The organism is Bradyrhizobium sp. 192, from assembly GCF_023100965.1.
Taxonomy (GTDB): Bacteria; Pseudomonadota; Alphaproteobacteria; order Rhizobiales; family Xanthobacteraceae; genus Bradyrhizobium; species Bradyrhizobium symbiodeficiens.
Window position 1 is genome coordinate 7,276,419 of the sequence record NZ_CP064690.1, and the last position, 56,520, is coordinate 7,332,938.

Genomic DNA, 56,520 nt, shown 5'->3' on the forward strand with positions numbered 1-56,520 from the left:
ATGTCCTGGCGCAGATAGTCCGGGGGATCGGCGACCGTCAGCTTCACCTCGACCGAGGCGCGGGAGATGTCGACGCCCGGATTGATATAGGTGATCACGGCGGGAAAGCGCCGGTCGGGATAGGCATCGGCGGAGGCAATCGCCTTCTGCCCGAGCGCGATCTTGCCGAGATTGCGCTCGTCGATCTGCAGCACGAGTTGCGAATCGCCGGCCGGCGCGAGCACCAGCAGCGCCTTGCCCGGCTGCACCACGGTGCCGCGTTCGACGCTGCGCGTGATCAGGACGCCGTCCCGGGGCGCGGCGATCGTCGCGTAATCGAGCCGGGATTCGGCAGTGTCGAGATTGGCGCGGGCCTGGTTGAGCAGGGTCTGGGCCATCACATAGTCGCTGCCGCCCGGGCTTGCCGTGTAGACCTGAAATTGCGCCGAGCGCATCTGGGCGCGGGCGACGTCGAGCGTCTTCTGCGCATCGTCGAGGGCCGCGCGCGTCGCATAGCCATTATGTTCCAGCTGCGCGGCGCGGTCATAGGTCTTCTGGGCGTTGAGCAGCGTCGCCTTGGCCTGCGTCAACGCCTCTTCAGCCGAGGGCCGCGTCAATTCCTCGATCTGCCTGATGCGTGCTTCGGCCTGGGCCACCGCGCCTTGCGCCTGCACCACGCTCGCTTTCAGCTCGCGCGATTCCAGCGAGATCAGGGGCTGCCCCTTGGTGACCTTCTCGCCTTGCCGCACCAGCACCTCCTGCACCGTGCCGGTGAGCTGGCTGCCGATCTCCACCCGGAACGGCGTCTCGACATGGCCGCTCGCCACCACCGTCTCGATCAGGTGTCCACGCTTGACCTGATCGACGACGATCGCCGGTCCCAGGATCGTCCGCGCGCTTTGCCAGCCCCCGAGGCCGAGAAGAACGACGACCACGAGGATGAACCATTTATGGCTGAGACATCCCGACCATAGCGACGCGACCGAGAACCGGCGCTTGGGCTGCGGCAGGATCATTGCTTGCTCGACCATACTGGCGAAGCTAGCGCGCTCACAGCAGACCGGATTGCGGCAGGTCAACACGTTACGCCGAATCTAGCGGCACGTGGACCAGCAAGATGCCTTCAAATGGGAGACCCGCTTGCCGGACAATCCAGCGCGCGCCGACAACCATTTCTGGCGTCTGTCACCCGATGAGCTTTGTAAGCGCCTGGACTGCACGCTCGCCGGCCTGGCTGCGGCGGACGCCTCCGGGCGCCTCGACCGTTTCGGGCCGAACAGCGATGCGGCGGCGCGCACCGAAGGTGCGATGCGGGCAGTCCTGCGCCGGTTGCTGGAGCCGCTGTCGCTGATCCTGCTGGTCGCCGGCATCGTCTCGATGCTCACCGGCGACGAGGTCGGCGGGCTCATCATCGTCCTGATCCTGACGCTCTCGATCGGGCTGGACACCGTCCAGGAAGGTCATGCGATCCGCGCCGCGGAAGTCCTCCGCCGCTCAGTGGCGCTGAAGGCCGAGGTCAAGCGCGACGGAACCTTCCGCGAGATCGACGTCGATCACGTCGTGCCCGGCGACATCCTGCGTGTGCGCGCCGGCGACATCATCCCGGCGGATGCGTTGATCCTTCAAAGCACCGCGTTCACCGCTGGTGAGGCGGCGCTGACCGGCGAGCCCTATCCGGTGCAGAAGCGCGCCGGCGCGGTCACCGACCCCGACGATACATCGAATGCGCTGTTCCGCGGCGCGGTGGCGCAGACCGGAGAGGCGATCGCGCTCGTGGTCAGGACCGGCCGCGACACCGTGTTCGGCACGGCCGCGTCCGCGCTTGCCGAAGCGCAGACGCCCTCGCCGTTCGAACGCGATCTGCGAGAATTCGGCCTCGTGATCGCGCGCGCCACGCTGGCGCTGGTGCTGGTCGTGCTCACTGTCCGCGTCGTGTTCGGCCGCCCGGTGATGGACTCGCTGCTGTTCTCGGTCGCGCTGGCGGTCGGGCTGACCCCGGAATTGCTGCCGATGATCACCACAGTGACGCTGTCGCGCGGCGCATTGCGCATGGCCGGCCGCAAGGTGATCGTCAAGCGGCTCGCCGCGATCCACGATCTCGGCGCCATGAACGTCCTATGCACCGACAAGACCGGCACGCTGACCTCGGCCGAGATCACGCTCGCAGGCAGCCTCGATGCCGAAGGCAAGGATAACGTCCGCCCCGCGCGGCTCGGCGCCATCGCCGCAGAACTGGGCGGGGATCGCGGCTCGCTCGATGCGGCGCTGGTTGCCGGCCAGTCCAATGCCGTACAAGGCTGGTCGCTTGCCGGCCGGCAGGCGTTCGATTTCTCGCGCCGGCTGGGATCAGTACTCGCAACCGGTCCCGAAGGTGCGCTGCTTATCGTCAAGGGCGCGCCGGAGGCGGTTCTGGCGTTGTGCACGACGCAGCACAGCAGCGCGATGGACGACGATGCGCGAACGGCCGCGATCGCGCGCGTGCATCAGCTCGCGGCAGAGGGGCTGCGCTGCATCGCCATTGCTTCGCGCCCCTGGACCGGCGCAACGCGCGAGGTCGAGACCGAGGACGAGACCGATCTCGTCTTCGAGGGTCTTTGCGCATTCGCCGATCCGCCGAAGCCGACGGCGGCGGCCGCCATCGCCCGGCTTGCAGCGAGCGGCGTCGGGCTGAAGATCCTGTCGGGCGACGATCCCGTGGTGGTGAAGCGGCTTGCCGGCCTGGTCGGACTGAACGCCGACCGCGTGCTGTCGGGCGCCGACATCGCCGAACTCAGCGATGACGCGCTGGCCGTACAGGTGCAATCGACCGATGCTTATGGCCGGCTCGCACCCGACCAGAAGTCCCGCATCGTGAAAGCGCTGCAGGCGAGCGGCGCGGTGGTCGGCTTTCTCGGCGACGGCATCAACGACGCGCCGGCGCTGAAGGCCGCCGATATCGGCTTGTCGGTCGACGGCGCGAGCGGCGTGGCGCAGGCCGCCGCCGACATCATCCTGCTCGCGTCCGACCTCGAAGTCGTCGCCGACGGCGTCGAGGAGGGACGGCGCACTTTCGCGAACATCCTGAAATATGTCCGCATGGGCGCGAGCTCGAATTTCGGCAACATGCTGTCGATGGCGATCGCCTCGATCGCGCTGCCGTTCCTGCCGATGCTGCCGACGCAGATCCTGCTCAACAATCTGCTCTACGACCTCTCCGAGCTCGGCATTCCCTTCGACCAGGTCTCACCGTCCGCAACCGCGCAGCCGCAGGTGTGGAGCATGAGGCGGCTGGCGCGCTTCGCCGCGATCATGGGGCCGCTGTCGTCGGTGTTCGACTTCCTGACCTTTGGCGCCCTGCTCTATCTGTTCAAGGCCTCCCCGGAGGAATTCCGCACCGCCTGGTTCATCGAATCCATGGCGACCCAGATCCTTGTCATCTTCATCATCCGAACCAATGGGCGGCCATGGCGCAACTGGCCGGATCCGTTGCTGTCCGCCTCCTCGCTGGTTGCCCTGCTGGTCGCGATGGTGCTGCCGTTCACGCCGGTCGGTGCCTGGTTCGGTTTCGTCACGCCGCCGCCGATCATGATGGCCGGCATCGCGCTTCTGGTCGTCGTCTACCTCGCCTGCGCCGAGTTGCTGAAGCCCTTTGCGACCCGCACCGGACGAAAGGACTGAACGCGGTTCCGGCCGCATCGCACTGCGCATGGTCGCGATGCGCCTCGCACCATTGATATCGGGCGCATTTCCGTGTCTTTGAGCGAGGCCGGGCGATCAGCCGGCCCGGATCGACCCGGGCCGGGGTCTCGGCGCTATCGACGCGGGACCATAACAACCACAATGTCCGCCACCGGCCAGACCACCAGCACCGAAACATCCGGCCACAGCTGGATTGCCAACCAGCCTTATCTGTTGCTCTGCATCACCGCGCTGTGCTGGGCCGGCAACGCCATCGTCGGGCGGCTCGCCGCGGGCCACATCCCGCCGGTCACGCTGTCGTTCCTGCGCTGGTTCTTCGCCTTCCTCCTGGTGCTGCCGTTCGCCTGGAAACATCTTGCCCAGGACTGGCCAGCGATCCGCGGCAGGCTCGGCCTGATGGTCACGCTCTCGATCACCGGCATCGGCGCATTCAACACGCTGCAATATTGGGCGCTGGAGCATACCCAGGCACTCAACACGTTGCTGCTGCAGTCGGCGGCGCCGCTGGTCGTGGCGCTGTGGTCGCTGGCCATCCTCGGCGTCAGGCTCACCGCGGCGCAGGCGTTCGGCGTGGCTCTCTCGATGTGCGGCGTGCTGACCATTCTGCTGCACGGCGATTTCACCACGCTGTCGAGTATCGACTTCAACAAGGGTGATCTGATCTTCATCGTCGCGCTTATCATCTTCGCGCTGTATTCGGTGCTGACGCTGAAACGGCCGCCGATGCACGGCCTGTCGTTCCTCGCCTTCACCTTCGGGGTTGGCGCGGCCTGCCTCATTCCGCTCGAGATCTGGGAATTGTCCGCGCGCCCGGTCATGAAGCTCGACGGGCCGAACCTCTTGACGCTGTTCTACGTCGCCGTCTTTCCCTCGACGCTGGCCTATCTCTGCTTCAATCGCGGCGTCCGCCTGATCGGCGCCAACCGCGCCGCGCCGTTCTTCCACGTCGTGCCGGTGTTCGGCTCGATCATGGCGATGGCGTTTCTGGGCGAGCACCCGCAGGCGTTCCACTTCATCGGGTTTGCGCTGGTGCTGTCGGGCGTGTTCGTGGCGTCACGGAAGCAGGCGGCGGCTTGAGCTGAGCCTTCGTAGGGTGGGCAAAGCGAAGCGTGCCCACCATGCCAGGCGGAACAGGGAAGATGGTGGGCACGGCGCGCGAAGAGCGCGCCTTTGCCCACCCTACAGATCTACGAATCTCGTTGTGAGCTTACCTTCAACTTGCTGTATGCCTCATTCGTCGCGATGATCACGTGTTCTGCGCAGCCGTTGACCCGATGCGGGTCGGATTCACGCTCGTAGGCCTCCGACGTCATCATGTCCAAAAAGGCCGCGACGGTGGGGTAATGGACCAGCGCGACGAAATCCCAGTCGTTGCCGGCCTGCGGTCCCAGCGCGACGGCCTTGGCCTCGCCGGTCCAGAGCAAGGTGCCGCCGCGCGCCTTGATCATCGGCACGGTGACGGCGCTGTAGCGCAGATAGGCGTCCCAGCCGGATCCGTCGCCGTCGCGGGAGCGGGCGTGGAAACGCATCAGGTTCAGCATCACAACCGGTGCCTGCGGATCGAGCCGTTCCAGGCCCGCGATGTTCAACATATTAACCGGCAAAGGCGCCTCCTCGGGGTTTGCCTGCATTGTAGCATTGCGGCCGCGTGACTTGTGCCACGATGCCAATCCGACGCAAGGTCGTATCCAACGCCAATGACGACCGCTTCACCCGCGCCACCCGCCTCCAGTCCGGCCAGCTGGCTCAACAACCAGCCTTATCTGCTGCTCAGCCTGAGCTCGCTGTTCTGGGCCGGCAACATCGTGCTCGCGCGCCATGTCGGTGCGCATGTGCCGCCGCTGACGGTGACCACGATCCGCTGGTTCGGCGTTTTCCTGATCCTGTTGCCGTTCGCCTGGCCGCATCTCAAGCGCGACTGGCCTGCCCTGCGCAACAGCCTGCCGCTGATGCTGTTCCTGTCGCTGGTGGGCTTCGCCTTCAACAATGCGATCTCGTACTGGGCGATGCAGTATACGGAGGCGCTGAACGCGCTGCTGATCCAGTCGGCCGGTCCCCTGTTCGTGGCGCTGTGGTCGCTGGTGCTGTTCGGGGTACGGCTGACGGGTGCCCAGTTCGCCGGCATCGCAATCTCGCTTCTCGGCGTGCTGATCATCATCCTGCGCGGCGATCTCTCCGCGCTCGCGAGCATCAGCTTCAACAGGGGCGACATCATGTTCGCCTCCTCGCTGGTGGCGTTCGGGATCTACTCGGCCTTCATCCCGCGCCGGCCCAAGATCCACCAGCTCTCTTTCCTGTCCTTCACCACCTGCTGCGGCGCGACGATGCTGATCCCCGCCGCGATCTGGGAGGCGGCAAGCGGCCGCGTGCTGCAATTCGACGGGATCACGCTGGCGACGCTGGGCTACATCCTGATCTTTCCCTCGACGCTGGCTTATCTGTTCTTCAACCGCGGCGTCGCGCTGATCGGCCCGAACCGCGCCGCGCCGTTCTTCCACCTGGTGCCGGTGTTCGGCTCGGCGATGGCGATCCTGCTGCTCGGCGAAAAGCTGCAGGCGTTCCACCTGATCGGCTACGCGCTGGTGCTCGCCGGCGTCGTGATCGCCTCACGCCAGGGCTCGGCCGTGAAGTAATTCCGCAGGGCGGATGAACGGAGTGATATCTGTGTCCGGACTAGATGCAGCGCGCAAGCGCTGCGTCGCAGAGCCGGGATCCCGATTGCCGCAGGCATGGGCTCCGGTTCAGCAGCGCACCACGCCGCAAAGGGCGGCGCGCTGCACTGCGCCCGGGGCACAGGAGCAAGTTAACTCACCGCTTCCGATTTCGACGAGGAGACGCTAGGTTCCCCGCCAACAAAAAAGAGGGAACGACCAGACATGCTTTCAGCGTTGATTCGAAACTTGCGTGCCGTCGGCACGGCCGCACTTTGTCTTGCCGCCGCATCCACTGCCCAGGCCGATACCTGGCCGAGCCGCAACATCACGCTGGTGCTGCCGTTTGCGGCCGGCAGCGGCACCGACACGACGACACGGCTGATCTCGCAGCATCTGTCGCAGGCGCTCGGCGTCGGCATCATCATCGAGAACAAGGCGGGTGCCAACGGCATGCTCGCCGCGAGTTATGTCGCCAAGGCCGCCCCCGACGGCTACACGCTACTGGTGACCACCAACACCACGCATTCGGCCAATCCCTATCTGCTCAAGAGCCTCACCTACGATCCGGTCAAGGACTTCACCCCGATCGCGCGCACCGGCGATTTGCCCTTCATGCTGGTCGTCAATCCGGAAGTGCCGGCCAAGACCGTCGGCGAGCTGATCGCCTACGGCAAGGCCAATCCGGGCAAGCTGAGCTACGCCTCGGGATCGTCCTCCGCGATCGTCTCGGGTGCGACCTTTGCCCACAATGCCGGGCTCGACCTGCTGCACGTGCCCTACAAGAGCTCGCCGCCGGCGCTCAACGACGTCATGGGCGGCCGCGTCTCGATGATGTTCGTCGACATCCTCACCGGCCTTCCCCACGTCAATGGCAACGCGCTGCGCGCGCTCGCCGTCACCACCAAGGACCGCTCGCCGCTGGTGCCGAACCTGCCCTCGATGCAGGAGGCGGGCGTACCTGATTTCGACATCACGTCCTGGCAGGGCTATTTCGGCCCCACCGGCCTGCCGAAGGAGATCGTGACCCGGCTCAACGCCGAGATCCGGAAGATCATCGAGAAGCCGGAGATCAAGGCCCAGCTCGCCACTCTCGGCATGGACGCGTTCTCGGGCACGCCGGAACAACTCGGCACGTTCGTGAACGAACAGCTCGTGCTGTGGGAGAAGCTGATCACCAACGCGAAGATCGAGAAGCAGTAGGGGCGCGCGAAAGCGTAGGCCGCATTCTCCGTCATGGCCGGGCTTGTCCCGACCATCCACGTCTATCCGCACATGCGGTGCCCAAGAACGTGGATGCCCGGGACAAGCCCGGGCATGACGACGTCGTGGATAGAGATCGGCTTGCGTGAAAGCTTACGCCGCACGCACCTTGGCGAGGAAGCCGTCCACCGCGCTGCGCAGCGCGCCGGACTGGTTGTCCAGCTCGCGGGCGTTGGTGAGCACGTCGGTGGCGGCAGAGCCGGTCGCTTCCGCGGCCGAGGTGACACCGCCGATATGGGTATTGATCTCGCTCGAGCCGGCCGCAACCGACTGGATGTTGCGGGCGATCTCGCGGGTCGCTTCGCCCTGCTGCTCGATCGATGCGGAAATGCCCGCGGTGATCTCGCTCATCTCGGCGATGGTCTGGGTGATGCCGGAGATGGCCGTGACCGCGTCGCTGGTCGAGGTCTGCATCGCCGCGACCTGCGCGGAGATCTCCTCGGTCGCCTTGGCGGTCTGGTTGGCGAGCGCCTTGACCTCGGAGGCGACGACCGCGAAACCGCGGCCGGATTCACCGGCGCGTGCCGCCTCGATGGTGGCATTGAGCGCGAGCAAATTGGTCTGCGCGGCGATCGAATGGATCAGCTTGACGACTTCGCCGATCTTCTCGGCGCCGGTCGAGAGCACCTGCACGGTGGCGTTGGTACGCTCGGCGTCGCTGACGGCGCGGCTCGCCACTTCGGTCGAGCGGGTGACCTGGCGGGAGATTTCCGCAACCGAGCTCGACAGCTCTTCGGCGGCCGCCGCGACCGTGCCGACATTGCCGGAGGCCTTTTGCGAGGCGGCACCGACGGTCGCCGCGCGCGAGGAGGCATCGCTAGCGGTCGCGGTCATCGACTGCGCCGTCGTCTGCATGCCGGCCGCGGCCGAGGAGACCGAGCGGACGATGCCGTTGACGCTGCGTTCGAAGTCGTTGGCAATGCCCTCCATCGCGCTGCGACGTTCCGCCGCGACGCGCTCCTGGGCATCGGCTTCGGTCTTTTCGAGGTCGCGGATGCGAACCGCGTTGTCCTTGAAGATCTGGACGGTGGAGGCCATCGCGCCGACCTCGTCGCCGCGGCCGACGCCGGGGATCTCGCCCTCGAGCTTGCCGTCGGCGAGTTCCTTCATGCGGGTGCCGAGCAGCGCGAGCGGACGGCTGATGCCGCGGCCGATCAGCCAGGCGACGCTGCCGGCGACGATGACGATTCCGAGCATGGCGAGGCCAAGCAGCCAGTAGACCGGACCCATCTTGGCGTCGATGTCGTCGAGATAGGCGCCGGTTCCGAGATACATGTCGAAACCGGGGACGGCGACGGCGTAGCCGATCTTGCGGATCAGCGCTGCCTGGCCCGGCTTCGCATATTCATAATACAGAAGGATCGAGCCGTTGGCCTTGACGCCGTCCATCAGCTCGGCGGACAGCTTGCGGCCGTTGGTCACGACGTCCATGCGGTTGGCGCCGATCTGTTTCGGATCAGGCGCGAGCTGGGTGATGCCGTCATAGGACGTGCCGAAGAGATAGCCCGAGCCGTTGTCGTAGGTCATCGAATTGCCGTAGCGGCGAAGGTCGGCGAGCGCCGCGTCCTTTGTCATCTCGCCGGCATCGACCCGCTTTTTGAGGGCGAGGGCATAGTTGCGGCCCATATCGACGATCGACTTGGCCTGATCGATGCGCGCATTCACCATCTCGCGCTTCATCAGATAGCCGGCAAGTACACCGGAGATGCAGAGGCCCAACAGCGTGACGCCGACAAGGATGCCGAGCTTGGAGGCGATCTTCAGATTGCTCAATTTCACGGGGGATAGCTCCGGCAGTAAAAGGGGATACGGGCACGCGAGTGAATCGATCGAAATCCATTCAAGTTTTAGTGTGTGACCCCTTATCAAGCAGTTACGGGCGGCTCCGTAGAAGCCCGGACAAAACGCCCGAACGGCTGAATAAAATCGCAGCAACAGCAACCGGCGATTGTACGCATCGACCTCGATTTCGCGTAAAAGACGCAAAGGCCCGCCCCCCCAAGGGACGTGTCACAAGAACCGACAAACCAAATCGGGAGCAGGAAATGCCGAAATACAGGGTGGTGACGCCAAAGGGCGCGAGCTTCACGGTCGCTGGCAGCGACTATTCCTATGAGCGCGAGGCGCTCGATCCGATCGACGCCGAGATCATCGAGGCCCCCGCCGACGAAGCCGGGTTCATCGCCGCCGCAAAGAGCGCGGACGCCATCTATGCCAAGGGCATCCCGATCACCAAGACCATCATCGACAGCTTGCAGAGCTGCAAGGTCATCACGCTCGGCTCGGTCGGAGTCGACAGCGTCGACGTCAAGGCCGCCACCGCGCGCGGCATTCCCGTCACCAACATCCCCGACACCTTCATCGAGGAGGTCGCCGATCACGCCATGATGCTGCTGCTCGCCGGCTTCCGCCGACTGGTCGAGCAGGACCGTATGGTGCGCAGCGGCCGCTGGGCCGAGGGCCGGCCGGCGCTGCTCAAAGTCCCCAGGCTGATGGGCCAGACGCTCGGCTTCGTCTCGTTCGGCCGCGTCGCGCGTGCGGTTGCGAAGCGCGCGGCGCCGTTCGGCCTGCGCATGATGGCCTACGATCCTTTCATCCAGGAAACGCTGATGTGGGACCACGGCGTGATTCCGGCGACGCTGAACGAGGTGCTGTCGCAGTCCGACTTCATCTCGATGCATGCCCCGGCAAGGCCCGAGGTGCATCACATGCTGACCGAGAAGCACTTTCGGCAGATGAAGAAAGGCTCGATCTTCATCAACACCGGGCGCGGCGCCACCGTGGACGAGGAGAGCCTGATCAAGGCGCTGCAGGAGGGCTGGATCGCGCACGCCGCGCTCGACGTGCTGGAGAAGGAGCCGCCCTCCCACAACAATCCCCTGCTCGGCATGGAGAACGTGACCCTGACTGCCCACGTCGCCTCGGCCTCGGCACGGTTTGACGAAGCGCGCAAGCGCCGGGTGGGCTACGAATTGTCACTGGTACTTCAGGGCATGTGGCCGGTAAGCTGCGTCAATCCGTCGGTGCTGCAAGACACCACGCTCCGCCGCTGGCAACCCGTCAGCATGGATCGCGGGCCGAACAGCTAGGCGGCCGGCGCAAAGGCGCCGGAACCGGACGACCCTTCACCGGCGATCAACGCCGGGAAGGGAACATCATAGGGAGGTACTGATGAGGAACGACATCACACGCCGTGATGCCTTGGCGCTGGGCCTGTCCGCTGCAACGCTTGCTGCCACCGGTGCTGCGGCGCAAACATCCACTATCAAGGCGGCCGATGTTCCGGCCCCCAAGCGCGAGATCGAGAAGGGCGCATCCCTGCGCATGCTGCGCCCGGTGCGCTTCGTCCAGGCCGACGAGGACGTCTTCCGCGCCAATGCGGCAAGGTTCACCAAGGAGACCGGAGTCGAGGTCAAGGTCGACTTCGTCGGCTGGGAAGACATCAACCAGCAGACCGCAGTGACCGCCAATTCCGGCGCCGGCCCCGACATCATCATCGGCTTCTCCGACGCGCCGCACATTTACATCGACAAGCTGATCGAGCTGACCGACGTCGCCGACTATGTCGGCAAGCGCTATGGCGGCTGGCTGCCGCTGGCGCAGCGCTACGGCAAGAGGAACAAGAGCGACGCCTGGATCGGCCTGCCGTTCGGTGCGACCGCGGGACCGCTGATCTACCGCAAGTCGATCCTGCAATCGGTCGGCTTCGACAAGGTGCCGGAAGACCATGCCGGAATCCTCGACCTGTGCCAGAAGCTGCACAAGGCCGGTAAACCGGCCGGCTTCGCACTCGGCAACGCCAAGGGCGACGGCAACGGCTTCGCCAACTGGGCGCTGTGGTCGCACAACGCCTCCCTGCTCGACGAGGAGGGCAACGTCATCATCAACAGCAAGGAGACCATCGCGGCGCTGAACTGGGTCAAGCAGATCTACCCGACCTTCATCGCCGGCACGCCGTCATGGAACGACGTCAGCAACAACCGCGCCTATTCCTCGCAGGAAATCTCGCTGACGGCCAACGGCGTCTCGTTGTACTTCTCGCTCAAGAACGACCCGGCGACCAAGGCGATCGCCGACGACAGCGAGCATCAGCTGCTGCCCAAGGGCCTGGCCAAGGTCTCTCCGATGGCGGGGCTGACCCTCAATGCCATGCTGTTCAAGCACAGCCCGTATCCCAACGCCGCAAAGGCCTTCCTGCAATACATGCTGGAGAAGGACCAGTACGAGCCGTGGCTCAACGCCAATTCCGGGTACTGGTCGCAGCCGCTGGCTGCCTATGCCGAGGCAGCCGTCTGGAAAGGCGACCCCAAGGTCTCGATCTTCAAGGACACGATGAACAGCACTTACTATGACGGCTACAAAGGCCCGATCTCGACGGCGACCGGAGCCGTCAGTGCCGACTACGTGCTGATCCAGATGTGCGCGTCCGTTGCGACCGGTGCGGCCACGCCGGAGGCCGCAGCCGCGGAAGCCGAGCAACGCTGCAAGCGGTACTTCCGGCGGCAGCGATAGCAGCCGAACGACCGTCATAGCGAGGAGCGAAGCGACGAAGCAATCCAGACTGCAGCCGCGGCGACAGACTGGATTGCTTCGCTTCGCTCCAAACGACGGGTGTGGTGACTTTCACAGACGGGACAACACCTGATGTCCGTTACGACGTTTTCCTCCCCAGCCTTGGCCCAACGGCAACCGAACTGGATCGTGCGGCTGTTCGACTACAAGCCGTTCCTGATCGCGATGTGCCTGGCGCCCGCGATCGGGCTGCTGTCGGTGTTCCTGACCTATCCGCTCGGCCTCGGCATCTGGCTCGCCTTCACCGACACCACGATCGGCCGCCGCGGCGTCTTCGTCGGCTTCGAGAATTTCCAGTACCTGCTCACCGATCCCCTGTGGTGGAACGCGGTCTTCTACAGCGTGGTCTATACGGGCATCGCGACCTTCGGGAAGTTCGCGCTCGGCTTCTGGCTCGCGCTGCTGCTCAACAACCATTTTCCGTTCAAGAGCATCCTGCGTGCGATCATCCTGTTGCCCTGGATCGTGCCGACGGTGCTCTCGGCGCTGGCGTTCTGGTGGATCTACGATCCGCAGTTCTCGATCATCTCCTATCTGTTGGTCGACGTGCTGCACTGGCGGTCGAGCAATGTCGACTTCCTCGGCTCGGCGTGGCCGGCGCGCTTCTCGCTGATCGCCGCCAACATCTGGCGCGGCATTCCCTTCGTCGCGATCTCGTTGCTGGCAGGACTTCAGACCATCTCGCCCTCGCTCTACGAGGCCGCGATGCTCGACGGGGCCAGCGCCTGGCAGCGCTTCCGCTATATTACCTTCCCGATGATGATGCCGATCCTGGCCATCGTCATGACCTTCTCGATCATCTTCACCTTCACCGACTTCCAGCTGGTCTACGCCATCACCCGCGGCGGGCCCGTCAACTCCACCCATCTGCTGGCGACCCTGGCGTTCCAGCGCGGCATCGCCGGCGGCGAGCTGGGCGAGGGAGCGGCGATCGCGGTGTCGATGATCCCGTTCCTGATCTTCGCGACGCTATTCTCTTATTTCGGCCTGGCCCGCCGCAAATGGCAGCAGGGAGAGGCCAATGACTGACACCGTCGCGCAAACCGCCGCCGTGGCCAACGCGAAAGCGGCACCCGACACCATGGCCTGGGATTCCGGGCTTCGGCGGCTGATGATGATCTACCTGCCGCTCGGCTGCTTCGTGCTGATCCTGCTGTTTCCGTTCTACTGGATGGCGATCACCTCGTTCAAACCGAACGCCGAGCTGCTCAATTACAAGGAGCACAACCCGTTCTGGATCTCCTCGCCGACGCTCGCCCACATCAAGCACCTGCTGTTCGACACTTCCTATCCGCGCTGGCTGTGGACGACGATGACGGTGGCGATCGGCTCGACCACGCTGTCCCTGATCGCGAGCACTCTCGCCGCCTACGCCATCGAGCGCCTGCGTTTCCGCGGCAGCCCTTATGTCGGCCTCGGCATTTATCTGGCCTATCTCGTGCCACCGTCGATCCTGTTCATTCCGCTCGCCACCGTCATCGTGCAGTTCGGCCTGTTCGACTCACCTTTGGCCCTGATCCTGGTCTATCCGACCTTCCTGGTGCCGTTCTGCACCTGGCTCCTGATCGGCTATTTCAAGTCGATTCCCTATGAGCTCGAGGAATGCGCGCTGGTCGACGGCGCCACGCGGCTGCAGATCCTGCGCCGCGTCACGCTGCCGCTGGCGGTGCCCGGGCTGATCTCGGCCGGCATCTTCTCCTTCACGCTGTCCTGGAACGAATTCATCTACGCGCTCGCCTTCATCCAGAGCGGCGCCAACAAGACCGTACCGGTCGCGATCCTGACCGAGCTCGTCACCGGCGACGTCTACCAATGGGGCGCGCTGATGGCCGGATCGCTGCTCGGTTCGCTGCCGGTCGCGGTCTTCTACTCGCTGTTCGTGGACTACTACGTGTCCTCGCTGACCGGCGCGGTGAAGGAGTAGCTACCCGCTTCGCACGAACGATCGTGCTATCGTGATAGATCGCATCCCTGCTCCGATGCTACCTGCTGCATCGGCGGTGGGGGAGCGTTGGCGCTACCGACACTCGCTCCAGAAAGCGAGGATTCCATGGGATCGCCCAAACTCCCCTCACTGTCCCGGCGAGGCTTTTGCCTGTGCTGCGTCGGCGGCGCTTTCGCCGCCACGACAGGTTGGCTTACGCCGAGGCAGGCCTATGCCGAGGCCCGCGGTATCGTCAGCCTGATCAAGGACAGCGCCGCGACATCGCCGATCACGACCTACAAGCTGCGCAACAACATCAGCGTGCTCGAAGGATCCGGGGGCAACATCGCCGTGCTGACCGGCCCGGACGGCAAGCTGCTGATCGATGCGGGCATCCGTGTCTCGCGTCCCCAGCTCACCAAGGCGCTGGCCGATCTGGGCGCGGATCCCGTCACGCACCTCGTCAACACCCACTGGCACTTCGACCACGCCGACGGCAACGAATGGCTGCATTCAGCCGGCGCCAGGATCATTGCACACGAAAACACCCGGAAGCATCTCCTCCAGGTCGAGCGCGTCGACGACTGGGACTACAATTTCCTTCCGCTCGGCGCGGGTGGAATTCCCAGTGAAGTCTTTGCAGGCAGCCACGCGCTCAAGCTCAACGGAACCTCGATCAGCCTGAAATACCACGGGCCCGCGCACACCGACAGCGACATCTCCGTCACCTTCGCAGACGCCAACGTCGTTCACGTCGCCGATTTGTTCTGGAACGGCATCTATCCGTTCATCGACTATTCGACCGGCGGAAGCATCGACGGGATGATCGCTGCATGCGACGCCAATCTTGCGGCAATGGACAAGGACACGATCGTCATCGCCGGACATGGCAAGCCGGTCAGCAACAAAGCCGAGTTTCAGGCCTTTCGCGACATGCTCGTCGGAATCCGCGACAACGTCGCCCGGCTCAAGAGGCAGGGACGAACGCGGGACGAAACCGTTGCGGCCAAGCCGACAGCGGCCTTCGACGCGATATGGGGTCAGTTCGTGATCGATCCCGGCTTCTTCACCAGGCTGGTCTACCAGGGCGTGTAGGGCGCCGCCGTCATCTGCGGCGTTTGGCCCGGCTTCACAATACTGCAACACGCGATCCGCATAAGGCGTGCGTCCGCCAACAGGAGACGCACATGCGCGCGACTTTTCTCAGCACCGTCGCAACGATCGTTCTCGCCGCGAGCTCCGCGCTCGCGCAGAGCGAGGGTGAATTCCCCGCCAAGCTCGCCGGCCACGTGGTGATGCCGGCCGCGACCTTCATCGACGCCCCCGCCGATGCCCCTGCCGATCTCAAGACCTCCGGCAAATACACCACCGGCAAGCGGGTCGACGCGCTCGGCACCGTGATGGGCAAGTCCTATGAGCGGGCGACCGGCGTGTCGCTGCCGTTCAAAGGCCAGCCGCTGCAGGGCCATTCCGGCATCAAGACCATGCCCGACGGCAGCTTCTGGGTCATCACAGACAACGGCATGGGCGCACGCGCCAATTCGCCGGATTCGATGCTGTACCTGAACCGCTACAAGATGGACTGGGCCGGCGGCAAGATCGAGCGGCTGGAAACCATCTTCCTGCACGATCCCGACAGGAAGGTCCCGTTCCGCATCGTCCACGAGGACACGCCGAAGCGCTACCTCACCGGCGCCGACTTCGACACCGAAGGCTTCCAGATCATCGGCGACAGCTTCTGGATCGGCGACGAGTTCGGCCCCTACATCCTCAAGGCCGACAAATCAGGCAAGATCCTCGGTGTGTTCGATACGGTCGCCGATGGCAAGCCGGTGCGCTCGCCGGATCATTGGGCGGTGGCGACGCCCGGCGCGCCGGGTGCGACCTACACCAACGTCAACCTCCGCCGCTCCAAGGGCTATGAGGGCTTTGCCTCCTCCAAGGACGGCAAGTTCCTGTACGGCCTGCTCGAAGGACCGCTGTGGGATGCCGAGAAGAAGGACTGGGAAAAGGTCGACGGCAAGGAAGCCTCCCGCATCCTCGAATTCGACGTCGCCGCCGGGAAGTTCACCGGCCGCTATTGGCAATATGTGTTCGAGCAGAACGGCAACGCCATCGGCGATTTCAACATGATCGACCAGGCCTCCGGCCTCATCATCGAGCGCGACAATGGCGAAGGCACGGCCGACAAGGCCTGCCCGCAAGGCACCCGCGGCGAGAATTGCTTCCCGGATCTTGCCAAGTTCAAGCGCGTCTACAAGATCGAGCTCAACGAGGCCAATGTCGGCAAGTCCGTGCGCAAGATCGGCTATATCGATCTCATGAAGATCAGGGATCCCGACAAGAAGGCGAGGAAGCCGCTCAATGACGGCGTCTACACCTTCCCGTTCTTCACCATCGAGAACGTCGATCGCGTCGACGACACCCACATCATCGTCGGCAACGACAACAATCTGCCGTTCTCCTCCAGCCGCGATCCCAACAAGGCCGACGACGACGAGTTCATGCTGCTCGAGGTCGCGGACTTCCTGAAGGCGAAGTAGGGAGAGGTTCTCTCAACACGGTCATCGCCCGGCTTGACCGGCGATCCAGTACTCCGAGACGCCTGTCATCAAACTGCGCCGATCTCGGCCTACTGGGCGGATTCAACCGTTCGTCGCAACAGTCTGTGTATCGCTCACTTGGAGCAGTTCGTCGAGGGTTTCTGCCGGTGTTTTCCAGCCGAGGGTTTTCCGGGGCCTGGTGTTAAGTGCAAGAGCCACGGCCTCGAGATCGTCGGCATCATGCATGCTGAGATCCGTCCCCTTTGGAAAGTACTGGCGCAACAACCCATTCGTGTTCTCGTTGGTGCCGCGCTGCCACGGGCTATGGGGGTCGCAGAAGTAGACCTGCACGCCTGCATCAATCTTCAGACGCGCGTGCTGAGCCAGCTCAGCTCCTTGATCCCAAGTTAGAGACCGCCGCAGTTGCTCGGGCATGGTGAAGATTGCGCGGGTGATGGCGTCGCGCACGGCCTCAGCGCCATGTCCGGCGAGTGCAGGTCCGTTCTTCACGCGAGCTTCCTGTTTCTGACCGGTCATGCGCGGCAGATGCAGCAGAATGGTAAAACGGGTCGTGCGCTCCACCAAGGTGCCGATCGCGGAACTACCAAGCCCCATGATGAGGTCACCTTCCCAGTGACCCGGCACAGCTCGATCGGCGGCTTCCGCCGGACGTTGACTGATCATGATCTCGGAAGGAATGAAGCTTCTGCCTTTGCAGGCGCGCGCCCTCGGCATCCGCAAGACCCGCCCGGTGCGCAAGCAGGCCGTCAGTTCGCGGCGCAAAGCTCCTCGACCCTGCACATAAAGTGCCTGATAAATTGCTTCGTGACTGATGCGCATCGTCTCATCCTCGGGAAAGTCGAGCCGAAGACGCCGAGAAATCTGTTCCGGGCTCCATGCCCTCGCCCAGCGTCGGTTTTGCCGATGCACGGCCCGGCGTCCCTTCCACACGACCTTCGGACCAACGAGGGGCAACCCGTCTGGCTTGGCGATCATACCGGCAAGCCTGTCCTGCACATAATCCCGCAGGGTCGGGTTGATTGCCAACTTCGCCAACTTGGGCCGTCGGGCGGACCGATCAGCGTGCCATTGGGCCGTGGTCGCTCGGTACTCTGGAGCGCCGCGGCGGCGCGCCACATTGCGCCGGAGCTCACGAGAGATCGTGCATGGAGGCCGACCGAGCTGACGAGCGATGGCTCGCACCCCATGCCCCTGCGCACGCAAGATGGCAATCTCCTCACGTTCGGCAAACGACAGATAGCGCGCCGACGGAGGTTTGGACGATCGCGACAAATGTGTTGGCGGCATACCGCCCGCCCTCCGGAACCAGCGTACTCCGACCGACGGCGACACCCCGGCCTCAACTGCAGCATCCCCGCTCGATCGTCCCAAGGCAATCGCAGCCCAGAACGGTCTGTAATCCTCTCGAAGCGCCTCTCGAGCACGACCTGCCCGCACACCCTTCTCCATCGCAACCTCCTTGTTAGACTGTTGCGACGAACGGTTGAATCCGCCCTGGATGCTCCGGTCAAGCCGGGGCATGACAGCGGAGGGCCTACCGCACCGTAAACTCCACCGGGATCGAAAAGCTCATCGCGCCGTTCCTGATCTCGTCCGGGAACGGCGGAAACGGCGAGGCCTGGCGGATCATCGACATGGCCTGGGCATCGAAAGCGGCAACACCGGACGAACCGCCGATGCGGCTGGACGTGACCTGCCCGCTGCGGCTGAGGGTGAAGCTGAGCCTCGCAACACCGCGCGCGCCTTCGCCACCGGACGGATATTGGTGAAAGCGCATCAGATGCGCGCGGACGCGTTGATTGTAGGACGCGACCGCCGACGCCACGGCGCCCGCGCTCTGGGCCGATGCCAGCGGAGCCTCGCGCTCGGCGCGCGGGGCTGCGCTGGTGCGCGGCGCGGGCGTCGCATCGGACGGTTTCTTGGCCTCGCGGCGAACCACCTTCGGCTTCGCTGGGGCCGGCTTTTCGACCGGCACGATCTTCGCGGGCTCCGGCTTGGCCGGGGTCGGCTCAAGCTTCTGCTCCGGCGGCGCCACGACATCAGGCTTTTCCTGCAGCGGCGTCGGAGCAATGGTCTCCTCGACCACCGGCTGCAGCACGGGCTCCGGCGGCGAGGCGTCCGCCTCCTGCATCACCGGTCCCGGCGCAACGTCGTCCTGCGTCGACTGCGGCGCCGAGGTCACCTGTGCCATGTCGACCATGATTGCCGGCAGGCTGACGCCCTGCTCCGGTTGCGACCTGATCCAATTCATCGCAAGTAGCGCGGCAGCCAGATGCAACATCACGATCACCGCCGCCGAGAGGCCCCAGCGCGCGGTTTCGCGCTCTCGAAGCGGTTCGTGCAGGGCGAAGGCGTTGGCACTCATCAAGTGCGTCCGTCGAGGCCGACGAGGGCGACCTTGAGATAGCCGGCGTTGCGCAAGGTGTTCATCACCTCCATCAGGTCGCCATAGGAGACGGCCTTGTCGGCGCGCAGATAGATCCGCTCGTCCTTGCGGCCCTTGGTGGCGGCATCGAGCGAAGTGCCGAGCATCTCGCGAGCGATGATGTCTTCGCCGACCGCGATGGACAGGTCCGGCTTGACGGTGACGAAGACCGGCTTATCGGGGCGCGGCGCCGGCTCGGCCGCGGTGGCCGGCAGCTCGACGCCGATGTCGACGGTGGCGAGTGGGGCCGCCACCATGAAGATGATCAGCAGCACCAGCATCACGTCGATGAACGGCGTGACGTTGATCTCATGGGTGACGTCGAGATCATCCGGGTCGCCGCGCGAGCCGAGCTTCGATGCGCCGAGCTTTGCGCCCATGACCTACTCCGCCGCCCGTGCCAGGCGGAATTCCCTGATGTCGCGCTGGCGGCTGAACAGCAACAGGAGCTGCGCCGAAGCGTCGCCGAGCAGCGCCCGATAATTGGCGATGCCGCGAACGAGGTGATTGTAGATCACGACCGCCGGGATCGCCGCGACGAGGCCGAGCGCGGTGGCAAGCAGCGCCTCCGCGATGCCCGGCGCGACCACCGCAAGGCTGGTGGTGTGGCTCTCGGAGATGCCGATGAAGGCGTTCATGATGCCCCAGACGGTCCCGAACAGGCCGACGAAGGGCGCAGTGGCGCCGATGGTCGCGAGTATGCCGGTGCCGCGCGCGATCTGCCTGGACATCGCCGCCTCGACCCGCTCGAGCCGGAGCGCAACCCGCTCCTGAAGACCGTCGTCGAGGACACCGCCGGACAGCTCCGCTTCCTTTGCGCAGGACTGAATGAGCTGGGCGACCGCGTCGTGTGCGTCGCCGACCCGCTCGGCCGCCTCGGTCAATCTGATGTTGCCTTCGAGGGCGCGCGTTCGCTGCAAGGCTCGCGCGCCCTTGCGGCGCAGCTCGATGGACTTGGCAAGCCATACCGTCCAGGTCACCAGCGACGCTATGGCCAGGCCGACCATCACCGCCTTCACGACGATGTCGGCTCCCATGAACATGCCCCAAGGCGACAGATTGCGCGGCAGCAGCGCTTCGTCGCTCGCGAAGGCGGGCGCCGGCGCAAGCGCCAGCGCAATTGCCACGATCATTCGCCGAAGCCCGAATATGCCCTGCATACTGATCTCCCGACAGACAGATAGACGCTACGCCGCGATCCGGTCCGCAAGCTGCCGGAACCGCGCGAGCTGGTCACCGCGCAGCGCCCGCGTCTCGTCGCAGCCGACAAAGACCTTGAACATGATGCCGCCGTCCGCATTGACGAACGCGACGAAGGCCGAACTCTTGCCCATGAAGGGACGCTCGACGAAGGCAACGCCTGCGCAGCGCTCGTGGCGGAGATGGCCGTGCAGGCCCTTCGGCTGCATCAGGTTGAAATAGCCGCGCCCGATCTCGCCGGCGGGAATTGCGCCGGTGAACTCGAAGATCGCATCATCGGTGTGGACGATCAGGGTAACTTCTCCCCACGTCGCGATGTCCTGCATGGCGGCGGCGAAGTGCTCACCACTGCCAATGCGCACCATCTCGGGCGGCAGCGCCTCGATCACGACGCGCGGCGAGACCTTGCGCTCGCGCGCGACGTCCTCGATCACCGCACCGGGATTGTCGGCCATATATGCCTTGAGGTCGGCGAGATCGGTGCTCAGCATGTCCGGCTCCCTGTCTCTGCTCAGGCGGCCGCGGCCTTGCGCTCGCTCTGGATCACCTCAAAGCCTTCGAATTTGGGGTGGCCGAGATAAAGGCTCTCGCCGGTCTGATTGTCGGCGCGGGCATGGGCGCGACGAAATTGGTCCGAGCGCGTCCAGCCCTCGAACGCCGCTTTGTCGACCCAGGTCGTGTGCGACGAATAGAGCGTGTGGTCCTCTGCCTCCGGGCCCTTCAACAGGTGAAACTCGATGAAGCCCGGCATGCTGCCGAGATAGGATTCACGGGTGGCCCAGACTGTTTCGAACGCGGTCTCCGCGCCCTTCTTCACCTGGAAACGATTCATGGCGATGAACATCAAAGTCTCTCCTTCTGATCAAAACGAAACGTGCCGAAGCCGCGCTGGAGCATCAGCGCGGCCCGGCGGGATTGGCAGTGTTGCGGGCCCTCGCCTATGCACCTCCAAAATGGATCTTCATGCCGGCCTTGTAGACCCTGCCCGGCCCCGCGCTCGACCACAGCACGTCGTTCTGCGTGGTGCCGTCGGTCGAACTGCCGGGAATGGCGTAAGGCCGGTAGTACTGGTTCAAGAGATTGTCGATCGAGGCCGAGAACACAATGTCCCGGGTCGCATTGTAGGTCATGTACAGATTGACCAGTTCGTAGCCCGTCGCGGGCAGATAGCCGGCGGGTACGTCATTGTTGGCACCGTATGAGGCCCACTGCGCCGTCAGGATCAGGCTGCGATCGAGCAGGCGGACACCGCCGGTCGTGACGACCTTGCGCGGGGTGATGGTGGCGAGTCCGACATTGGTGACGGCGTTCTTGCCCTGGATGTAATGACCGGCGACACCGATGAACCAGCTGCCGGCATCATACATCGTCTCCGCCTCGAAGCCCTGGATGCGGGCCTGCGCAATGTTCTGATACTGGTAGTACTGGCTGAAAGAGCCGAACGGCGGCACCGCGACCGGCGCCGAGGCGACGAGGTCGATATAGTCGCTGACGTCGTTGCGGAAAAGATTGATCTTGCCGCGGAAGGAGTCCGAGGCCGAGAAGATGTTGTCGTACTTCAGATTGAAGCCGACTTCCTTGTTCTTGCCGACCTCCGGACGCAGGTTCGGGTTCGGCAGGAAGCAGAACAGGCCGACAGTGCCGTCGGGACAGGGGAAGAAGGCCGGCCCGCCGCCGGTCGCATGCGCGCCGGAGATCACGGTTTCAGTGATCGATGGAGCGCGATAGCCTTCGGCATAGCTCACATAGGGCTGGAAGCCGGGAACGGGCGTGACGCCGAGGGTGATCTTCGGCGAGAAACGGTCCCCGCTGCCGTTGGTCATGCCCGACTCCAGATCGTAGCGATCATAACGGATCGCGCTCACCGCCTCGAACCAGGTGCTGTAGTTCTGCTTCAATTGCAGGAATCCGCCGGACACGGTGCGGATGCCGCTCGGCGTGGTGATGTTGGAATTGCCGCGGCTGTCGGTCGTGATCACGTCGTCCTGGAACGCGTCGAAGCCGACGGTGAGGGCGTTGCGCCAGTCGCCGACGTTGAACCGCGTGGTATTGTTGGCGTCGATGCCGTAGGTATTGAGGACATAGCCGCGCTTGTCGCCGATGCAGCCGGAGATGTTGTTGCCGAAATTGCCGGTGCCGCACAGGGCCGTACCCGAGGTCGAATAGTGGTAGGTCTTGGTCTGGTCGTTGTCGACGCGGTTGCCGTAGACCGACATGTGCCAATCGAACAAATTGTCGCTCGGCAGCGCATAATTCCAGGTGATCGTGCCGGTGTAGTTCTTGGCATCGGAAGCGTAGACCGATGAGCCCTGATAGAGCGCCCGCTGGGCTGCAGTCGCAACGGGCCCTCGGTTGAACTGGCCGACATCGTATTGATAATCCTGGAAGATGGCGCCGAACTTGACCTCATGGCCGAGGGCGGGACGCACCGTGAGCTTCATCAGACCGCTCTCGACCTGATTGCCGGTGTTGCCGATCTCGGTGCCGTTGCCGTCCTTGTAATTGCCCTGGGTACGATAGACCGCGCCACCGAAGATATCGACGTCGGGCGTGGCGCGCACGCCTCCGAAGACCGAGCCGAGGCCGCGATTGTTGTTGGATCCGTAGGAGCCCGAGAGATCGACACCCCAGCGCTCACCGGGACGCAGCACGTCGTCGATGTCCTTGGTGCGGAAAGAGACCAGGCCGCCGATCGCGCCGGACCCGTAGATGTTCGCGGTCGGACCGCGCACGACGTCGACGCCGCCGACCAGTTCAGGATCGAGGAAGAACGAGCCGCTCGCATTGTGGCCGGTGCGCTGGTAATTCTGGCGCGCACCATCGACGACCACCGCAACGCGCCCAAACTCCTGCAGACCGCGGATGTTGATGACGGTCGCGGGATCATCGCCGCGCTCCTGGAACGAGACGCCGGGCACCGCATAGAAGATGCCCGACAGCCGGTTGGGCTGAATTCCCTGGATCTGATCGAGAGAAATGGAGCTGACGGGCGCGAGCGAGTCGATGGCGCGCTCCTTGGTCTTCGTTGCGGCTGCGGTGATGGTGTCGAGCGCCTGAACCGGCGCCGTTCCGCCGGCCTGGGCCCGGGCGTCGAGGAGCTCCGGCGTTGCCTGCTGCGCGACTGGCGGCTTGGCCTGCTTGCGCCTGGCCTGCTTCGGCCGTTCCGTCGACGCGCGTTCAGCTTGCGGCGATGCGGTCTGCGCAAGACCGCTCTCCGTCGTCAATGCCGCAAATGAAACCACCGACGCGCCCAAAATCAAGGCGCGCGAATACCTAGCCCCGTCAGCCATATCTGCCCCAGCCTGCACTTCACTCTGTTTTTTAGGGTCTTCTGGCTGGCGTGCGCTCGCAACGCGAACGACTGGCTGGCTGATTTTCTCGAGACGCGGGCAAGTCGCCGCGCCGCCATAATTGGTTACGTGGCAACACTCTGACGGTCAATGTCACAAGGTTGCAGTTTATATCGATTGTAAATCGCGGCCGTTGGAATGCGCTTCGTGCCGCCTGTACAAACAAGCAGCACTCCAGAGTTTCGAAAGCGCATCACACCCAACATGTCAGCAACATCAGGAGACGGCGGCAGCGCGGCGGGGTCGGCTGGAAGCCCTTCTGCGGCAACGAGAACGCTCACCATGCGCGGGAGCCGGATCGACAGTCGCGAGCTGTTTGCGGCCGAGCGCGAGATCATCATCGCGCATGGCGAGGACAGCTATCGGCTTCGCCTGACCTCGCAGAACAAGCTGATCCTGACGAAGTAACCTGCAATGACATTTTGCCGCACCCTCAAATGCCTCCTGCTCTCCAGTACGATCGCGCTCGCCCCAGTCGCGCACGCCGCCGGCATCACCGTGCATGACGCGCGCAATCGCGACATCGCCGTGACCGACGTCGCGCGCACGGTTTCGATCGGCGGCGCCATCACCGAGATCATCTATGCGCTTGGGCTCGAGAACCGGCTCGTCGGCATCGACACCACGAGCCTCTATCCAGCAGCGGCGCTGCACGACAAACCCAATGTCGGCTACATGCGCCAGATCTCCGCCGAAGGCGTGCTGGGCCTCAACCCCACCCTGATCCTGGCGATCCAGGGCTCGGGCCCGCGCGAGACCATGGACATCCTGGAGACTGCGAAGGTGCCGCTGGTGCTGGTGCCCGACACCTTCTCCGAGGACGGCCTGATCGAGAAGATAAGGCTGGTCGGCCACGCCATGGGCGTCGACGCGCGCGCCGCGTGCCTGAGCGCCGCCGTCGGCGCCGATCTTGCGCAGCTTCGCGCCCTGCGTGCCAGGGTGACCAAGCCGGTACGCGTGATGTTCGTGATGTCGCTCCAGAACGGACGCGCCTTGGTCGCCGGCCACAAGACCGCGGCCGACGAGATCATCCGGCTCGCCGGCGCCGCCAACGCCATCGACGAATTCGACGGCTACAAGATCATCGGCGACGAGGCCATCGCGGCGGCAAGACCCGACGTCGCGCTGTCGATCGAACGCGGCAAGGATTCGCTTTCAGCCGACGCGATCTTTGCCCATCCCGGCTTCGCCCTGACGCCGGTCGCGGCCAACAAGAGCTTCATCACGATGGACGGGCTCTATCTGCTCGGCTTCGGACCGCGCACGGCGGCGGCGGCGCGCGATCTCTCGGTCAAGCTCTATCCGTCATTGGCCGGACCTGGCGCTGCATTCACCTCGGCGCTGTCGGCGGCGAATTGCCGGCAATGAGCGTGGCAATCGGCACTGAAGCGCATGGCTTGGGACGACGCGCCAGCACGCGACGGCGGGCCGCATCGCTCGCCATCCCTCTCCTGATCGCGGTGCTCGCGGTCGCCGCGGTCGTGGCGCTTGGCTTTGGCGCCGCCGGCATTCCCCTCTCCCGCCTGCCTGCCGCACTCGGGCTATCGGGCGAAGGCACGGCCATGACGGCCCGCGACCAGCTCGTGCTGTGGTCGATCCGCGTCCCCCGGATCGCGGCAACGGCAATGGTCGGCGGCCTGCTCGCCGCGGCCGGCGCGATCATGCAAGGACTGTTTCGCAACCCGCTCGCCGATCCCGCGCTGGTCGGCGTCTCCAGCGGCGGTGCGCTCGCAGCCGCAAGCGCGATCGTGTTCACCGATTCCCGCTTCGGCGAGATGCTGCGCTTCCTCCAGACTGAGCTGCTGCCGCTCGCCGCGTTCGCGGGATCGCTGGCCACGACCGCGATCCTCTACGGCATCTCGAGCCGATCGGGTCGCACCTCGATCGCGGTCTTCCTGCTCGCCGGCGTCGCCATCACCGCGATCGCCAATGCCGGCATCGGACTTCTGGTATTCGTCGCCGACGACCGTCAGCTTCGCGACATCACGTTCTGGATGCTGGGCTCAATGAGCGGCGTGACCTGGACCAAGGCCGCCGTGCTCGCGCCGATCCTCGTCATCGGGCTAACCGCCTGCACCTTCATCGCGCGCGGCCTCGATCTCCTGGTGCTCGGCGAGGCCGACGCCTTTCACGGCGGCATCGACGTCGAGCGTCTCAAGCGGATCTCGATCGTCATGGTCTCCGCCATGACCGGCGTCGCGGTGTCGATCAGCGGCGTCATCGGCTTTGTCGGCATCGTCGTGCCGCATCTGCTCCGTCTCGTCATTGGCCCTGCGCATCGGTTGCTGTTGCCGGCCTCGGTGCTATCAGGCGCGATCCTGATGGTCGGCGCCGACACGCTGGCGCGCACCATCGTGGCGCCGGCGGAGATGCCGATCGGCATTCTGACCGCAGCGGTCGGCGCGCCGTTGTTCCTCTTCATCCTGCTGCGGCAGCGCGGGCTCGCCTCGTTATGAGTGCCGTGATCGAGGCGCGGGCTTTAAGCAAGCGCGCCGGCCGCGCGACGCTGCTCGATGGCGTCGGCCTGACCGTTGCGGCCGGCGAAATGGTCGCGATCATCGGCCCGAACGGCGCCGGCAAGTCGACCCTGCTACGGCTGCTCTCCGGCGATCTCCGGCCGAATGCTGGAGAGGTCCGCCTTAAACAGCGCGATATCAGCAGCTATGCACCCCGCGAGCTCGCCGCGCGCCGCGCCATGCTGTCCCAGCACATCAATGTCACCTTCCCCTTCACCGTCGAGGAGATCGTGCTGATGGGCGCGGGCGAGCGCAGCGCGCGTGAAGCAGGCTCGCTCGTCGACGCTGCCCTCGACGAGGTTGGGCTTGCGCATTTCCGCGAACGGCAATTGCCGACGCTGTCAGGCGGCGAGCAGCAGCGCGCCCATTTCGCCCGCGTGCTGGTGCAGCTCGCCTGCGGCGAAGCCGAGCATGGTCCGGGACTTCTGCTGCTGGACGAGCCGACCTCGAGCCTGGATCTGCGTCACCAGATCGACCTGGTCGAGGCCGCGCGCCGCCGTGCTGCCGGCGGCACGGCCGTGATCGCGATCCTGCACGACCTCAATCTCGCGATCCGCTTCGCCGAACGGCTCGTCGTGCTGGCCGGTGGCAAGCTCGCCGCAGACGGCTCGCGCGCCGATGTCGTCACCCGCGAGACCATCCGCGACATTTTCGAGATCGACGCCGTCGTCCATCAGGGCGATGACGGCGTGCCATACGTATTGCCGCAATCGATGCGGGCGGTTGAGACCGGAATTTAGCCCGCAGCCAAACGAGTCGCACTGCTTCTGCGAAGGCGGTCCGCTCCCTCCCTCCCCAGCTTGCGGGGGAGGGTTGGGGAGAGGGTGTCTCCACAATCGAGAACCCCCAAGAGGACAGAGCCCTCACCCCAGCCCTCTCCCGCAAGCGGGAGAAGGAGTGCACTTTCCTTCGTGGCTAAATCTACCCCGCCGGGACGATCACCATGCTCTTGTCCTTCGGCCAGCGGATGCGCCAGGCGAAGTTGATATCCTTGACCTCGCCCGGTTTGGCGTCGAACGACCATTCCAGCACGCCGCGCTTGTCGCGAATGTTGCTGGCGGTAGGCGGCGTGGTCGCGGGCAGCATCTCGACGACGATGTCCTCGCTCTCGCTGACCGGCAGCTGATCCTCGATCGCGACCTTGATCGGGAAGTCGTGGCCGTTTCGGATCGTGGTCTTGAACGTGCGCTCGTCGGTCTTGGACGTCGTGACCAGCAGGCCTGCCGACCCCTCGTTGCGCTTGAGCACCGCGCGCTCGATCCTGATCTTGTCGTCGGCGCCGAAGCCGAGCCGCACGATGTCGTCCTTGGCGGAAGCGGAGAGCTTGCCGCGACCGACGAAGACGCCGTCGCGGTAGATCGCGACCTTGCCGGGCAGCAGCGCCGTGTCGTCGGTCTGCTTGAAGCTGGCTTCGAGGAAGGCGGTGGGGTCGATCACCGGAGCCGCGCGCACGGCGAGATCGGCGGGCACGGTCATGGCCGCGATGCGCATGCTCTTGGCACCCTCCTGGGCGCCGAGGCTGACGCGGCCGGGGATCTTGAACGTGGCCTGGAAGCCGCCGATCTCGGCAACGGCCTGCTGCTCATCGGCACGTTCGCGCGGCTCGGCCGACTCCGCGATCTTGGCCATCGATGGCGATTGCACCTGGCGCAGAACTGGTGCGGGCCGCGCCAGATCGGAGACTGAACCCGCCGCCATCGGCTTTGGCAGCTGAGGATATTGCGCCACCAGCGAGTTCAATTCCGGCGCACTGCCGCCGCGGCCGATCCGCACCGTGGAGACGCCAAGCGCAACGTTCGACCAATCCTCGCCGGTCGATTGCGTGATCTCGGCGCGACGAACGAGCTCGAGCAGCGGCTTGCGGTCCTTGGCGCCGGTGTCGAGCCGGGCATCGTACAGCGGTACCCAACGCGCATTGCGTACGGCATAAGTCACGCGCAACGTCGCCTTCGTCGCAGCCGTCGCGGCAACATCCATGCGAACCTCGAGCTTGCTCGGCGGCTTGGCCTTGCGCTCCACCTCGAACTGGGCGATCTGCCGGTCGATCTCCCGCATCTTGCGCGTGGCGTCACGGACGGCGGTATCGGCGCTCGCAATATCTTCGCCGACCGCAGCAAAGGCCGCGCGCCATTCCGCGATCGGCCGCGCCTCGCCCTTGTCGCCGATACCCGCGGGAGAGGCTTCCGCAAAGTGCTCCGCAAACTTGCGCCGCGCATTCGCCGAGTCGATCGCGCCTTGCAAATCGGCGCGCTGATCGTTCAATGCCTCGATGCGCTTGTCCAGTTCAGGCAGGTTGACCGGCGCGGCGCGCGGCGACCGCGCATCGATCGTGCCGATGGTGAGCTTTGCGCCACCCTCACCCTCGACCCGGATGGAGGAGGTATCGAGACCAAGCGGGAAATCCTTGGCAACCAGCGTCGAATCTCCGGACGGCAGGTCGACCGCGATGACACGGGTGACGGTGGCGCCGTCGGGGTAAACCGTGACGGTGTCGATCGCCGATGTGGCGTCCAGGTCGGCGGCCCATGACGGCGCCCCCGCCGCCATGGTGACCAGAACCAGGCTCGTCGTTGCCAGATATCTTGCGGTGATGCGCATGAAGTCCCTCCTGCGGTATCGCCGCGCCGCCAGCCGGACGCGCGCGATCAAATGCCTCGCCAACTTGGTTGGACGCGGCACGGAAGGAACTGGTTCGATTGGGGTTTCCGTGGGGCGCCGTGGCGGCGGCACCAAGGCCGCGGAACGTCTCGCAATGCCGGCAGGTCTCAGGCCTGGACCGATGCCCCCTGTCCGAAAATGCGGCGAAGCAGATCGGTCACGTTCCTGGCTCCGGCTTTCTTGAGGATGCCGGCGCGATAACCCTCGACGGTCCGCGCGCTCAGATGCATGCGCCGGGCGATCTCCTTGTTGGTGAGGCCGGCAGCGAGGTGCTCGAGCACGTCGCCTTCACGCTCGGTCAAGGGCTCGCAGCCGGGCAGCCAGCGCTGCCGGCTCGTGCCGGGTTGCGCGAATTCGTCGATGGCGGCGTCGATCCGGCCGATGATGTCGTGGGTGCGGAACGGTTTTTCGATGAAGTCGGCCGCGCCGCTCTTGATGGCGTCGACCGCCATGGCGATGCTGCCATTCGCCGAGGTCACCAGCACCGGCGCCATGCAGTTTTCCTCGCGCAGCCGCCTCAGCATATCGAGGCCGGAGCGATCGGGCGGCAGCTCCATCAACACGCAGGCCGGCATCCGCGCCTTTGCTTCGGACAGGAGTGAGGCACCGTCAGCGAAGCAGATCACGTCATAGGCGCTCTGTTGGAGCGCGGTCGAAAGTTGTTCGCGGGAGGCAGCGTCGGTGTCGATGACGAATACCTCGCCCTTGGAAAGCATGTTCCCCGGCATAATCCCGATCCAGCAATGTCTTGGTCAATGGTCCGAGACGGAAGGCGGGCCCCATCGCCCTGCCGCGCCGTCATGAGCATGGCATTCACGCCAATGCTTCGGTTTCCCCTATGTATGTTCCGGCCGGTTCCTGGATTTGACGAACCGGGACAGAAACTTTACATTTCGGGACATCTGCGAGAATGGCTGGCAGGAACGGTTTGCATGACCGACCTCGTTCGCAGCGCGGGCTTGAGCTATTACCCGGAGATCGCCCGGTCGGTCGGGCTCGATCCCAAACAGATGATGCGCAAGGCCAGGCTGCCGCTCGCCTGCCTCGACAAGCCCGACACACCCATCGCCGTTGCCGGCCTGCGCCGGCTGCTTGAATTGTCGGCAGAGACGTCCGGCGCCGAAGATTTCGGCTTGCGCCTCGCCGAGCGCGGCGGCCTGACCAATTTCGGCGCGGTCGGCCTGATCGTGCGCGAGCAGGCGACCGTGGGCGAAGCAATCGAAGCATTCTCGCGCTTCATCCACGTCCATCATGACGGCATGCGGCTGGATGTTGCCCGCGACGGGCAGATCGTGACGGTCACGCTGCACCTGCGAGGCCGGCAGCCGATCCCGCCGCGCCAGTCGATCGACATGGCGCTCGGCAGCATCCACCGCATCATCCAGTCGCTGTACGGCCAAGACTGGCGGCCGCAGGAGGTCCACCTGCATTATCCGCCGCCGCGCGATCGCAAGCGCTACCGCGAATTTTACGGCTGCCGCGTGACGTTCAACGCCGAAGCCGATGCGATCCTGCTGTCCGCGAACGACATGGAGCGCCGGATCCCGAGCGCGCATCCCCTGATCGCGACTTATCTGCGCAAGCGGATCGAGGCGATCGAGACCCGACCGGCAAGTTGGGAAGAGAAGGTCGACGAGGTCGTGCGGACCCTGCTCGCCAGCGGCGACTGCACCGTCGAGCGCGTCGCCGAGCATCTTGCCTGCACCCGCCGTACCATCCACCGGCATCTGGCCGAAGCCGGCACCAGCTTCTCGGCCATCCTGGATGCGCAGCGCGCCGATCTCGTGATCCAGCTGATCGAGGATCCCGACCGGCCGCTGGCCGACATCGCGACCCAGCTCGGCTTCTCCGCGCAGAGCGCCATGGCGCGCTGGTTTCGCGGGCGCTTCGGCTGCACCATCACCGACTGGCGCAAGGGCGTGCGGCCACAGGGGCCCCCTGCCGATACGCCCTCCGCGACCGCAGCCTGAACTCAGCGCGCCGGCGCCGGCACGCCCATCGTGGCGAGGGCACGCCGCCGGCTGCCCGCGAGCAGCGGGCCGAACGCGACGGCAAATCCGAGGAACGCGACGAGCCAGCCACAGGCAGCGACGTGCAACAACGCATCGCTGTGCGCGGGCAACACCACGGCGGCGACCCGCGCCAGGGCCGCAATGATGATGGCGGCATAGATTCCCTGGACCGCCGGCGAAGCGGTCAACGCCTGTCCGGTATGGCCGAGGCTCGCGCGGGTCATCACCGCCAGCGTCATGGTTCCCGCCGCACCCGTCATCCAGGCGTGGATGCCTGCGCTCGGCGGCAGCGCGCCGAAAACCGCCAGCGCGTTCAGGATGAAGCCGAGCGGCACGAAGAAATAGCCAATATGCAGGATCACCAGCAGTCGCTCGCGAAAAGTGCGATCGCCGGCCCAGCGCGCAAGCCGTACCAGATGCAGCCCGCCGACGAGCGCCATCAGGACACCGGTGACGGCATTCAGCGGCGCCACGATCCAGGAGATGAGCGCGAGCGCGCTGCATCCGATCACTGCGCCATCGAAGCGTCCGAACGGCACCGGCAGTCGGCCGGGATTGAACTTGACCAGCCAGTTGCGGGTGAAGCTCGGAATGATGCGGCCGCCGATCAGCGAGATCAGAAGCGTGACCACACCGATGCCGACACGGATGCTGACATCGGCCGCGCCCTGATAGTGCACCTCGAGATGAAAAGCGACATTGCCGGCGAGCAGAACAAACACCAGCACCACCACGGGCAGGTTGCGCCAGTTGCCGCCTGCGATGATCTCGCGCGCCGCGGCGGCGACGACCAGTGCCAGGAAGGCGGCATCGACGAGAAGCGCGAATGCCCAGCCAGTGTCGGCCGACAACGTCACCGCGACACGCCCGGCAAGCCAGACCGACACCAATGCAGCCAGCGAGGTGCCCTGGATCGGCAGCCGCCCGGTCCAGTTCGGGATGGCCGTGAACAGGAACCCGGTGATCACCGCCGGCAGGAAGCCATAGAGCATCTCGTGGACGTGCCAGTCGCGCGGCGCGAACGCGGAACTCACCGACAATTCGCCATAGAACATCGGCAGCCAAGCCAGGATCGACAGCCCCGCCTGGATCGCGGCGAGCAGGAAAAAGGGCCGAAAACTATTCGCAAACAGCGGCCAGCCCTCATACTTGCGGGATCGGGTGCCAGCCATGGGGTCAACTCCAATAAATTCAGATCGTTGTCTGGAAAAATACTGCCAGTCGGCCGTTCCGTTTTGCGCTATCGCAAACATCAGGACGATTGCAGGTGCCATCACACTCCCGAGCGCCAAGGAGGCTGAATTGGCCAAGGTCGACACATCGCTGGTTGCGCATTTGCCGCTGTTTGCCGGGGTCACGCCGGAAGCGCTGGACGAGATCCTGCGTGAGGCCCGTTCGGCGCGTTATCCCAAGAACAGTGCCATTTTCGAGCAGGGTGCGGACGCACAGTCCTTCTTCCTACTGCTGCACGGCCATGTCCGCGCTGCGAAGACCACGCCGACCGGCGAGCAGATCGTGGTCCGCTACGTCGCGCCCGGCGAAACGTTCGGGCTCGCCATGGCGATCGGGGCCGCGCGATATCCGGCGACAGCGATCGCGGTCGACGACAGCGTGGTGCTGATCTGGCCAACCTCGGCCTGGCCGCGCCTGGTCGAGCGATTTCCCTCGCTTGCCGCCAACACGCTCCAGACCGTCGGTACGCGGCTCCAGGAGAGCCACACCCGCATCCTGGAAATGTCGACGCAGCAGGTCGAGCAGCGCGTCGCACATGCGCTGCTGCGCCTCGCCAAGCAATCCGGCAAGAAGCTCGACCACGGCATCGAGATCGACTTCCCGATCAGCCGCCAGGACATCGCCCAGATGACCGGCACCACGCTGCACACGGTCAGCCGCATCCTGAGCGGATGGGAGAGCCAGGGCCTCGTCGAGAGCGGCCGTCAGCGCATCATCCTGCGCGAACCGCACAGGATCGTCGTGCTGGCGGAGCGGAGCGCCGACAGCGGCGCGGCATGACAGCCGCACCGGGACATCTCCGCACAGGATAGGTCGAGATAGGGGTGAGGGCGCTTCCGCTTACGGCGAAAGCCGCCCCTCACCCGGGAAACCGCGCGCCCGCGCGAATTCCAGACTGCTTCACGCCGGCACGCAATCGCACAATGCGGCGAGGAATTTTTCGCGGTCGATGCCATGCTCGCGGCAGGCGTCATCCACCGTGTGGAAGGTTGCGATCGGGCAACCGACACAAGCCATCCTGAAGGCCAGAAACACGCGGATCGTGTGCGGCGCCGTGCGCATGATGTCATCGACCAGATCGTCGGATCCGAAAGACATGGACAACTCCGTTCCGACACGACGATAATGGAGGGAAGCGGAGTTTCTTTGTGGCAGCGCAAGCTGGTGCGGCTTCTCTCCGCCGTCACTCCCGGGCGCGCCTCTTGGCGCGAGCCCGGAATGACAAGCGGAAGACTTTACACAGCCCGGCTGTGCAGCTGCTTCGCCGGATTGAGATGCGCGTCGAACGCGGCCGCGACGCTGCGGACCAGGAAGCGCGAATCCTTTGCAACTGCGAGGCGGTTGCCGTCCAGCCGCACGACGCCGTCGGAAATCAGCGGCTTCAGGCGCGATGCCGAGTCCAGCATCGCTCCTGCTTCTGCACCATGGCGCGCGCAGATATCGCCGAGGTCGGCGCTGAACTCGCACATGATGCGCTCGATGATGTCCGCGCGCAGCCGGTCGTCGTCGGTGAGCCCATAGCCCTTGGCGGTGGCGGGACGGCCGGCAGCGATGCTCTGTGCATAGGCGCCGATCTGCACCTCGTTCTGGACGTAACCCTGCGGCAGATGCCCGATCGCGCTGGCGCCGAAACCGAGCAGGACTTCGCTCTTGTCAGTGGTGTAGCCCTGAAAATTGCGCCGCAGCGTCCGTTCCTCGAAGGCCACCGCCATGGAATCGCCGGGGCGGGCGAAATGATCGAGGCCGATCTGCACGTAACCGGCCTCCTTCAATGCATTCGCGATCGCGCAGGCCTGGTCGTGGCGTGCGAGGCCGTCAGGCAACACAGCCTCGTTGATCATCTGCTGGTGCTTCTTGAAGCCAGGCACATGAGCATATCCGAACACGGAGAAGCGGTCGGGCGCGAGCGTGAGGCTGCGCCGGACGGTATCCAGACACGACGCGACGGTCTGGTGCGGCAGGCCGTAGATCAGGTCGAAGTTAAGTCCCGCGATGCCGGCGCGCCGGAGCATGTCGACCACGGAAGCCGTCTGCTCGAAGCTCTGCACGCGGTTGATCGCCCGCTGCACCACGGGATCGAAGCTCTGCACGCCAAGGCTGGCGCGGTTCACCCCGGAGAGCCGCATGGCATCGACCATGTCGGCGGTCAATGTGCGGGGATCGATCTCGACCGCGATCTCGGCCGAGGGCAGCACGAAAAACTTCTGGCGCATCGTCGCCATCAACTCGGCGAAAGCTTCCGGCTGCATGATCGTCGGCGTGCCGCCGCCGAAATGGATGTGCTCAACCTTGATGCGGCGGCCGATGGTTTCGGCGACCTGCGCGATCTCGTCGCGCAGCGTCCGCTGATAACCGGCGACGAGCTCGTCGCGGCGGACGATCTGGGTATGGCAGCCGCAGTACCAGCACATCTCGCGGCAGAACGGCACGTGGAGATAGAGCGAGGCGCTTACACCCGCCGGCAGCTCTGCCAGCCACCGGGCGTACGTGTCCGGACCGATAGCCGACGAGAAATGCGGTGCGGTGGGATAGCTCGTGTAGCGTGGCAATCGCTCTTCGCCGTAGCTCGCCGCAAGATCAGCTCTCATATCTTACCCATTCGTAAATTTCCGCCGTGTGCAGAACTCACGGCAAATCACGGAATGCACTCCATTACCTTGGATCCGAGGAGGCGACCTTGCGCTCGCGCAAAGTCGGCCGGGCGTGCCCGCCGAAAATTGCGCTCGCGCAAAGCGCAGCGGCCGGTTCGGGGCCATGTTTACGGCAATTCGCACGCCATCCGGAGCGTTTGCCCATGAGGCTTCTCGCACTCGAACTGATCTTCTCCCTGCTCGACGTCCGCGGTCATATCCCGCGTTTCGACGATTTCCGCCCAGCCCCGGTCGCACCGGCCCCGGCCAGCGCCGCGCGCGCCCTGGCCGCCGCAATCACCGTCCTCGTCGTGCTGTCGCTGGCGATCTGGGCTGCGGTCCGGCTCGCTGCACATCTCTTCTAGCCGCATCTTCTCCGCGGCCCCGATCATGATCTCATCCAAGCGCGCGTTCGCCGGCACGATCAATCCTGGCATGCCTTGTCGCGTCGGCCGCCTTTGCAGGCCCTCGACATCCGCGTCACGCCGTCGGATGCGGCTAACGTGGTGTCACCGATCCAGCTCCCGTTGAAACACCTAGGTGCTGTTGCGGAGCTGAATCCGGCAATACCTTGTCGCAGCGCAAACACGCTTGCCGCGATCGGCGCACACTGCATCCGTCATCAAAACCTTTCCAGATGAAGGATGCTTCCGATGTTCACCCGCAGAGCCGCATTGATCAGCGCCGCCGCGACAGCCTTGATGCTGGCGACCCCCGCCTTGGCTGCCGAAGATCTCAAACTGCCGCGCCAGAAGGTGGAGCTGGTCGCCCCGCCGTTCGTGCATGCGCACGAGCAGGCGACCAAGCAAGGCCCCAAGATCATCGAGTTCACGCTCACGATCGAGGAGAAGAAGGTCGTCATCGACGAGAAGGGCACTACCTTCCAGGCGATGACCTTCAACGGCTCGATGCCCGGCCCGCTGATGGTGGTGCATGAGGGCGACTACGTCGAAACGACGCTGGTCAATCCCGCCACCAACACGATGCCGCACAACATCGACTTCCATTCGGCGACCGGCGCGCTCGGCGGCGGCGCGCTCACGCTGATCAACCCCGGCGAGCAGGTCGTGCTGCGCTGGAAGGCGACCAAGACCGGCGTGTTCGTCTATCACTGCGCCCCGGGCGGCCCGATGATCCCCTGGCACGTCGTCTCCGGCATGAACGGCGCCGTGATGGTGCTGCCGCGCGATGGCCTCAACGACGGCAAGGGTCACGCGCTGAAATACGACAAGGTGTACTATGTCGGCGAGCAGGACATGTATGTGCCGCGCGACGAGAAGGGCAATTTCAAGTCCTACGACTCGCCGGGCGAAGCCTTCACCGACACCGAAGAGGTGATGAAGAAGCTGATCCCCTCCCATGTCGTGTTCAACGGCAAAGTCGGCGCGCTCACCGGCAAGGACGCACTGACCGCAAAGGTCGGCGAGAATGTGCTGATCGTGCATTCGCAGGCCAATCGCGACAGCCGTCCGCATCTGATCGGCGGCCATGGCGACTATGTCTGGGAGACCGGCAAGTTCGGCAATGCACCCGAGGTCGGGCTCGAGACCTGGTTCATCCGCGGCGGTTCGGCGGGAGCTGCGCTGTACAAGTTCATGCAGCCCGGCATCTACGCCTACGTCACGCATAATCTGATCGAGGCCGCAGACCTCGGCGCCACCGCGCACTTCAAGGTCGAGGGCAAGTGGAACGACGATCTGATGACCCAGGTGAAGGCACCCGCGGAAATCCCGGCCGCCAACACCAACTAGACGCGACGAGGGGCTGGTCATCACCGGCCCCTCCTTCCTTCGGGGATCGACCATGCTGATCGCGTTCAAGCTCAAACTCGCACTCGCCTGCGCCGCCGGGCTGGCAGGCCCGATCGCGATGGCGCCGCTGGTCTCGGACATGGCCGTCCACGGCGCGGTGACCGAGCCTGCGATCGTCAGGGTCGCAGCGGGAAGCCTGTCCTATCGCGAGGCCGGCGATTTCACGCGCGGCGGGCAGCAGGCGGAAGCGCCGCTGCGCGCGATGCGCGTCGACCGTCCCCTGCACATCATGCGAAACCAGGTCTCGTCGTCCGACTATCAGCTTTGCGTGCAGGACGGCGCCTGCCGCGCGCTTGATCGCGACGTCGCCGTCGCTCCCGATCGCCCCGCGGTACAGGTGAGCTGGCACGATGCCGAAGCCTATGCAGGCTGGTTGTCGCGCAAGACAGGCCAGCATTACCGCTTGCCGAGCGATGCCGAATGGGCTTTTGCGGCCGGCTCCAAATTCAGGGATGATGGTGTCGCGGTCGATGCCGACGATCCTTCAAAACGCTGGATCAGCCGCTATGAACGCGAATCCGAACGTGACCTCTCCGACACCACGGCCTATCCGTTCGGCAAGTTCGGCCCGAACGAGCACGGCGTCGAAGACCTCGCCGGCAACGTCTGGGAGTGGACCTCGACCTGCTTCGTGCGCTCGCGCGTCGACGCTTCAGGCAATGCCGGCCGCCCCACCGTGAACTGCGGCGTGCGTGTCGCCGAGGGCGCCCACCGCGCCTATGTCACCGACTTCATCCGCGACGCCCGCGCCGGCGGCTGCGCCCAGGGCGTACCGCCTGCCAATCTCGGCTTCCGCCTGGTGCGCGAGGAAACGTCATGGGTTGCAAGCGTGTCGGCACGATGGAGCAAGATGCGGGCGGCGCGGTCGTGAAGTGCGGGCGAGATCGCGTAGCCCGGGTGAGCGAAGCGACACCCGGGAATGTCCCGCATGTCGCTTCGCTCATGCGGGCTACGACACCAAGGGCGCAATGACCGCGTGGAGGCATGCGCGCGAAGGCCTTTCCAACGTCGTCCTTCAAACGAAAATGGCCGGGACGAAGCCCGGCCATTTCATAATGATTCGCGAAGACCTTACGTGTTCTTCAGCGCGACGCGGAATTCGGCTTCGGTCTTGGCCTTGACCTCGTCGAGCGAGACGCCGTCGGCGAGCTCGATCAGGGCCATGCCGCCGTCGCCGTGCTTGTCGATGGTGAAGACGGCGAGATCCGTGACGACCATGTCGACCACGCGCTCGCCGGTCAGCGGCAGGTTGCACTGCTTGAGGAGCTTGGAGCCGTCCTTGGCCGAATGCTCCATCACCACGACGACGCGCTTGACGCCGGCGACGAGATCCATCGCGCCGCCCATGCCCTTGACCATCTTGCCGGGGATCATCCAGTTGGCGAGGTCGCCGTTCTGGGCCACCTGCATGGCACCGAGGATCGACAGGTCCATGTGGCCGCCGCGGATCATGCCAAACGAATCCGCGCTGGAGAAATACGAGGTCGAAGGCAGCTCGCTCACGGTCTGCTTGCCGGCGTTGATCAGGTCGGCATCTTCCTCGCCCTCATAGGGGAACGGACCCATGCCGAGCATGCCGTTCTCGCTCTGCAGGCTGACATCGACCCCGTCGGGGATGTAGTTCGAGACCAGCGTCGGGATGCCGATGCCGAGATTGACGTAATAGCCGTCGCGCAGTTCCTTTGCGGCGCGTGCGGCCATCTGTTCACGGGTCCAGGCCATCAGATTTCAACTCCAGTGCCGGCGACCGGCGCCTTGGTCGGACGCGGGCGGGTGTTGCGGAATTCGATGCGCTTCTTGGCCGTGCCGACCTCGATGATGCGCTTCACGAAGATGCCGGGCGTGTGGATGTGGTCGGGATTGAGTTCGCCGGCCGGAACCAGATGCTCGACCTCGGCCACCGTGACCTTGGCGGCGGTCGCCATCATCGGGTTGAAGTTGCGCGCGGTCTTGCGATAGATGAGATTCCCGGCGGTGTCGCCCTTCCAGGCGTGTACGATGGCGAGGTCGGCGAACAGGCCGCGTTCCATCAGATACTTCTCGCCGTCGAACTCCTTCACTTCCTTGCCTTCGGCGATCAGCGTGCCGACGCCGGTCTTGGTGTAGAAGGCCGGAATGCCGGCGCCGCCGGCGCGGATGCGCTCGGCCAGCGTGCCCTGCGGATTGAATTCGAGTTCCAGCTCGCCGGCGAGGAATTGCTGGGCGAACAGCTTGTTCTCGCCGACATAGGACGAGATCATCTTCTTGATCTGCCGGGTCTCCAGGAGACGGCTGAGGCCGATGCCGTCGACGCCGGCATTGTTGGAGACGACCGTCAGGCCCTTGACGCCGGCCTCGCGGATCGCGTCCGACAGCTCCTCGGCGATGCCGCAGAGGCCAAAGCCTCCCGACATGATCATCATGTTGTCTTTCAAAATGCCTGACAGAGCCGACTTGGCGTCGGGATAGACCTTGTTCATGCAAATAACCTTCGACTGAACCTTCGGCTTGGAGGCGTCGCGCCCTATTGGCGGCGATTATTAGGCGAAATCCTCCAAAGCCGTCAATGATACGGGGTTCTCCACACCGCGCCCGGGTGATAGAAGCTGCCCACACCGTGGGCAGAACCGTCCGCGGCCTTGAAAGCGACAAGAAAAACCATCAAGTTGCGGGGGTTGGGCGTGGGCACGCAGGTTTCCCGACCCGCCCTTCTGGCTCCCACGACCAACCCGATCAGGACATGCCATTGACCATGGCCCAAGGAATGAAGCGCCTCGGGACGCCGATCGCGGCGCTGCTCGGCGTTGCGCTGATCGCCCTGATCGCGACCTCATGGCTCATCAACCGCGACGCGCTGCGCAAGGCGGTCGAAGCGCAGATCCGCGACGTCACCGGGCTCGAACTCAGTGTCGCAGGCGCGATCGACATCTCGGTGCTGCCGGCGAGCTACATTTCCTTCCGTGACGTCCGCCTCAAGGGCGGCGGCACCAGCGATCCCGCGCTCCAGGTCGACGTGCTCACCGCCAATCTGCGGCTGCTGCCGTTGCTGCTGCAACGGTTCGAGATCGCCGACCTGACGTTGCTGCGGCCGCGCATCCATGTCAGCCTGAAGCCGGACGGCCAGAGCAACTGGACGCCGTTCATCCAGACCATCGCGCGCACCATGAAGCCCGGTGCCGAGAATCAGGTCTCGTTCTCCGAAATCCGGATCCAGGACGGCGTGCTCGATTACGAGGACGCCGCCACCCACGGCACCGAGAAGTTCGAGGACATCGACCTGTCGTTGGCTTGGCCCTCGATCTCGCGTTCCTTCGCTGCGACCGGACAGTTCGACTGGCGCGGCGAGCGTGTCGACGGCTCGATCAGTTTTTCCGATTTCGTCGCCGCCCTCTCCGGGGAGCGCTCGGGGTTGAAGGCGCGGATCGCCAGCGCGCCGCTCAAGCTCGCCTTCGACGGCAGCGTGGCCAACCGCACCAGCCCGATGATGGAAGGTATGCTGACGGTCGACAGCCCATCCTTGCGCAACGCGCTGCGCTGGACCGGGCAGCCGCAGCCCGCCAGCGGCGGCTTCGGCCGCTTCGTGCTGAAAGCGCGCGCCAACGTCGTGGGCGCCTCGATCGCGCTCACCAACGTCAATGTCGAGCTCGACGGCAACGCCGCCGAGGGCGTCATGACCTACGCCAATAACGGCCGGCAGACGCTGCAGGCGACGCTTGCCGCCGACGCACTCGACTTCACACCTTATATCTCGACCTTCCGCCTGCTCGCGAGCGGCGCGCGGGACTGGAACAGGCAGCTGTTCGATCTCAACGGATTGTCGACGACCGACCTCGACATGCGCCTGTCGGCGGCAAAGCTGACGGTCGGACCGACCAAGCTCGGCCGCACTGCGATCGGCGCCAATTTGCGCAACGGCACGCTGGCGCTCTCGGTCGGCGAGGCACAGGTCTATGGCGGCATCGCCAAGGGCTCGTTCGGCATCGCGCGCTCCGACACCGTCGCCGACATCAAGGCGCAATTCCAGTTCACCGACGTCGATCTCCAGGCCTGCGCCGCCGAACTTTTCGGCCTCAACAAGCTGTCCGGCCGCGGCAATATCAACGTGTCGCTCTTCGCTTCGGGATCGAGCCCGTTCGGTCTCGTGCAATCGCTCGACGGCAGCGCCACCGTCACCGGTCACGACGGCGCGATCGCGGGTTTCAATGCCGAGCAATTGCTGAAGCGCCTGGAGCGGCGGCCGCTGTCGGGCGGCGGCAATTTCCGTAACGGTTCGACGCCTTACAACAATCTCACCATCGCCGTGAAATTCTCCGATGGGGTCGCCACCGCCGAGGACATCCGTGTCGAAGGGCCGGCGGCGAAGATCACGCTCACCGGCACCGCCTCGGTGCCGACGCGCGAATACGACATGAAGGGCGTGGCGAGCCTCAACAGCACGTCGGGCTTCGAACTGCCATTCGTGGTGCAGGGCCCGTGGGACGATCCCCTGATCTTCCCCGATCCGGAAAGCCTGATCCGCCGCTCGCCGGCCTCCGCGCCGCTGCTCGACATGCTGAAGGACCGTAAGGGCGGCGACGCCGTGCGCTCCGCGATCGAACGCATCACGGGAAGCGGAAAGCGTCCCGCGCCGGCGGAAGCGCCGACGGCGGAAAATTCCAAAGAGAACGCCAAGTCCAACTAACAGGTCCAACTCAGCTGACGTGTGACCCAGGTGAGTTTCAGCTGAGGACGGCGACTCTCCGGCCCGACCATCGCGAATTGATCCGGCCGAATTGATGCGACGATTGGATCGATGCACACGTTAAGCATCCGCTCTGGCCCGCTCCCACGACCCAGGTCTGACAAGATGCGTTGATTGCGCTACCATCCTGCGCTAGTGTTTTATACGACCGGTTAAAAACACCGGCCGTTTGAGGGAGAAAAACGTGAAATCCAAGGTTATTGGCGCAGTATCACTGGCGGTCGCTGCGGCCGGGCTGTTTGCAGCCGCTGCACCCGCATTTGCGCAGCAGAAGACGATCACGGTCTGGTGGGGCAAGGGCTTCTATCGTTCCGAAGACGACGCGCTGCTCGAGACGATCAAGAAGTTCGAAGCCAAGACCGGCATCAAGGTCGAATTGTCGCAATACGCGATCCAGGACATGATTCCGAAGACGGTCGCCGCGCTCGATGCCGGCACCGTGCCCGATGTCGCCTATTCCGACTCTTATGACGTGCAGGCGCAGGGCAAGTGGGCCTATGAGGGCAAGCTCGAGGATCTCTCCGACGTGATGGAGCCGATCAAGGGCCGGTTCGTGCAGAACACGCTGGATGCGTCGATCCTCTACAACGACGTCACCAAGAAGAAGGCCTATTACGGCTTCCCGCTGAAGCAGCAGAGCATGCACGTCCAGATCTGGAACGACATGCTGGAGAAGGCCGGCTTCAAGCAGGCCGATATCCCGAACGACTGGGCCGGCTACTGGACGTTCTGGTGCGACAAGGTGCAGCCCGGGATCCGCAAGGCGACCGGACAGCGCGTTTACGCCGTCGGCCAGCCGATGGGCGTGGAATCCACCGACGCGTTCCAGTCGTTCTACACCTTCATGGACGCCTACCACGTCAAGCTGGTCGACGATGACGGCAAGCTCACGGTCGACGATCCCAAGGTTCGCGAGAACCTGATCCACGCGCTGAAGGACTATACCGACACCTACATCAAGGGCTGCACGCCGCCCTCCTCCACGACCTGGAAGGATCCCGACAACAACGTCGCCTTCCACAACAAGACGATCGTGATGACCCACAACTTCACGATCTCCATCGCGGCGAAGTGGTACGAAGACTCGCAGAATCAGGCTCTCACACCCGAGCAGCGCGAGGCCGGCAAGAAGGCCTATGAGCAGGACATCATCACGGCATCCTTCCCCAAGGCGCCCGATGGTTCGACCATCAAGTACCGCTCCGACGTCAAGACCGGACTGGTTTTCACCGCGGCCAAGAACAAGGCCGAGGCCAAGCAGTTCATCAGCTTCCTGCTCCAGGAAGAGAACGTGCGTCCCTATATCGAGGGCGCGCTCGGCCGCTGGTTCCCGGTGACGAAGGAAAGCCAGGAAAGCCCGTTCTGGCAGGCTGACAAGCACCGCAAGGCCGTCTATGCGCAGTTCAAGGGCGGCACCGCGGCGTTCGACTTCACCAAGAACTGGAAGTTCACGATTCTCAACAACGAGAACGTGTGGGCGAAGGCGATGAACCGCGTCGTCAGCGAGAAGGTTCCCGTCGACAAGGCCGTCGACGAACTGATCGCCCGCATCAAGCAGGTCGCGGGTTAAATCATCCTCTCCCTCTCCCCGCCTCGCGGGGAGAGGTGCTAGAACAACCACCGGCCGCGTTTCGCGGCCGGCTTCTCTTTGAAGAGTCCGAAAAGAATGGCGATCACGCTCTCTGGCGATCAGGCCCTCCCCGGCCCGCCCCTGTCGTCGCGACTGACCCCGGCACAGATCTGGGGCATCGCGCTGCTCGCGCCCTATCTGCTCGTTTTCCTGGCCTTCGTCGTCTATCCCGTCTGCTACGGGCTGTGGCTGGCGCGCGCTCCGTCGAACTATGTAGCGCTCTACAACGACCCAATCTTCGCGCGCGCCGCGGTCAACACGCTGATTTTCCTGGTCATCGGCATCAACATCAAGATGCTGATCGCGCTGTTCCTGTCCGGCTTCTTCGCCCAGCAGCGCACCTGGATCAGATGGCTCTCGGTGATCTTCATCCTGCCCTGGGCGGTGCCGTCGATCCCGACCATCCTGTCAGTGCGCTTCATGCTCAATCCCGAATGGGGTATGATCAACCACTACATCTTCTCCTTGACCGGCGATGACGGCCCGAACTGGCTGAACGATCCGACCGTGGCGCTGACCATGGCGATCGCCGTGCACATCTGGAAGTCGCTACCGTTCTGGACGCTGATCCTGATGACCGGCCGGCTGGCGATCGCGCAAGACCTGTTCGAGGCGGCCGAGGTCGACGGCGCGAGCTGGTGGCAGAAATTCCGCTTCATCACCTGGCCGTCGATGCAGACGCTCTACATCACCTGCACGCTGCTCTCGATGATCTGGACGCTCGGCGACTTCAACAGCGTCTACCTGCTCACCGGCGGCGGCCCTGCAGACCTCACGCACGTGTTGTCGACGCTCGGCATCCGCTATCTCCGGCTCGACCAGCTTTCGCTCGCGATGGCCTCCATCGTCTGCGCGATACCGTTCGTCCTGCCGCTGATGTACTTCATGATGAAACGGCTATCCCGATGAAGCTTCCTGGCGTAAGCGAATTTTCCTGGCGCGACGTTGCAACCGAAGCGCGGTTGCTGCTGATCGGTATTCCCGTTTTCATCTGGACGATGATCCCGATCTACCACATGTTCCTGTTCGCGATCTCGCCAAAGGAGGACGCGTTCTCGGGTAAGCTGTGGCCGGATCATCCGACGCTGCACAACTTCGAAATCGTGTTCAAGCAACAGCATTACTTCCTCCGCGACTTCTACGTCCAATTTTGGAATTCCCTCGTTATCGCGACAGCCGTCGGCGTGCTGACCCTGGTCATCGCCACCGCGGCGGCGTTCTCGATCTCCCGGCTGCGGGTGCCGGGCGGACGCATCGTGATGAACCTGGCGCTGTTCACCTATTTCATCCCCGCGGCGTTCCTGGCCGTGCCGATGTACCGCACCATGGGCAATTACGGCCTGCTCAACAATCACTGGTCGCTGATCCTGGCCATGGTGACGATTGCCAGCCCTTACGCGATCTGGGTGCTCAAGCAGGCCTCCGACAAGCTGCCGGTCGAACTGGACGAGGCTGCGGTGATGGACGGTGCCACGACGCTGCAGATCTTCCGGCTGGTCTATCTGCCGCTGATGATGCCGTCGCTGGTCGCGATCGGCACTTATGCGGTGCTGCTGGCCTGGAACGAATATCTCTACGCGTTCCTGCTGCTGTCGAACGACCGCGAGCTCACGCTGCCCGTCGCACTCGGCAACTTCCTCGCCGCCGACGACTCACCCTGGGAGCTGCTGATGACCACCGGCTTCATCTACGCACTGCCGCCGGCCGCGGTCTACTACGCCTTCCGCCGCTACATGGTGGGCGGGCTCACGGCGGGTGCGGTGAAGTCCTGACTATTCACACATCTTTCCGGGGCGGTGCGTCAGCACCGAGCCCGGAATCTCGAGATTCCGGGTTCGCGCTGGAGCGCCCCCGGAATGACTGCTCAGAGCGGTGCCGCGCTCTCGCCCTGCTCGCTCGATAGTTTCGAAGCAAGCGAGGCGATGACGATCACCACCGCGATCGAGGCGATCACCAGCGTGCAGATCGCGTTGATCTCCGGCTTCACGCCGAGCCGCACCTCCGAATAGATCCGGATCGGCAGCGTCGCCGAGCCGGGACCGGTGGTGAAGCTCGCGATCACGAGGTCGTCGAGCGACAGCGTGAAGGCCAGCATCCAGCCGGCGACGATCGCGGGCGCGATCAGCGGCAGCGTCACCGAAAGAAAAGCGCGCACCGGATCGCAGCCGAGATCCATCGCCGCCTCTTCCAGCGAACGGTCGAGCGAGCCGAGGCGGGACTGCACGACCACGGCGACGAAACACATCGTCAGCGTGGTATGGGCGATCGTCACCGTCCAGAAGCCGCGCTCGGCGTTCAGCGCGACGAACAACAGCAGCAGCGACAGCCCCGTGATCACCTCGGGCATCACCAGTGGCGCATAGAGCATGCCGGAGAACAGTGTGCGGCCGCGGAAGCGCTCGCCGCGCGACAACGCGACCGCGGCGAGCGTGCCGAGCAGCGTGGCGATGGTCGCGGAGGAGACCGCTACGCGAAAGCTCATCCAGGCCGCCTCGATCATGGCGCGGTCGTTGAAGAATTCATGATACCAGCGCAGCGACCAGCCGCCCCACACCGTCACCAGCCGCGAGGCGTTGAAGGAATAGATGACGAGGATGAGGATCGGCAGATAGAGGAAGGCCAGCCCCAGCGCGAGCGAGGCGATGTTGAAACGGGACAGGCGGGAGACCTTGCGCATGGCGTCAGCGCCCCTGTTCCAGCTGCCGTTTCTGCAGCCGTTCGTACAGCAACAGAGGCAACAGCAGCACCACGAGCAGCACAATGGCGGCGGCAGAGGCGACCGGCCAGTCCTTGTTGGTGAAGAATTCGAGCCACAGGGTCTGGCCGATCATCAGCGAATTGGAGCCGGCCAGAAGATCGGGGATGACGAATTCGCCGACGATGGGAATGAAGCACAGCAGCACGCCGGCGCCGACACCGGGCAGCGACAGCGGAAAGGTGACGAGCCAGAACACCTGCCACGGCGGCGCGCCGAGATCGGAGGCTGCCTCCTCCAGCACCGGCTCCATCTTCGCGAGCGTGGCGTAGAGCGGCAGGATCATGAACGGCAGATAGGAATAGACGATGCCGATATACATCGCGCTGTCGGTGGAGAGCCAGACCACCGGCTGGCTGACCAGGTGCAGCGCCAGCAGGATCTGGTTCAGCAGCCCGTCGTGCTGGAGGATGTTGATCCAGGCATAGATGCGGATCAGGAACGAGGTCCAGAACGGTACGATCACCAGCACCATCGCCACCGCCTGCCAACGCCTCGGCAGCCGCGCCATGCCATAGGCGATGGGATAGCCGACGAGCAGCAACAGCACCGTTGAGGTCACGGCGACCGTAAGGCTGCGCAGATAGGCGAATACATAGAGGTCGTCAGAGACGAGCAGCCTGAAATTGTCGATCGAGAGTGCGGCAAAGGCCGCCTTCAGCGCGTCCCACCCCGCCGTCAGGTCGAATACCGGCTCGTAAGGCGGCTGCGCGATCGCCGTCTGCGACAGGCTGATCTTCAGCACGAAGGCAAAGGGCACCAGGAAGAACAGTACCATCCAGACATAGGGCGCGATCGCGGCAAAGCGCGCCGGCCGCGCGAAGATGCGGCGGGCGCTCATGACGGCAGCACCACGCAATCATCGGGCGTGAACCAGGCGACGATTTGCTGGCCCACGCTATAGGCGTCGACATCCAGGCGCGCGCTATTGGCGACGGAGGCCCGTACGATCCCGCCGGTATCGAGCTTCACTTTGTAGGTGGTGGTGCCGCCGAGATAGCAGATGTCCGCGATCACGCCGTCCAGGCTGTTGATCGTGGTTTCACGGCCGGCTTCGCTCACCGGGGCGCGGCGGGACAACTTGATCTTCTCGGGGCGAATCGCGATGGAGAATTTTCCCGCACCGACCGGTTCGCGCGGCTCGGCCACCACCAGCGTACCCGCATCACGCGTGCCAATGACCAGACGATGACCGTCGCGCAATTTGGTCTCGCCGTCGAACAGGTTGATGTCGCCGACGAACTCCGCGATCCAGCGCGAGCGCGGTGCTTCATAGAGTTCGCGGGGGCTCGCGACCTGAGCAAGCCTGCCGGCGTTCATCACGCCGATTCTATCAGCCATCGTCATCGCCTCCTCCTGATCGTGAGTGACGATGATGAAGGTCATGCCGAGCCGGCGCTGCAGCTCCATCAACTCGCCCTGCGTGCTCTGACGCAGCTTCTTGTCGAGCGCGGCAAGCGGCTCGTCGAGCAGCAGCAATTGCGGGCGTCGCGCCAGTGCACGGGCGAGCGCGACGCGCTGGCGCTGGCCGCCGGAGAGCTGATCCGGCTTGCGCTTCTCCAGCCCTTCGAGCTTCACCAGCGCGACCATCTCGGCCACACGGGTGGCGATCTCGGCGCGCGCCATGCCAGCGCGCTTGAGGCCGAAGGCAATGTTGTCGCGCACGGAGAGATGCGGAAACAGCGCGTAGTTCTGGAACATCATGTTGATCGGCCGCTCATGCGGCAGCGCCTGCGCGATATCCTTATTCCCGAGCAGGATCCTCCCTTCATCCGGCGCCTCGAAGCCGGCAAGCATGCGCAGCAGCGTGGTCTTGCCGCAACCGCTGGGACCGAGCAGCGCGAAGAATTCGCCGGCCTTGATATCGAGCGAGACCCCGTCCACGGCGCGGAAGGTGCCAAAGGTTTTGACTACGCCCTCGATGCGCAGCAGCGGCTGGCCCGCCGCAGGAAGCGCATCTCCGCCGCCCGTATTGGCCACGCCGTCTGTTCTGGGCAACTCGTCCGTCATGTTCCTGCCAACCCCGATTCCGCCGCACGCTAGCCGCCGATCCTCCCTAGCTCAACCGCGTCGGGAAAGATCGTTCACATCACATTCGCCATGAACGTGGCAACTGCGTCGCGGTCCGCCGCAGGCATGGTCAGGCCCAGCTTGGATCGGCGCCAGAGGATATCGTCCGGAAAGCGCGCCCATTCACAAGCCATCAGGTAGCGGATCTCGGCACCCGTCAACTCAGGGCCGAAGACCGGACCAAGTTCGTCCCGGGTCTTCGCCTCGCCTAGCACGGCCGACAACCGCGACCCGTAAGCCGCGACCAGACGCTGCGCCTCCGGCTCCGACAGAAAGCGCCAGCGGTCGCGCGCGAGGTCGATCTCGGTGTCGAAACGGTCCCATGCAAAATCTCCGCCGGGCAGCGCGGCGCCGGCAGTCCAGGGCGGCGACATCGGATAGAACGGCGTCAGCTTCGTCACCGCCCACTCCGCGCGCAGGCGCGAGGTGGTGACGTCGCCGCCGAACATCGTCAGCAGCGGCGCCTTGCGCCGGCGCGCATGGAACAGCATCGTGCCGTCGCGGCCGCGTGCGGACGCCAGCGTGAGGTTGACGCCGGAGACCGTGCTGACCACGTCGGTCGGGGCAACGCGCTCCCGAAAATAGCGGCTGGCGGCGTCGCAGAGATAGCCGACGTCGGCCCCCGGCATCGCGACAATGGCGGGATCGCCGGTGAAGGCGTGCGTGACAGTGCCGATCAGCGTGAAGTCGCGCTCGAAGGGCCGGGCAAAGATCAGCCGTCCATCATTGTTCTGAAAGACGTAGACGTTCTCGGAATTGAACAGCCTCGGCACAATGATCTGGCTCATCTGCGTGGCCGCCATGGCGGGCTGCGGCTGCCGCAGCACGGTATCGGCGACCATCGGCGTCCAGGCGCCGGTGGCGTTGGCCAGCGCCCGCGCCGTGATCGTGCGGCGATGGCCGCGATCGACCACCGCGAGCCGCCAGGTATCAGTTCTGTCGGCACGCACACAACGGGCACCAGTCCGGATCGCGGCGCCACGTTCGGCCGCATCCAGCGCCGTCAGCACCACCAGGCGAGAGTCGTCGACGACGCAGTCCGAATATTCGAACGCCGTGCCGAACGGGCGCCTCAGCGCGTTGCCGACCGGATGGTGCGTGATGTCGAGGGTCGCCGATGGTGGCAGGCCGCCCCGGTTCGCGAGACCGTCATAGACATACAGGCCGGCGCGCAGCAGCCACGGCGGACGCTCGTCGGAATGCGCGGGGATCACGAAGCGCAGCGGCCGGACCAGATGTGGCGCGATCCGGAGCCAGGTCCGGCGCTCGGCCAGGGCCCGGCGCACCCGCCGGAACCTGCGCCGCTCCAGCACCGACAGATCGCCGTGGATCAGCCGCGGTGTCGCCGACGATGCCGCGCCGCCGAGATCGCCCTGCTCGAACAGGATCACCCGCAGGCCGCGGCCTGCCGCATCGCGCGCGAGGCTGACACCGTTCAGGCCGCCGCCGATGATCGCGAGGTCGTAATCCGCCATGAAGCCGTCGAGAAGGAGCAAAGCGCCCCATCATCACTAGAGCCATTTCCGTTCCGATGAAATCGGAACGGGGCTCTGGATTCTCATTCCGACGCGTTTTCTCGACACGAGCCGGTGTCCGCTTCGCTCGGAAACGCTCTAGACTAGCCGGTCTTGAGCGCAAGCTCCATGATCTCAGCGCGGCCGACGAGCCCGGCATATTTTCCGATCGGCAGGGGCTTGCCGAGCAGATAGCCCTGCACGCCGTCGCAGCCCTCCTTGGCGAGGAAGACAAGTTGCTCGACGGTCTCGACGCCCTCGGCGACGATCGACATTTCGAGACCGTGGCCGAGATCGATCACTGCGCGAACGATCGCAGCCGATTGCGGGTTGCGGCCGAGATTGGTGATGAAGGCCCGGTCGATCTTGATCTTGTCGAACGGGAACGCCTGGAGGTAGCTCAGCGAGGAATATCCGCTGCCGAAATCGTCCATGGAGATGCGCACCCCGAGCGCCTTCAGGCGGCGCAGCAGCGCGAGGCCCCGGTCGAAATCCTCGATCAGCACGCCCTCGGTGATCTCCAGCTCGAGCCGACCGGGCGCAAGGCCGGTCTCGATCAGGATCGAATGGACCAGCCCGACCACGTCGCCGTGCATGAACTGCGCCGGCGACAGATTGACCGCAACCTGGAGCGGCTTCGGCCAGGAGGCCGCCTCGCGGCAGGCCTCGCGCAGGATCCACTCGCCCATCTCGACGATCAAGCCGCTCTCCTCGGCGATCGGTATGAATTCGGCCGGCGAGACCTGGCCGCGCACCGGATGCTGCCAGCGCGCCAGCGCCTCGAAGCCGATGATCTCGCTTTCGGCGACGCTGTGGCCCGCGGCGCCCTGCGGCTGAAACGCCAGCGAAAGCTCGCCGTTCTTGATCGCCACCGAGAGGTCCTGGTGCAGCACGCGGCGATCGCGGATCTGCTGGTCCATCTCCGGCTGGTAGAGGCTGATGGTGCCGCGCGACTTCTGCTTGGCGCGGAACAGCGCCGCACCGGCATTGGCGAGCAACGAGGCGCCGTCGGCGCCGTTATGCGGGAAGATCGACATGCCGGTGGTCACGCCCGCGCGCACCGGGCGGCCGTCGATATGGAAATCCCGCGAGACGGCTTCGCCGACATGCTCCGCCAGTGCGAGTCCCGCCTCGGGTTGCTTGCCGTCGATGATGAGCCCGAACTCGTCGCCCGACAGGCGCGCGACCAGGCCGCCGCGCGCGACGTCCTGGAGCCGCTGCGCGACCTCGATCAGGAGCTTGTCGCCGAGCGCATGGCCGAAGACGTCGTTGACCTCCTTGAGGCCGTCGAGGTCGATCGAGAGGACCGCGAACTCCTCGCCGGTGCCTTCGCAGGCCTCGATCATCTGGTTCAGCGCCTGCAGGAAGGCGGCGCGGTTGGGCAGGTCGGTGAGGCCGTCGTGATAGGCCATGTGCGCCATGCGCGACTCGGTCTGGCGGCGGTCGGTGACGTCCTCGTGAGTCTTGATCAAATATTGCGGCTCGCCGGCATCGTTGACCACGGTGGCGCGGCGGGTGAGGAACAGGCGCAAGCCCGCCTTGGTCGAGATCGGGTGCTCCTCGGAGATCATCCCGCGTTTCTTAATCGCGGCTTCGTCGCGCGCGATGATCAGCTTGGCTTCCTTGGGATTGAAGATGTCCGACGCTGTCAGGCCGGTTGCTTCCTCGCGCCGGCGGTTGAGGATCGTCTCGGCGCTGCGATTGGCGAGCAGATAACGGCCGTCCTTGACCTGTTCGACGATCAACGCCACCGGGATGTTGTCGACCACCAGCTCGAGGAACTTCTTGGTGCTCTCCAGCTCCTTCGACAGCGAGCGGCGGTCGGTGACGTCCTCGAACACGAGCATCAGGAATTCGGGCTTGTTGTTCTCGTTGCGGACCACGATCCGGATCGAGGCGACCATGCGCCGCTCGCCGCCACGATCGACCTCGAATTCGTTGCGGAACTGACCGTCCGGCGAATCGAGCGCCGCCCGGTCGGTCGCCTCGATAGTGGCCGCCGAGGCGGACGCGAACAGCTCGCGCGCATTCTTGCCGACGACCTGGTCTCGCGAGAACCCCCAGAACCGCTCATAGGCGCTGTTGGCGAAGATGTAGCGGCCGTCCTCGATGTTCTTCGCGGCCACGCAGGCCGGCACGTTGTCCAGCACCGTCTCGAGGAACTGCTTGGTCGAGGCGAGCTGTCGCGACAGCTTACGCTGCTCGCTGACATCCAGATGGGTCGCCACCGAGCCACCGTTCGGCAGCACGAAATATTTCACCAGGATGGCCCGCCCGTCCGGCAGCTCGGTGATCAGACCGTTGGGGCTTGCCGCCTTCTCGTAGAACTCGTCATCGGAGGCGCCAAGCACCCCGCGCTTGCGTCGCAGCGCGAGGAGCTCGTAGCCGTTCATGTCGGCCCAGAGGTCCGACCGCTTGAGGCCATAGAGCTCGAGATAGCGGTCATTGCAGAAGATGATGCGGCGCTGCGCATCCGTCATCACCACGCCCTGGTTGAGGTTGTTCATGGCGGAGGAGACGAAGGCGTTGCGCCGGAGCTGCAAGCGCCGGGTCCGGCGCAGCGAGGAATGGATCCACAGCGCGATCGCGGCGAAGAAGGCGCAGACGACGATGCCCGCGATCAGGACTTCCCAGACCACGTTGGGATCGAGCTCGCCGAGATAGCTCGGCGCGGCGAAGCTGTCGGACAGCGCAAAGGCGCGCGCGGGCGCAACCGTGCCGGCGAGGCACACAACGGCCTGCACAGCAATCGGAAGCGTGCTGCCCTCGTGCCAGTTCTTCTCAGCCATCAGCCACCCGCGATTTCAACGTTGGATTGTCTGGCTTCACGGGTTTGGATCGGGTAAACGCCTGTACGCGCAACGGAAAAAATGTGACGTGAAATACGGCAATTGCCCTGACATGATAAATTCTTCCTTAAGGGAAAATGGCCCCGCGCCATTCTCTCCAGGCCGGATGCCACCGGCGCTTCCAGCGGACATCCTACACAGCCATGGATAGAGTCGATTGCGTCGTCATCGGAGCCGGTGTGGTCGGGCTCGCGGTGGCTCGAAAGCTTGCGCAGGCCGGGCGCGAGGTCATCGTGCTCGAAGAGGCCGAGGCGATCGGCACCATCACCTCCTCACGCAACAGCGAGGTGATCCATGCCGGCATCTACTACCGCGCCGGGAGCTGGATGGCGCGCATGTGCATCGACGGCAAGCACGCGCTCTACCGCTACTGCGCCGAGCGCGGCATCCCGCACAGGAATTGCGGCAAGCTGATCGTCGCGACCAGCCCGAAGGAGACCGAGAAGCTGCAATCGATCAAGGCGCATGCCGAGGCCAATGGCGTGCTCGACATGCAGCTGCTCACGGGCGAGGCGGCACGTGCGCTGGAGCCGGCGTTGGCCTGCGACGCCGCGCTGCTGTCGCCATCGACGGGCATCATCGACAGCCACGCCTACATGCTCTCGCTGCGCGGCGAGGCCGAGGAAGCCGGCGCGGCCTTCGCGTTTCACACGCCGCTGGTCCGCGCCAAGGCTGCGAACGGCCTGATCGAGATCGACGCCGGCGGCGAGGCGCCAATGACGCTGCAATGCAGCCTCCTCGTCAACGCCGCGGGACTCTCGGCGACCCATGTGGCGCGCAATATCGACGGCATGCCGCTGGACCGCATTCCGCGCGCCTATCTCGCCAAGGGAAATTACTTCAGCTGCAACGCCAAGGCTCCGTTCTCGCGCCTGATCTATCCGGTGCCCGAACCGGGCGGGCTCGGGGTGCATCTGACGCTGGACATGGCAGGCCAGGCGCGCTTCGGCCCTGACGTCGAGTGGATCGAGACGATCGATTACGAGGTCGACCCGTCACGCGCCGAGCGGTTCTACCCGGCGATCCGCAAATACTGGCCGACGCTGCCTGACGGCGCGTTGATGCCGAGCTATTCGGGTATCCGGCCGAAGATCGTACCGCCCGCGGTGGCGACGCAGGACTTCCTGATGCAGGGCCCGCGCGATCACGGCGTCGCTGGCCTGATCAACCTGTTCGGCATCGAATCGCCGGGATTGACGTCGTCGCTCGCGATCGCAGATCACGTCGCCGAGCTCGCAGAGATCTGAAGCGTTTTCGAGCGAGGCGGATACCTGTTCGCGGCAAGAATACGCGCTCCGACAAAAGCCAAACACAGCGCGAGCTTCTCTGCACGGTGCGCACCTTGCTGCAGGGATGAGCGCAAAAGCTCTCACCCCTGCGGATAAGGGTGCGATTAACTCTACGCTGTTACGGGGGGTGCTAGTGGAGCGTGTCGCCGTGCCTCAAACGCTCGATCTGGTCCTTGACCATCAACTTCCGGCGCTTCAACTCAACAATTTGCAGGTCGTCTGTTGAAAGGTGCACGAGAGCATCGTGCAATTCGTTTTCGAGAATTTTGTGCTTCCGCTCCAATTCAACGAGATGTGCCTGAATTGTCATTCGAAACCTCCTCGGTAGGGCTGAACCTCAGGATTCGATCCGGACAACGAAGTTTACATCACCGATTCGTTCTGTCGATGGGTATCCGTCGTCGCAGCTTCATTTTTGAAAATTCATATGTAACGAAGCGTGAGTAAAGGAACCGCGCGGGAAAAATCCATGATATCAATGCGCTTGCGCAGCGCCGCAGCGATCAGCGGAAATATCTCGCTGGAGATCGGCGAACGGTGGTCGCAGATCGCTTGCGATCACGCCGCGCAAGGACGATAGTTTCCACAGGGCATCCACAGCCTTCATCCCACGCCTATCGGTTTTCGGCCACCGCAGACATGACCAATGAAGACGAGCGTGAGCTCGAAGCCGAGCTCACCCGGTTGCAGCAGGAACACCGAGATCTCGATGCGGCGATCGATGCACTGCATCAATCGCCCGCCCCCGACCTATTGCGGCTGCAGCGGTTGAAGAAGCGCAAGCTTTTGTTACGAGACCGCATCGCGTTCATCGAAGACCAGCTCACCCCCGACATCATCGCCTGATCCGCAGACCTGTGCGCGGCCAAGCCACGGTGGATCGAATCCGCTTGACTCGAAAAGAACAAAATAAGAACATTCGATAGCCAACGCCGCCCCCCCCTGGAACGCACGAGGAAACGCAGATGTCGCCAGCCGCACTTCTCGACAACAGTCATTATGAACAGGCCTGCGATCAGGCGATCGCGATGTGTGACGGCAATCTGCGCAGCACCATCAAGGCGCTGATCATGGCCAACGAATATCTGGAGGCCGAGCTGGAGGAATTGCAGGCGGCGATTTCCGCGGGCTGCATTCCGGACACTTCGCGCAGCAAGGTGCGGAGCAAGAGCAGCGCCGCCTGAACCTTCAGCCGATCGGAGCCGACCATGCCCGACGTCACCTACTACGTTGCATTGCCCTTCCTGACCGACGAGGACGGCTCGCCGGTGGCAGGCGCGGCCGAGGAATGTCAGACATCGGCTGCCGCCCTGCGTCGTGCGGAAATGCTGGCGCACGGCACCGGCCATATCGGCGCCGTCGCCTTCAGCCGCAGTGGCGATCCCCTGACCGGCGAGTTTGGCGATGCAAAATTGCTGCGGAAATTCGGTACCGTACCGCCGGATCTCAGCGCGCTTTAGCTGCCGACCAGCCTGATCCGCGGCTCGTGCCGCCGCTGCGCCTTGCGCACATACATGGCGGCATCCGCCTCCTCGAGGGCGCGGCCCGGGTCGGACTGCGCCCCCAGCAGCGCGACACCGGCGGAGGCGCCCGCGGTCACATGCTGGCCGCGAAAGACAAAGGACAATTCGTCGACCGCCTGCTCGAAGGCGATCGCCTTCGCCTTGGCGTCGATCCCGCTGAGATTCCAGAGCAGCAGCGCGAACTCGTCGCCCCCGAGCCGGCCGACCACGTCGGAGGCACGGACCTGCCGCGTCAACGTGGCGGCAATCGCCTTGAGTACCTCGTCGCCGGCGCCATGACCGAACGAATCGTTGATCGGCTTCAACCGATCGACGTCGAGCACGATCAGCGCCCCACTGGCGCGGTAGCGCTTCATGTAGGCGACGGCGCGCGCCAGCTCGCGCTCGAAGCCGCGCCGGTTCGGAATCTCGAGCAGGAAATCGGTGTCGGCCGCAGCTTCGAGTTCCGCAACCCGCCGCTGCGCCTCCTTGAGCTTGGTCCGCAAGCCCCGGATCGTCGCCGTGACGGTATCCTTGGCTAAATCATCGCCCGACGCGCCGCGCCGCGGCGGCTTCGCCGGACGCTTGATCAGCCTGGGGGCGGCTTTGGATCGGCCGGCGCTGGTCTTCCGGCCCTTTTTGGCCTTCGCAGCGTCCGCCCTTTTTAGTTTCTTCATAGGCATCCTGCTCAATGAAGGCTTGCGGGGATTCACCAAGACAGGATAGTGGATTCCCTTCTCCTTGCCACCGCCTTGCGAGCCGCCGGCCGGAACCGTTAATCTGGCCCATCTTTCTGTTTTTCGGGCACAATTGACGTCATGACCGCGCCGATCGCCATCATCATGGGAAGCCAGTCGGACTGGGACACGATGCGACATGCCGCCGACACGCTGGCAGCGCTCGGCATTGCCACCGATACTCGCATCGTTTCGGCCCACCGCACCCCCGACCGCCTGTTTGCGTTCGCCAAGGGGGCCAAGGCTGCCGGGTTCAAGGTGGTCGTCGCCGGCGCCGGTGGCGCTGCACACCTGCCCGGCATGGCGGCGGCGTTGACCGAGCTTCCGGTGTTCGGCGTTCCCATCGAATCCAAGACGCTCAAGGGCCTCGATTCGCTCTATTCGATCGTCCAAATGCCCGCCGGCATCCCGGTCGGCACCCTCGCCATCGGCAAGGCCGGCGCGATCAACGCCGCGCTGCTGGCGGCGTCCGTCCTGGCGTTGTCCGACCCGGCGCTGTCCGATCGCCTCGCCGCCTGGCGCAGGGCGCAAACCGAGGCGGTCGCCGAGCGCCCGGAGGACAAGGCGTGACCGACACCAGGCAGGTGAAGCTGAAGCCCGGTGACACCATCGGAATCCTCGGCGGCGGACAATTGGGCCGAATGCTGGCCATGGCTGCGGCGCGGCTCGGCCTGCGCTGTCAGGTGTTCTCGCCCGATCCGGACTCGCCGGCCTTCGACGTCGTATTGAACGCGACCTGCGCCGAATATGCCGATGTCGAAGCGCTCGAACTGTTCGCCAACGACGTCGACGTCATCACCTACGAATTCGAGAACGTGCCATCGGCCGCCGCGATGGTGCTGGACGCGCGTCGACCCGTGCTGCCCAACCGCAAGATCCTCGAGACCACCCAGGACCGGCTCGCCGAGAAGGATTTCGTGACGCGGCTCGGCATCGGCACCGCGGCCTATGCCGACGTCACCTCCGTGTCCTCGCTACGCGAGGCGAT

53 protein-coding genes (2 of these 53 running past the window's edge) are annotated in these 56,520 nt (G+C 64.7%); 29 read left to right on the plus strand and 24 right to left on the minus strand.

Annotated features, from left to right (window positions below):
* Positions 1-995, minus strand: the 5' portion of a protein-coding gene (locus IVB24_RS34165) for an efflux RND transporter periplasmic adaptor subunit (protein WP_247770883.1). It extends 259 nt beyond the left edge of the window; the window shows 995 of its 1,254 coding nt (coding positions 1-995); the start codon lies at positions 993-995; its stop codon lies beyond the left edge, outside the window.
* A gap of 124 nt (positions 996-1,119) precedes the next feature.
* Here IVB24_RS34165 and mgtA point away from each other — a divergent pair, with 124 nt between their 5' ends.
* Positions 1,120-3,636, plus strand: a complete 2,517-nt coding sequence (gene mgtA, locus IVB24_RS34170) for a magnesium-translocating P-type ATPase (RefSeq protein ID WP_247770894.1) — start codon at positions 1,120-1,122, stop codon at positions 3,634-3,636.
* Between the two features lie 162 nt (positions 3,637-3,798).
* A complete protein-coding gene (locus IVB24_RS34175) occupies positions 3,799-4,734 on the plus strand; it encodes a DMT family transporter (protein ID WP_140481092.1) in 936 nt (311 codons plus the stop codon).
* A 110-nt stretch (positions 4,735-4,844) separates the two neighbouring features.
* On the opposite strand, the gene IVB24_RS34180 is transcribed toward IVB24_RS34175, so the two are convergent.
* Positions 4,845-5,249: a DUF1330 domain-containing protein gene (locus tag IVB24_RS34180; RefSeq protein ID WP_247774224.1), complete on the minus strand. Its 405-nt coding sequence runs from the start codon at positions 5,247-5,249 to the stop codon at positions 4,845-4,847.
* A gap of 105 nt (positions 5,250-5,354) precedes the next feature.
* On the opposite strand from IVB24_RS34180, the gene IVB24_RS34185 reads away from it, so the two are divergent.
* Both IVB24_RS34185 and IVB24_RS34190 read left to right on the plus strand, forming a co-directional pair.
* Positions 5,355-6,290, plus strand: a complete 936-nt coding sequence (locus IVB24_RS34185) for a DMT family transporter (protein WP_162406785.1) — start codon at positions 5,355-5,357, stop codon at positions 6,288-6,290.
* A gap of 243 nt (positions 6,291-6,533) precedes the next feature.
* Complete coding sequence (locus IVB24_RS34190; RefSeq protein ID WP_247770896.1) at positions 6,534-7,511, plus strand: tripartite tricarboxylate transporter substrate binding protein; 978 nt, start codon at positions 6,534-6,536, stop codon at positions 7,509-7,511.
* A 153-nt stretch (positions 7,512-7,664) separates the two neighbouring features.
* On the opposite strand, the gene IVB24_RS34195 is transcribed toward IVB24_RS34190, so the two are convergent.
* Positions 7,665-9,350 carry a methyl-accepting chemotaxis protein gene (locus IVB24_RS34195; RefSeq protein ID WP_094976939.1) on the minus strand — a complete coding sequence of 562 codons (1,686 nt, stop codon included), beginning with the start codon at positions 9,348-9,350 and terminating at the stop codon, positions 7,665-7,667.
* A gap of 266 nt (positions 9,351-9,616) precedes the next feature.
* Between IVB24_RS34195 and IVB24_RS34200 the strand changes: the two genes are divergently transcribed.
* The 6 genes from IVB24_RS34200 to IVB24_RS34225 all read left to right on the plus strand — a co-directional run bounded on the left by IVB24_RS34200 (position 9,617) and on the right by IVB24_RS34225 (position 16,610).
* Positions 9,617-10,660 (plus strand): C-terminal binding protein, encoded by a 1,044-nt coding sequence (locus IVB24_RS34200; RefSeq protein WP_094976938.1) that lies wholly within the window; start codon positions 9,617-9,619, stop codon positions 10,658-10,660.
* Positions 10,661-10,742: 82 nt separating this feature from the next.
* Entirely contained in the window at positions 10,743-12,083 is a 1,341-nt protein-coding gene (locus tag IVB24_RS34205) for an extracellular solute-binding protein (RefSeq protein WP_094976937.1), read from the plus strand.
* A gap of 132 nt (positions 12,084-12,215) precedes the next feature.
* Entirely contained in the window at positions 12,216-13,172 is a 957-nt protein-coding gene (locus IVB24_RS34210; RefSeq protein WP_094976936.1) for a sugar ABC transporter permease, read from the plus strand.
* Complete coding sequence (locus IVB24_RS34215; protein WP_094976935.1) at positions 13,165-14,067, plus strand: carbohydrate ABC transporter permease; 903 nt, start codon at positions 13,165-13,167, stop codon at positions 14,065-14,067. Before IVB24_RS34210 ends, IVB24_RS34215 begins: the two co-directional genes overlap by 8 nt.
* A 126-nt stretch (positions 14,068-14,193) precedes the next feature.
* Positions 14,194-15,162, plus strand: a complete 969-nt coding sequence (locus IVB24_RS34220) for an MBL fold metallo-hydrolase (protein WP_140481096.1) — start codon at positions 14,194-14,196, stop codon at positions 15,160-15,162.
* Positions 15,163-15,254: 92 nt separating this feature from the next.
* A complete protein-coding gene (locus IVB24_RS34225; protein WP_247770899.1) occupies positions 15,255-16,610 on the plus strand; it encodes an esterase-like activity of phytase family protein in 1,356 nt (451 codons plus the stop codon).
* A gap of 102 nt (positions 16,611-16,712) precedes the next feature.
* On the opposite strand, the gene IVB24_RS34230 is transcribed toward IVB24_RS34225, so the two are convergent.
* From IVB24_RS34230 to IVB24_RS34260, 7 genes are all read right to left on the minus strand, one after another.
* On the minus strand, positions 16,713-18,080 hold the full coding sequence (locus IVB24_RS34230; RefSeq protein ID WP_247770902.1) for an IS30 family transposase: 1,368 nt from the start codon (positions 18,078-18,080) through the stop codon (positions 16,713-16,715).
* An 85-nt stretch (positions 18,081-18,165) separates the two neighbouring features.
* Complete coding sequence (locus IVB24_RS34235) at positions 18,166-18,996, minus strand: energy transducer TonB (RefSeq protein WP_247770904.1); 831 nt, start codon at positions 18,994-18,996, stop codon at positions 18,166-18,168.
* A complete protein-coding gene (exbD, locus tag IVB24_RS34240) occupies positions 18,996-19,436 on the minus strand; it encodes a TonB system transport protein ExbD (protein ID WP_094976931.1) in 441 nt (146 codons plus the stop codon). The genes IVB24_RS34235 and exbD overlap by 1 nt, the downstream gene beginning before the upstream one ends.
* A gap of 3 nt (positions 19,437-19,439) precedes the next feature.
* Positions 19,440-20,189: a tonB-system energizer ExbB gene (gene exbB, locus IVB24_RS34245; protein WP_247770915.1), complete on the minus strand. Its 750-nt coding sequence runs from the start codon at positions 20,187-20,189 to the stop codon at positions 19,440-19,442.
* 54 nt (positions 20,190-20,243) lie between these two features.
* Entirely contained in the window at positions 20,244-20,747 is a 504-nt protein-coding gene (gene hutX / locus IVB24_RS34250) for a heme utilization cystosolic carrier protein HutX (protein WP_247770923.1), read from the minus strand.
* Between the two features lie 20 nt (positions 20,748-20,767).
* Entirely contained in the window at positions 20,768-21,100 is a 333-nt protein-coding gene (locus tag IVB24_RS34255) for an antibiotic biosynthesis monooxygenase (RefSeq protein ID WP_094976928.1), read from the minus strand.
* 94 nt (positions 21,101-21,194) lie between these two features.
* Positions 21,195-23,546, minus strand: a complete 2,352-nt coding sequence (locus IVB24_RS34260; RefSeq protein ID WP_247770925.1) for a TonB-dependent hemoglobin/transferrin/lactoferrin family receptor — start codon at positions 23,544-23,546, stop codon at positions 21,195-21,197.
* A gap of 264 nt (positions 23,547-23,810) precedes the next feature.
* Here IVB24_RS34260 and IVB24_RS34265 point away from each other — a divergent pair, with 264 nt between their 5' ends.
* The 4 genes from IVB24_RS34265 to IVB24_RS34280 are packed head-to-tail and all read left to right on the plus strand — an operon-like array spanning position 23,811 to position 26,862.
* Positions 23,811-24,014, plus strand: coding sequence for a hemin uptake protein HemP (locus tag IVB24_RS34265; protein ID WP_094976926.1), 204 nt, complete (start codon positions 23,811-23,813; stop codon positions 24,012-24,014).
* Positions 24,015-24,020: 6 nt separating this feature from the next.
* Complete coding sequence (locus IVB24_RS34270) at positions 24,021-24,974, plus strand: hemin ABC transporter substrate-binding protein (protein WP_247770928.1); 954 nt, start codon at positions 24,021-24,023, stop codon at positions 24,972-24,974.
* Positions 24,971-26,062, plus strand: a complete 1,092-nt coding sequence (locus tag IVB24_RS34275; protein ID WP_247770931.1) for an iron chelate uptake ABC transporter family permease subunit — start codon at positions 24,971-24,973, stop codon at positions 26,060-26,062. The genes IVB24_RS34270 and IVB24_RS34275 overlap by 4 nt, the downstream gene beginning before the upstream one ends.
* Positions 26,059-26,862, plus strand: a complete 804-nt coding sequence (locus IVB24_RS34280) for a heme ABC transporter ATP-binding protein (protein WP_247770934.1) — start codon at positions 26,059-26,061, stop codon at positions 26,860-26,862. The genes IVB24_RS34275 and IVB24_RS34280 overlap by 4 nt, the downstream gene beginning before the upstream one ends.
* A gap of 181 nt (positions 26,863-27,043) precedes the next feature.
* On the opposite strand, the gene IVB24_RS34285 is transcribed toward IVB24_RS34280, so the two are convergent.
* Positions 27,044-28,720, minus strand: coding sequence for a mucoidy inhibitor MuiA family protein (locus IVB24_RS34285; protein WP_247770937.1), 1,677 nt, complete (start codon positions 28,718-28,720; stop codon positions 27,044-27,046).
* 167 nt (positions 28,721-28,887) lie between these two features.
* Complete coding sequence (locus IVB24_RS34290; protein ID WP_094976922.1) at positions 28,888-29,508, minus strand: response regulator; 621 nt, start codon at positions 29,506-29,508, stop codon at positions 28,888-28,890.
* Positions 29,509-29,712: 204 nt separating this feature from the next.
* Here IVB24_RS34290 and IVB24_RS34295 point away from each other — a divergent pair, with 204 nt between their 5' ends.
* Positions 29,713-30,750 (plus strand): AraC family transcriptional regulator, encoded by a 1,038-nt coding sequence (locus IVB24_RS34295; RefSeq protein WP_247770940.1) that lies wholly within the window; start codon positions 29,713-29,715, stop codon positions 30,748-30,750.
* A gap of 2 nt (positions 30,751-30,752) precedes the next feature.
* Here the strand turns inward: IVB24_RS34295 and IVB24_RS34300 are convergent, their stop codons facing one another.
* Positions 30,753-31,964 (minus strand): NnrS family protein, encoded by a 1,212-nt coding sequence (locus tag IVB24_RS34300; RefSeq protein WP_247770941.1) that lies wholly within the window; start codon positions 31,962-31,964, stop codon positions 30,753-30,755.
* Between the two features lie 130 nt (positions 31,965-32,094).
* On the opposite strand from IVB24_RS34300, the gene IVB24_RS34305 reads away from it, so the two are divergent.
* Positions 32,095-32,805, plus strand: a complete 711-nt coding sequence (locus IVB24_RS34305) for a Crp/Fnr family transcriptional regulator (RefSeq protein ID WP_166476109.1) — start codon at positions 32,095-32,097, stop codon at positions 32,803-32,805.
* Between the two features lie 120 nt (positions 32,806-32,925).
* Here IVB24_RS34305 and IVB24_RS34310 read toward each other — a convergent pair whose 3' ends face one another.
* Positions 32,926-33,123 (minus strand): DUF1858 domain-containing protein, encoded by a 198-nt coding sequence (locus IVB24_RS34310; protein WP_028140266.1) that lies wholly within the window; start codon positions 33,121-33,123, stop codon positions 32,926-32,928.
* A gap of 137 nt (positions 33,124-33,260) precedes the next feature.
* A complete protein-coding gene (gene hemN / locus IVB24_RS34315) occupies positions 33,261-34,613 on the minus strand; it encodes an oxygen-independent coproporphyrinogen III oxidase (RefSeq protein ID WP_247770943.1) in 1,353 nt (450 codons plus the stop codon).
* 206 nt (positions 34,614-34,819) lie between these two features.
* Here hemN and IVB24_RS34320 point away from each other — a divergent pair, with 206 nt between their 5' ends.
* The 3 genes from IVB24_RS34320 to IVB24_RS34330 all read left to right on the plus strand — a co-directional run bounded on the left by IVB24_RS34320 (position 34,820) and on the right by IVB24_RS34330 (position 37,337).
* The gene (locus IVB24_RS34320) at positions 34,820-35,020 is read left to right on the plus strand and encodes a hypothetical protein (RefSeq protein WP_094976917.1); all 201 of its coding nucleotides are present in this window, start codon (positions 34,820-34,822) and stop codon (positions 35,018-35,020) included.
* 288 nt (positions 35,021-35,308) lie between these two features.
* Positions 35,309-36,406 (plus strand): copper-containing nitrite reductase, encoded by a 1,098-nt coding sequence (gene nirK / locus IVB24_RS34325; protein WP_162308734.1) that lies wholly within the window; start codon positions 35,309-35,311, stop codon positions 36,404-36,406.
* 52 nt (positions 36,407-36,458) lie between these two features.
* Positions 36,459-37,337 carry an SUMF1/EgtB/PvdO family nonheme iron enzyme gene (locus IVB24_RS34330; RefSeq protein ID WP_247770945.1) on the plus strand — a complete coding sequence of 293 codons (879 nt, stop codon included), beginning with the start codon at positions 36,459-36,461 and terminating at the stop codon, positions 37,335-37,337.
* A 200-nt stretch (positions 37,338-37,537) separates the two neighbouring features.
* Here the strand turns inward: IVB24_RS34330 and IVB24_RS34335 are convergent, their stop codons facing one another.
* Positions 37,538-38,188 carry a CoA transferase subunit B gene (locus IVB24_RS34335; RefSeq protein ID WP_094976913.1) on the minus strand — a complete coding sequence of 217 codons (651 nt, stop codon included), beginning with the start codon at positions 38,186-38,188 and terminating at the stop codon, positions 37,538-37,540.
* On the minus strand, positions 38,188-38,925 hold the full coding sequence (locus IVB24_RS34340) for a CoA transferase subunit A (RefSeq protein WP_247770948.1): 738 nt from the start codon (positions 38,923-38,925) through the stop codon (positions 38,188-38,190). Before IVB24_RS34340 ends, IVB24_RS34335 begins: the two co-directional genes overlap by 1 nt.
* A 272-nt stretch (positions 38,926-39,197) precedes the next feature.
* On the opposite strand from IVB24_RS34340, the gene IVB24_RS34345 reads away from it, so the two are divergent.
* The 4 genes from IVB24_RS34345 (at position 39,198) to IVB24_RS34360 (ending at position 44,588) form a co-directional block, all read left to right on the plus strand.
* A complete protein-coding gene (locus IVB24_RS34345) occupies positions 39,198-41,126 on the plus strand; it encodes an AsmA family protein (RefSeq protein ID WP_162406788.1) in 1,929 nt (642 codons plus the stop codon).
* A 244-nt stretch (positions 41,127-41,370) separates the two neighbouring features.
* On the plus strand, positions 41,371-42,756 hold the full coding sequence (locus IVB24_RS34350) for an ABC transporter substrate-binding protein (protein ID WP_094976910.1): 1,386 nt from the start codon (positions 41,371-41,373) through the stop codon (positions 42,754-42,756).
* A gap of 96 nt (positions 42,757-42,852) precedes the next feature.
* Complete coding sequence (locus IVB24_RS34355) at positions 42,853-43,725, plus strand: sugar ABC transporter permease (protein ID WP_094976909.1); 873 nt, start codon at positions 42,853-42,855, stop codon at positions 43,723-43,725.
* The gene (locus IVB24_RS34360) at positions 43,722-44,588 is read left to right on the plus strand and encodes a carbohydrate ABC transporter permease (protein WP_247770951.1); all 867 of its coding nucleotides are present in this window, start codon (positions 43,722-43,724) and stop codon (positions 44,586-44,588) included. Before IVB24_RS34355 ends, IVB24_RS34360 begins: the two co-directional genes overlap by 4 nt.
* A 92-nt stretch (positions 44,589-44,680) precedes the next feature.
* Here the strand turns inward: IVB24_RS34360 and IVB24_RS34365 are convergent, their stop codons facing one another.
* From IVB24_RS34365 to IVB24_RS34385, 5 genes are all read right to left on the minus strand, one after another.
* Entirely contained in the window at positions 44,681-45,493 is an 813-nt protein-coding gene (locus IVB24_RS34365) for an ABC transporter permease subunit (protein ID WP_247770954.1), read from the minus strand.
* Between the two features lie 4 nt (positions 45,494-45,497).
* Entirely contained in the window at positions 45,498-46,412 is a 915-nt protein-coding gene (locus IVB24_RS34370) for an ABC transporter permease (protein WP_166468160.1), read from the minus strand.
* A complete protein-coding gene (locus IVB24_RS34375; RefSeq protein ID WP_247770956.1) occupies positions 46,409-47,581 on the minus strand; it encodes an ABC transporter ATP-binding protein in 1,173 nt (390 codons plus the stop codon). Before IVB24_RS34375 ends, IVB24_RS34370 begins: the two co-directional genes overlap by 4 nt.
* Positions 47,582-47,655: 74 nt before the next feature.
* The gene (locus IVB24_RS34380; protein WP_247774225.1) at positions 47,656-49,116 is read right to left on the minus strand and encodes a glycerol-3-phosphate dehydrogenase; all 1,461 of its coding nucleotides are present in this window, start codon (positions 49,114-49,116) and stop codon (positions 47,656-47,658) included.
* Positions 49,117-49,259: 143 nt separating this feature from the next.
* The gene (locus IVB24_RS34385) at positions 49,260-51,944 is read right to left on the minus strand and encodes an EAL domain-containing protein (RefSeq protein ID WP_247770958.1); all 2,685 of its coding nucleotides are present in this window, start codon (positions 51,942-51,944) and stop codon (positions 49,260-49,262) included.
* 203 nt (positions 51,945-52,147) lie between these two features.
* Between IVB24_RS34385 and IVB24_RS34390 the strand changes: the two genes are divergently transcribed.
* Entirely contained in the window at positions 52,148-53,251 is a 1,104-nt protein-coding gene (locus tag IVB24_RS34390) for an NAD(P)/FAD-dependent oxidoreductase (protein ID WP_247770960.1), read from the plus strand.
* A gap of 172 nt (positions 53,252-53,423) precedes the next feature.
* Here IVB24_RS34390 and IVB24_RS34395 read toward each other — a convergent pair whose 3' ends face one another.
* Positions 53,424-53,603: a DUF465 domain-containing protein gene (locus tag IVB24_RS34395; protein ID WP_094976903.1), complete on the minus strand. Its 180-nt coding sequence runs from the start codon at positions 53,601-53,603 to the stop codon at positions 53,424-53,426.
* A 329-nt stretch (positions 53,604-53,932) separates the two neighbouring features.
* Between IVB24_RS34395 and IVB24_RS34400 the strand changes: the two genes are divergently transcribed.
* The 3 genes from IVB24_RS34400 (at position 53,933) to IVB24_RS34410 (ending at position 54,753) form a co-directional block, all read left to right on the plus strand.
* Positions 53,933-54,139: a DUF465 domain-containing protein gene (locus tag IVB24_RS34400; protein ID WP_247770964.1), complete on the plus strand. Its 207-nt coding sequence runs from the start codon at positions 53,933-53,935 to the stop codon at positions 54,137-54,139.
* A 119-nt stretch (positions 54,140-54,258) separates the two neighbouring features.
* Entirely contained in the window at positions 54,259-54,477 is a 219-nt protein-coding gene (locus IVB24_RS34405; protein WP_247770966.1) for a hypothetical protein, read from the plus strand.
* Positions 54,478-54,501: 24 nt separating this feature from the next.
* Positions 54,502-54,753, plus strand: a complete 252-nt coding sequence (locus IVB24_RS34410; protein WP_094976901.1) for a hypothetical protein — start codon at positions 54,502-54,504, stop codon at positions 54,751-54,753.
* On the opposite strand, the gene IVB24_RS34415 is transcribed toward IVB24_RS34410, so the two are convergent.
* Positions 54,750-55,472: a GGDEF domain-containing protein gene (locus IVB24_RS34415; RefSeq protein ID WP_247770968.1), complete on the minus strand. Its 723-nt coding sequence runs from the start codon at positions 55,470-55,472 to the stop codon at positions 54,750-54,752. The two genes, IVB24_RS34410 and IVB24_RS34415, sit on opposite strands and share 4 nt — an antisense overlap.
* A 141-nt stretch (positions 55,473-55,613) precedes the next feature.
* Here IVB24_RS34415 and purE point away from each other — a divergent pair, with 141 nt between their 5' ends.
* Together purE and IVB24_RS34425 are read left to right on the plus strand one after the other, a co-directional pair.
* Positions 55,614-56,102: a 5-(carboxyamino)imidazole ribonucleotide mutase gene (gene purE, locus IVB24_RS34420; protein ID WP_247770970.1), complete on the plus strand. Its 489-nt coding sequence runs from the start codon at positions 55,614-55,616 to the stop codon at positions 56,100-56,102.
* On the plus strand, positions 56,099-56,520 hold the 5' portion of the coding sequence (locus tag IVB24_RS34425; RefSeq protein ID WP_247770972.1) for a 5-(carboxyamino)imidazole ribonucleotide synthase. The gene runs 685 nt beyond the window's last position; the window shows 422 of its 1,107 coding nt (coding positions 1-422); its start codon is at positions 56,099-56,101; the stop codon falls past the right edge of the window. Before purE ends, IVB24_RS34425 begins: the two co-directional genes overlap by 4 nt.

Excerpts from the sequence above, each read along its gene's own strand:
- IVB24_RS34225 (WP_247770899.1), top strand. The coding sequence starts at position 15,255 with ATGCGCGCGACTTTTCTCAGCACCGTCGCAACGATCGTTCTCGCCGCG.
- IVB24_RS34280 (WP_247770934.1), top strand. The coding sequence starts at position 26,059 with ATGAGTGCCGTGATCGAGGCGCGGGCTTTAAGCAAGCGCGCCGGCCGC.
- IVB24_RS34255 (WP_094976928.1), bottom strand. The coding sequence starts at position 21,100 with ATGTTCATCGCCATGAATCGTTTCCAGGTGAAGAAGGGCGCGGAGACC.
- purE (WP_247770970.1), top strand. The coding sequence starts at position 55,614 with ATGACCGCGCCGATCGCCATCATCATGGGAAGCCAGTCGGACTGGGAC.
- IVB24_RS34375 (WP_247770956.1), bottom strand. The coding sequence starts at position 47,581 with ATGACGGACGAGTTGCCCAGAACAGACGGCGTGGCCAATACGGGCGGC.
- IVB24_RS34415 (WP_247770968.1), bottom strand. The coding sequence starts at position 55,472 with ATGAAGAAACTAAAAAGGGCGGACGCTGCGAAGGCCAAAAAGGGCCGG.
- IVB24_RS34385 (WP_247770958.1), bottom strand. The coding sequence starts at position 51,944 with ATGGCTGAGAAGAACTGGCACGAGGGCAGCACGCTTCCGATTGCTGTG.
- IVB24_RS34270 (WP_247770928.1), top strand. The coding sequence starts at position 24,021 with ATGACATTTTGCCGCACCCTCAAATGCCTCCTGCTCTCCAGTACGATC.
- IVB24_RS34410 (WP_094976901.1), top strand. The coding sequence starts at position 54,502 with ATGCCCGACGTCACCTACTACGTTGCATTGCCCTTCCTGACCGACGAG.
- IVB24_RS34290 (WP_094976922.1), bottom strand. The coding sequence starts at position 29,508 with ATGCCGGGGAACATGCTTTCCAAGGGCGAGGTATTCGTCATCGACACC.
- IVB24_RS34400 (WP_247770964.1), top strand. The coding sequence starts at position 53,933 with ATGACCAATGAAGACGAGCGTGAGCTCGAAGCCGAGCTCACCCGGTTG.
- IVB24_RS34275 (WP_247770931.1), top strand. The coding sequence starts at position 24,971 with ATGAGCGTGGCAATCGGCACTGAAGCGCATGGCTTGGGACGACGCGCC.
- IVB24_RS34230 (WP_247770902.1), bottom strand. The coding sequence starts at position 18,080 with ATGGAGAAGGGTGTGCGGGCAGGTCGTGCTCGAGAGGCGCTTCGAGAG.
- nirK (WP_162308734.1), top strand. The coding sequence starts at position 35,309 with ATGTTCACCCGCAGAGCCGCATTGATCAGCGCCGCCGCGACAGCCTTG.
- IVB24_RS34175 (WP_140481092.1), top strand. The coding sequence starts at position 3,799 with ATGTCCGCCACCGGCCAGACCACCAGCACCGAAACATCCGGCCACAGC.
- IVB24_RS34310 (WP_028140266.1), bottom strand. The coding sequence starts at position 33,123 with ATGTCTTTCGGATCCGACGATCTGGTCGATGACATCATGCGCACGGCG.
- IVB24_RS34405 (WP_247770966.1), top strand. The coding sequence starts at position 54,259 with ATGTCGCCAGCCGCACTTCTCGACAACAGTCATTATGAACAGGCCTGC.
- IVB24_RS34220 (WP_140481096.1), top strand. The coding sequence starts at position 14,194 with ATGGGATCGCCCAAACTCCCCTCACTGTCCCGGCGAGGCTTTTGCCTG.
- IVB24_RS34285 (WP_247770937.1), bottom strand. The coding sequence starts at position 28,720 with ATGCGCATCACCGCAAGATATCTGGCAACGACGAGCCTGGTTCTGGTC.
- IVB24_RS34200 (WP_094976938.1), top strand. The coding sequence starts at position 9,617 with ATGCCGAAATACAGGGTGGTGACGCCAAAGGGCGCGAGCTTCACGGTC.
- IVB24_RS34205 (WP_094976937.1), top strand. The coding sequence starts at position 10,743 with ATGAGGAACGACATCACACGCCGTGATGCCTTGGCGCTGGGCCTGTCC.
- IVB24_RS34215 (WP_094976935.1), top strand. The coding sequence starts at position 13,165 with ATGACTGACACCGTCGCGCAAACCGCCGCCGTGGCCAACGCGAAAGCG.
- IVB24_RS34370 (WP_166468160.1), bottom strand. The coding sequence starts at position 46,412 with ATGAGCGCCCGCCGCATCTTCGCGCGGCCGGCGCGCTTTGCCGCGATC.
- IVB24_RS34260 (WP_247770925.1), bottom strand. The coding sequence starts at position 23,546 with ATGGCTGACGGGGCTAGGTATTCGCGCGCCTTGATTTTGGGCGCGTCG.
- IVB24_RS34320 (WP_094976917.1), top strand. The coding sequence starts at position 34,820 with ATGAGGCTTCTCGCACTCGAACTGATCTTCTCCCTGCTCGACGTCCGC.
- IVB24_RS34235 (WP_247770904.1), bottom strand. The coding sequence starts at position 18,996 with ATGAGTGCCAACGCCTTCGCCCTGCACGAACCGCTTCGAGAGCGCGAA.
- exbD (WP_094976931.1), bottom strand. The coding sequence starts at position 19,436 with ATGGGCGCAAAGCTCGGCGCATCGAAGCTCGGCTCGCGCGGCGACCCG.
- IVB24_RS34380 (WP_247774225.1), bottom strand. The coding sequence starts at position 49,116 with ATGGCGGATTACGACCTCGCGATCATCGGCGGCGGCCTGAACGGTGTC.
- IVB24_RS34300 (WP_247770941.1), bottom strand. The coding sequence starts at position 31,964 with ATGGCTGGCACCCGATCCCGCAAGTATGAGGGCTGGCCGCTGTTTGCG.
- hemN (WP_247770943.1), bottom strand. The coding sequence starts at position 34,613 with ATGAGAGCTGATCTTGCGGCGAGCTACGGCGAAGAGCGATTGCCACGC.
- IVB24_RS34395 (WP_094976903.1), bottom strand. The coding sequence starts at position 53,603 with ATGACAATTCAGGCACATCTCGTTGAATTGGAGCGGAAGCACAAAATT.
- IVB24_RS34210 (WP_094976936.1), top strand. The coding sequence starts at position 12,216 with ATGTCCGTTACGACGTTTTCCTCCCCAGCCTTGGCCCAACGGCAACCG.
- exbB (WP_247770915.1), bottom strand. The coding sequence starts at position 20,189 with ATGATCGTGGCAATTGCGCTGGCGCTTGCGCCGGCGCCCGCCTTCGCG.
- IVB24_RS34330 (WP_247770945.1), top strand. The coding sequence starts at position 36,459 with ATGCTGATCGCGTTCAAGCTCAAACTCGCACTCGCCTGCGCCGCCGGG.
- hutX (WP_247770923.1), bottom strand. The coding sequence starts at position 20,747 with ATGCTGAGCACCGATCTCGCCGACCTCAAGGCATATATGGCCGACAAT.
- IVB24_RS34185 (WP_162406785.1), top strand. The coding sequence starts at position 5,355 with ATGACGACCGCTTCACCCGCGCCACCCGCCTCCAGTCCGGCCAGCTGG.
- IVB24_RS34265 (WP_094976926.1), top strand. The coding sequence starts at position 23,811 with ATGTCAGCAACATCAGGAGACGGCGGCAGCGCGGCGGGGTCGGCTGGA.
- IVB24_RS34340 (WP_247770948.1), bottom strand. The coding sequence starts at position 38,925 with ATGAACAAGGTCTATCCCGACGCCAAGTCGGCTCTGTCAGGCATTTTG.
- IVB24_RS34190 (WP_247770896.1), top strand. The coding sequence starts at position 6,534 with ATGCTTTCAGCGTTGATTCGAAACTTGCGTGCCGTCGGCACGGCCGCA.
- IVB24_RS34390 (WP_247770960.1), top strand. The coding sequence starts at position 52,148 with ATGGATAGAGTCGATTGCGTCGTCATCGGAGCCGGTGTGGTCGGGCTC.
- IVB24_RS34335 (WP_094976913.1), bottom strand. The coding sequence starts at position 38,188 with ATGGCCTGGACCCGTGAACAGATGGCCGCACGCGCCGCAAAGGAACTG.
- IVB24_RS34295 (WP_247770940.1), top strand. The coding sequence starts at position 29,713 with ATGACCGACCTCGTTCGCAGCGCGGGCTTGAGCTATTACCCGGAGATC.
- IVB24_RS34345 (WP_162406788.1), top strand. The coding sequence starts at position 39,198 with ATGGCCCAAGGAATGAAGCGCCTCGGGACGCCGATCGCGGCGCTGCTC.
- IVB24_RS34180 (WP_247774224.1), bottom strand. The coding sequence starts at position 5,249 with ATGTTGAACATCGCGGGCCTGGAACGGCTCGATCCGCAGGCACCGGTT.
- IVB24_RS34355 (WP_094976909.1), top strand. The coding sequence starts at position 42,853 with ATGGCGATCACGCTCTCTGGCGATCAGGCCCTCCCCGGCCCGCCCCTG.
- IVB24_RS34360 (WP_247770951.1), top strand. The coding sequence starts at position 43,722 with ATGAAGCTTCCTGGCGTAAGCGAATTTTCCTGGCGCGACGTTGCAACC.
- IVB24_RS34365 (WP_247770954.1), bottom strand. The coding sequence starts at position 45,493 with ATGCGCAAGGTCTCCCGCCTGTCCCGTTTCAACATCGCCTCGCTCGCG.